Genomic DNA, 56580 nt, shown 5'->3' on the forward strand with positions numbered 1-56580 from the left:
ATCAACGAATCCAGGGACTCAACCCACTCGGCGGTCTCTTCCGGATCACGATCAGGCAGCTGGTTAGTCAACCCGCTGAGGATATGGGAGGTATCTTCTCCTGCAGCCACGTCCAACCTCTCTTTGCGCGCATTTGATGGCGCACTCAGGCCGGGCAGGGTGACCGCCCGGCGTATATACGCCGTGTGCGACGTATCGGTTACAACAGCCCGGTCATGTGTGCCGGGCAGGGTCCTAGCATTCCTACATCTGCATTGGAGTTACAGGGTTGTTGCCCCGCAGGCATAGTTGTCACCTGCCACTCTAACTCTCACGTCAGCGCGATGCGTAGCCGCGGCTTTGGCGGCTCTGCTGTATTTCGCCGTCATACTGGTTGTGTGACGAAAAGCCGCTGCGCGGCGGGCTCGCCTCATCAGGTGTGACGCAGAATATGCGCCATCCCGGGGGCGTCAGCTTGAAGCGCAGGCACAAAGGGTGTTGGCTTGGGAGTAATGGAAATCACTATGCGCACTGCATGTACGAGGCATTGGAGGAACACGTGAGCGAGGCCGACGCCGCCACTTCGGTAAATGTGGCGGAAAAATTGGGTTTCAAGAACGGGGATCTGATTCAGGAGTTCGGTTACGACGACGACGTCGATTTCGACTTGCGTGACGACATTGAAGACTTCACGGGTTCAGAGCTGCTGGATGAGGACGACCATGAGGTGGCGGACGCCGTTATCCTCTGGTGGCGAAACGGCGACGGTGACTTGGTGGACAGCCTGATGGATTCGCTGACCACGCTCAGCGAAACCGGTGTTGTCTGGGTCCTGACTCCGAAGTCCGGAAGGACCGGGTACGTCTCACCGGCTGACATCCAGGAGGCCGCACCGACGGCCGGCCTGCACGTAACAACCTCGGCAGGCGTTTCCAAGGACTGGAGCGCAGCCCGTCTGGTGAGCAGGAAAAACAAGTGACGGCAGCGCTTGCCGCTGCCACTCAAGCTGTGCCCGCCGTCGGCGGGCCGGCACCTGACTTTGAACTCGCCAACCAGTTCGGCGAACCGGTCCGGCTGTCATCCTTCCGCGGCCAGAATGTGGTTTTGGTCTTCTATCCGTTCGCTTTCTCCGGCATCTGCACCGGGGAGCTGTGCGAGATTCGGGACAACCTGGCCATGTTCGAGGACGCCAATGCCACGGTTTTGGCTGTGTCTGTTGACAGCAAGTTCAGCCTGCGTGCGTACGGCGCCCAGGAAGGGTACGGCTTTGACCTGCTGGCAGACTTCTGGCCACACGGTGCCGTAGCTGCCGCCTACGGCGTCTTCGATGCGGACAGTGGGATGGCAAAGCGTGGCACATTCATCATCGATGCCGCCGGAACTGTCCGGTATTCAGTGGTGAACCCGCGCGGCCAGGCCCGGGACCTTCAGGAATACCGCGCGGCTTTGGCCGGCCTCGGGCAGGCCTGACCGCCCATGGAACAGCGGCGGGCGGGTGTCGGCCTCACAGGCTTCGCCAGCATGCCGCCGGTGGCCGCAGCGCGGCCTTCCCCGGACGAGCTTGAGGTCCTGCTCCGGATTCGGGGCGTCCTCGCCGGCAACCGCTTCGCCCTGCTGACGGGCGCTGGGCTGAGTACTGATTCGGGTATCCCGGACTACCGCGGACCCGGGTCGCCTCCGCGTACTCCCATGACGTACCAGGAGTTCATCAAGGACGCCGCCAACAGGCAGCGCTATTGGGCCCGGAACCACATCGGCTGGTCCCACCTCCGCCATGCAGATCCCAACCAGGGCCATCACGCTTCCGCGGAACTTGAGCGGCGGGGTTATCTCACCGGCTTGATCACCCAGAACGTTGACCGCCTGCACGAGGATGCCGGGAGCGTCAACGTTGTTGACCTGCACGGCAGGTATGACCAGGTGGTGTGCCTGGACTGCCGCCGAACTTATTCCAGGCGCCTGCTGGCGGGGGTGCTGGAGGAGCTGAACCCGGACTTCCTGCCCCGGGCAGCGGAAACGGGCCTGGTGGAAATGGCGCCGGATGCGGATGCCACAGTTGAAGACCAGGCGCTGATCAGCAGCTTTGTGGTCGCTGTCTGCCCTGCGTGCGGCGGAACGTTGAAGCCCGACTTCGTGTATTTCGGTGAGAACGTGCCCAAAGAGCGGGTGGAACGCGCGTACGGGATGGTTGACGACGCCGGGGCGCTGGTTGTGGCGGGATCGTCCCTGACAGTGATGAGCGGCCTGCGTTTCGTCAGGCACGCTGCCAGGGACGGGAAACCGGTGATCATCATCAACCGGGGGCAGACGCGCGGCGATGACAAAGCGACGATAAAGCTCGAAGCGGGCGTCAGTGAAGCACTGAGCTGGCTTGCCGCGGAGCTCCCACCCCTTTGACAGGACGCTGCAAGGCACGCTGGCACCGCCGATTCGCGTTTCCCGGCCTGCGTCCGGTAGAGTCTATGTTCGTTGGTTGCGGCGCTCAAGCGCCGGATTCAGCCGTTTAGGGTCTTTAGCTCAGCTGGTAGAGCGCCACGTTTACACCGTGGATGTCATCGGTTCGATCCCGGTAGGACCCACAAGGAAACCCTGTTGTTTCCGCCTGAAGGCGGAAGCGGCAGGGTTTTTGCGTTGCCCGGTATTCGCCGGCCGAAATGTCGGTGCCCTGCCGTAGTTTGCAGGCATGGAACACGTGATGGTGCGGACGGGGAGCAATGGCATGCCGTCGGCGGTAGTGAGCAACGGCAGGGAATGGACGGTAGGGGCCGAGCCCGTCCGCTGGTTTGAGCGGGTCAACTGGTGGGAAGTCAACCGGAGGATGCCGAAGGGCCACAGCAGGGTGGACGTCGAAGTCCTGCAGGTGCAAGTGAGGCTCGGTGGCAATAGCGGCTCCGCGCTGACCACCATGCTGCTGGAAAGGGACGGTTTGGGCGGCGGGTGGCGCCTGCGCGAAGCAGTCGCGGACGCTGCCTGACAGGGCGTCCGAGGGGGATCCGGGCATTGGAAAACCCTCCACCGCGACTATTGGGGGATGTCGCGGTGGAGGGCCTGAAATGAATATACCGTGAACTGCCGGAAACAAGAAAGTTGTCCCCGTCGCGTGTCGATGCTGTGCGCGGAGGCCTACGGTGACTCAATCGAAAAGGGTCCGGCCGGCGGCACCTCCTGGCGGGGCGTTCAATTCAGTGGCGCACCGGAATAAAAACGCGCGGCTGCTCCGTCCAGGTATCGGACATCTGGGACATGGTCCGGCGCATGATCCGGTCCGAGGCATGACGCGCCGCGGGGGCGTCACCCCTGGCAATTGCCTCCGCAACGTCGACGTGCCACTGCAGGGCGGCCTCGTGCGGGTGGTCCGGCATCAGGCCGTGGACAGTGCGTCCAGTAAGTGTCTCGGCCACCTGCCCCATCAGGTTGGCGAACATCTCGTTGCCCGAACCGGAGAGCAACAGGGAATGGAACTGGATGTCCAACTCAAGGAAGCGGGGCACCTCGCCGTTGTGTCCGGCGTCGCGCATTGCGTAGGCCACGTCCACTAGTTCCAGGCGCAGCGGCACCGGGGCGTTCTCGGCGGCGAGTTCCGCAGCTGCGGGCTCGACGGCGGCACGCAGCTCCGCGAGTGAGCGCAGCTGGGCGCCACGCGCGTCGCTGGCCAGGCGCCACCTGATGACCTGCGGGTCGAAGGGGTTCCAGCGGCTGGGCGGCAGGACCCTGATGCCCACCCGCTTGGTGGTTTCCACCAGTCCGAGGGACTGCAGCACGCGGACTGCCTCGCGGATGACAGACCGGGACACCTTCAGCTCATCCTCCAGCTGCTCCGCCAGCATCACGTGGCCGGCAGGGAGGTTGCCTGCAACAATGCGGGTGCCGAGGTTCTCTATGGCACGGTGGTGCAGGCTGGTGGTCATGCAGCTAAGCCTAGTGCGAGCCCTTGCTTCGCCGGTCTTTCGTCCTGGACGGGCGGCGACACAAAAGGTTCCAATAGGTGGGCGTTACTTTCCCGTGACCCGTCGAATATATATGCTTTATTCGGACCCTCGGTCTGCAACCGTGCTTCCGCGCAAAGGGAGCCACTGCACATCCAACGCACAGTATGAATTGGAGTTTTGATGTCTGCACACATCGGTGTCACCGGCCTCGCGGTCATGGGTGCCAACCTGGCCCGCAACCTCGCGCGGAACGGCTTCACGGTCGCACTGCACAACAGGTCGGTGGAGAAGACCGACGCCCTGCTCGAAAAGCACGGCACGGACGGTGATTTCATCCGGACCGAAACCCTCCAGGAACTGGTGGACTCCCTGGAAAAGCCCCGCCGCGTCCTCATCATGGTGAAGGCCGGCAAGCCCGTTGACTCCGTCATCGAGCAGCTGGAACCGCTGCTGGAAGCCGGCGACATCATCATCGACGCCGGCAACTCACACTACGAGGACACCCGCCGCCGCGAAGCCGCACTGGCCAAGAAAGACCTGCACTTCGTGGGCGTCGGCGTCTCCGGCGGTGAAGAAGGCGCCCTGAACGGCCCCTCCATCATGCCCGGCGGTTCCAAGGAGTCCTACGAGGCCCTCGGCCCGCTGCTGGAAAAGATCTCCGCCAAGGTAGACGGCGAACCGTGCTGCGCCTGGGTGGGAACCGACGGCGCCGGCCACTTCGTCAAGATGGTCCACAACGGCATTGAATACGCCGACATGCAGGTTATCGGCGAGGCGTTCGACCTGCTGCGCTCCGGTGCAGGCATCGAGCCGGCAGAGCAGTCCAAGATCTTTTCCGAGTGGAACAAGGGCGAGCTCTCCTCCTTCCTGATCGAAATCTCCGCAGAAGTCCTCGGCCACGTGGACGCCAAGACCGGCAAGCCGTTCGTGGACGTCGTGGTGGACGCTGCCGGCCAGAAGGGCACCGGCCGCTGGACGGTCATCTCCGCACTGGAACTGGGCTCCCCGGTCTCCGGCATCGCAGAATCCGTGTTCGCACGGGCTCTTTCCTCGCAGGCGGGCCAGCGCAAGCTCGGCCAGGAGCTCCTGGCCGGCAACGAGGCTTCGGTGGAAATCCCGGAGACCTTCGTCGAGGACGTCCGGCAGGCACTGTACGCCTCCAAGCTGGTCTCCTACGCCCAGGGCCTGGACATGCTCACGTCCGCAGCCAAGGAATACGGCTGGGACCTGAAGCTGGACGAGATCGCTTCCCTGTGGCGCGCCGGCTGCATCATCCGGGCCGAGCTGCTCAAGGACATCACCAAGGCCTACGCCGCGGATGAGAAGCCCGCCAACCTGCTGTTCGCCCCGGCCTTCACCAAGGCCATCGGGGAGGCCGTTCCCGCCTGGCGCCGCGTGGTTGCGACAGCTGTCCAGCTGGGTATCCCGGTGCCCGTGTTTTCCTCCTCGCTGGCCTACTACGATGGCCTGCGCCGCAAGCGCGTCGCTGCTGCCCTGATCCAGGGCCAGCGCGACCTCTTCGGCGCCCACACCTACGGCCGCGTCGACGCCGAGGGCACCTTCCACACCCTTTGGGGCGAGGACAAGTCCGAGATCGAGGCAGTTGACACCCACTAGCAGCCACCATCAGGTAAGCGGAAGGCCGGCAGTTCCAGTTGGAACTGCCGGCCTTCCGCTTATGGTTTGTACCCCTTAGAGGGTCAGATCCGGTATTCAATGTCGTATTCAGCCGGGTCCACTGCGGGCTTGGTTTCCCGCTGTGCGTCCCGGTGGCGCCATTTGGCGGGAACACCGGTAACAATCGATTCCGGCGGCGCGTCCTTGACCACCACAGCGTTGGCGCCCACGGCACTGTCGCGGCCGATGGTAATCGGACCCAGGATTTTGGCACCCGCGCCGATGGTCACGCGGTCGCCGATGGTGGGGTGCCGTTTGATTCTGGCAAGGGAGCGGCCGCCGAGCGTGACCCCGTGATAGATCATCACGTCCTCGCCGATCTCGGCGGTCTCACCAATGACCACACCCATGCCGTGGTCAATGAAAAACCTGCGGCCGATGGTGGCGCCCGGATGGATTTCGATGCCTGTCCAGGACCGGCCCAGCTGGGAAAGCAGCCGCGCAGGGAACCGCAGGGCAGGGTTCTGCCACATGCGGTGCGTCAGGCGGTGAACCCAGATGGCATGCAGCCCGGAGTACGCGAAAAAGTTCTCAAAAGAACCTCGAGCCGCCGGGTCGTGGGACCGGGCGGCGTCGAGGTCTTCTTTCAGTCTTGCAATAAAGCCCACAAAGTTCTTTCTACAGGAAACGGGCGGATGGCGGTTTTAATCAGCCGCGGATATCGTCATAGAGCACCGTGGAGATGTAACGCTCGCCGAAGTCGCAGACGACGGCAACGATCAGCTTGCCTGCGTTCTCCGGGCGCTTTGCCAGCTCCAGGGCGCCCCAGACGATGGCGCCGGAGGAGATGCCGCCCAGGATGCCTTCCTTGACACCGAGCTCGCGGGCAACACGGACGGAGTCTTCCAGGGTGGCGTCCAGGACTTCGTCGTAGACGTTGGTATCCAGGATTTCGGGGACGAAGTTCGCGCCGATGCCCTGGATCTTGTGCGGGCCGGGTGCGCCGCCGTTGAGGATCGCGGAGTCCTTGGGCTCCACGGCCACGATCTGGACGCCGGGCTTACGTTCCTTCAAAACCTGTCCGACGCCGGTGACGGTACCGCCGGTGCCGACGCCGGCGACAAAGATGTCTACGGCGCCGTCGGTGTCAGCCCAGATTTCCTCGGCCGTGGTGTTGCGGTGGACCTCCGGGTTGGCCTCGTTGGCGAACTGCTGGGCCCAAATTGAGTTCTCGGTGTTGGCCACAATTTCCTGGGCCTTTTCGACGGCGCCGCGCATGCCCTCCGAGCCGGGCGTGAGGACGATCTCCGCGCCGAAAGCGCGCAGCATGACCCGGCGCTCGGTGGACATGGTCTCGGGCATGGTCAGGATGACCTTGTAGCCGCGGGCAGCGCCCACCATGGCCAGGGCGATGCCGGTGTTGCCGGAGGTGCCTTCAACGATGGTTCCGCCGGGCTTCAGGGCGCCGGTCTTCTCCGCTGCGTCCACGATGGCCACGCCGATGCGGTCCTTGACGCTGTTGGCCGGGTTGTAGAACTCAAGCTTGACGGCGACGGTGGCATCCAGCCCCTCGCTGAGCCGGTTGAGCTTCACCAGCGGCGTGCCGCCGACCAGCTGGGTTACATCGTCATAGATCCGTGCCATGTACATACGCCTATCTTTGAGGGGTGAATACTGAGGTCAGCCTAACGAGGCCGCGTAACACCCGCTAAGCGTTAAGCCACGCAGAGTAATATTTCCTGGCCTTGGCGAGCTTGGGGTTGATGATCACCTGGCAGTACCCCTGCTCGGGATGCTTCGCATAGTAGTCCTGGTGGAATTCCTCCGCGACGTAGAACCGGGGGAGCCGGCTGACCTCGGTAACGATGGGATTCGCCCACAGAGCCTGGTTCCGGTCGATGGCTTCCTCAAACAGGATCTTCTCTTCGGTCGTCTCATAGAACATGGACGAGCGGTACTGCGTGCCGACGTCGTAGCCCTGCCGGTTAAGCGTTGTGGGATCGTGCAGGGCGAAGAACATGTCCAGGATGACTTCCGCCGGGATCACGTCCTCGTCGAACGTCACCGCCACCACCTCGGCATGGCCGGTGGTGCCGTTGCAGACCGAGTAGTAGTCCGGGTGGGGATCGTGGCCCCCGGTGTAGCCGGATACCACTGCGGTGACGCCCTTGGTTTTCTGGTAGACAGCGTCAAGGCACCAGAAGCAGCCTCCGCCTAAAACAAAAGTTTTCATGACCTCTTCAATGGTTCGCGGCGCGGGATGATTCCCCGGCCGGTTCGCGGCGCCGCTTCAAACGTAGGGTCCGGGCGGCGTGGATGGGGTAAAACTAAGACTATGGAACCTGTGGACACTGACGTTACCGGCCAGGAGAATCACGACGGCGACGCCCCCTCCGGCGGGGAGGCGGCGGACGGCCAGCCCCAGGCTCCCACCCTGGGTGAGCTGCTCCTGGCAGTTGAGGAACTGTGGCCTGAGTCCCTGGCCGAGAACTGGGACGAGGTCGGACTGGTGGCAGGGCACCCCACCGCTCCGGTGACCCGTGTGTTGTTTGCCGTGGATCCCACCCTCGAGGTCATCGAGGAGGCGGTGGAGTGGGGGGCGGAGCTCCTGATCACCCATCATCCGCTGCTCCTGAAGGGTGTCACCACGGTCGCGGCCACCACCCCCAAGGGCAGGGCCGTCCATCGGCTGATTGAGTCGGGCACCGCCCTCTTGACCGTTCATACCAACGGTGATTCCGCCGTCGGGGGTGTATCCGACGTACTCGCCGACGCCTTGGGCCTGCAGGACGCCGCCCCGCTCACGGTGGCCGCCAACGGGCTCCCTGAGGAGGGGATCGGGCGCGTAGGTGACCTGGCAGATGCCATGACCCTGGGGGATTTCGCAGCGCGTGTCTTCGGCATCCTGCCCTCCGTGGCGGGGGGAGTGCGGGTCTCCGGGGACAAGGACGGGCTGGTGCGCAGAATTGCCGTCTGCGGCGGTGCCGGGGATTCGCTGTTCAACGAGGTGCGTGCCAGCAACGCGGACGTCTACGTCACTGCCGACCTGCGCCACCACCCGGCATCCGAGGCGAGGGAAGCGTCCCTGAACGGCCGGCCCTACCTGGTGGACGTATCGCACTTCGCCAGCGAGTGGCTGTGGCTGCCGGCAGCTGCCGCAGCACTGGGCAACGTCCTGGCCGACCAAGGCCACGACGTCGAAATCCGGGTCAGCACCACCAACAGCGACCCCTGGGATTTTATCCTGACTCCGGGCTAAGCCTGGCGTGCGGGGCGCCCCGGGCGGGCGTGCGAGGCAGGGGAGCAGGCCAGGCGCTAGAGTCGAGGAAGCGCCGTCCAGGTGCCCGGCCCCGGCCGGAAGGGATCAAGCGGAGGTAACAGTGGCGAAGGCAGCACCGGCGGAACAGTTGAAGTTGCTTGACCTGCAGGGGCTTGACGCCCGGCTGAGGTCCCTCGCCAACCGCCGCCGCTCGCTGGAGAACGATCCCCGGATCAAGGACCTCGAAGCGGCCCTGTCTGTCGCGAACGGTGAGCTTGGTTCCGCGAAGGTGGCGGTGCACGATGCCGAGGCCGAGTTGAAGCGTGCCGAGGCGGACGTGGAGCAGGTGGCATCGCGCATTGAACGGGATGAGGCAAAGCTCAACAGCGGGACGGGTCTGTCCAAGGACCTCGTTGCATTGCAGAAGGACATCGCTTCCCTGAACAAGCGGCGCTCGGACCTGGAGGACGTCGAGCTCGAGGTTCTGGAGCGGCTCGACTCGCTCCGGGCAACGCAGGCAAAACAGCAGGCAATCGTGGACGACATCCAGGGATCCTTTGGCAGCATCCGCGCCGAGCTGGATGCAGCCCTGGCCGAAGTTGAGGCCGAAGCCGGGGGACTCCGAACCCAGCGCGCCGAGTTCGCTGCCGCGCTCGACGCCGGGATGCTGGCCGTGTACGAAAAGACCCTTTCCAAGCGCGGGGTGGGTGCGGCCCGACTGTTCCACGGCACGTCCGAAGCCTCGGGAATGAAGCTGAGCCCCGGCGACCTCGCCGAGATCAAAGCAGCTCCCGCCGACGACATCGTCTTCTGCCCTGACTCCGGCGCCATCCTGGTCCGTTCCGAAGAGTGGGCCTGACCCAAGTAGCTAGCAGTAAGTGTCGTTTTGAAGGGTTAAAAGCGACACTTACTGCCAGTCAGTTGGGGGAGGGGCGGGGAAATTAGCCCGGCAGGATGATGTTCAGCGCGTGCGGTTTCCGCGCTGAACCCTCCACCAGCTCGGCCTCCCACTTTTCACGGCTGGCCTTGAGGAGCTGCGACGGCGTCTCCGGAGCCTTGCCCCGCCGGGACACGAGGTGACGCGCCAGTTCACCGCGGGTGTGCTTGGCGAAGTGGCTGACCACCTTTCGGACTCCGTTAACCTCCGTAAAAACGTTGACGGTGACGGTTTGCTCAGCCGGGGGAGCCCACGCTGCGGCGTAGGTGCTCGACCGGCAATCCACCAGCAACGAGCCGGATACGCACTCCGCCAGCGCCTCGGTGAGCTGCGGTTTCCAGAATGAGGCGAGGCGGCCGACGTCGGGCAGTGCAGTTCCCATGGACAGCCGGTAGGCCGGCACGCTGTCGCCGAAACGGATGGCACCCCAGAGTGCGGAAATGACGAGTACCGACCCGTCCGCCTTGCGTCGCTGTGCGGCGGTAAGCGTGTTGTAGCCCAGGGCGTCGTAAAGCACCCCTGAATAAATCTGGTGCGCCGGAGCCGCAGGTTCAGCATGGAGCCGGGTGTTCCGGTCGACGTCGTCCTTCAGCGATGCCCCAACCCCCAGTAACGCGAGGGCGTCCTCGTGTGCGCTCACTGTACCCAGCGCGTCCAGCACCTTTGCCCGGTAGGAGTTCAGCTGCGGGAAACTCAGGGAAGGCCAGTCGACGGCGGATCCACGGACCGCGGGCGTCTTGCCTTCAGAAGGGGGAAGCAGAATCAGCACCGTCCGATCCTACCGGCGGAGGGAAAGCCGCAGGGCGCGCCGGTAGACTGGAGCTGGATGGGTTGACCAGGCGGCCGCGCGTCACGCAAGTGGCTCGAGGAACGTCCGGGCTCCGCAGGGCAGGGTGGTGGGTAACGCCCACTCGGGGTAACCCGCAGGCCAGTGCCACAGAAAACAGACCGCCCGGATCGCGCCGTTTTGAAAGCGGCACGAACCAGGTAAGGGTGAAACGGTGGTGTAAGAGACCACCAGCTTCCCGGGTGACCGGGAAGGCTAGGTAAACCCCACCCGGAGCAAGGCCAGACAGGACACGTTTGAGGGCTGCCCGCCCGAGTGTCCGGGTAGGCCGCTGGAGGGCGCCGGCAACGGCGTTCGTAGATGGATGGCCGCTACTCCCGCACTGGCAACGGAGCGGGAGCACAGAACCCGGCGTATCGGTCAACCCATCCACTTAACCGGTTTGACCTTGGACGCTGGGTTGGGGATGCTGGACCGTGCCCGATGATACTGATGGACAACCTGCCCCGGGAAACGCCGCGAGGCGGATTCCTTCTCCGGGCAGGCAAGTGGCTGCCCTTGTTGGTTTCCTTGCCCTTTCATACGCCGTGTGCATGCTTGCCTCCGTCCCGATCATCCTCAATTCCAACGGCTGGTTTGCCACGTCCGCCCAAGCTCCGTGGATGCCCGAAGGATGGATGTTCCGGAGTGTGTGGATCGCGCTTTACGGCTGCAGTGGCGCGGCTGCTTGGTTGGTCTGGCGCAAGGGCGTGCTGGCTGGCCGGGCCCGAAGGACCTACGGTTTGCAGCTGCTGCTCAACCTGGCATGGCCGTTTACGTTTTTTGCGCTGTACCCCCTTCTGGGCACCGCTGCGCTGTGGATTGCCTTCGCCGTCATCTGTGCCCTGGCAACTGTTTTGATGCTGCTCATCCTGGAGTTCGGGCCGGTTCACACAGGGGCCGGGCTGCTGGTGCTGCCCTACTTCTCGTGGGTGGTTTTCTCCGCGAGCCTCAACCTCTATTCCGCCATCCACAACTGACGCGGCCATACCGGCGGTTCGACGGGAACCTGCTGTGTGAGTGATTTCACGCAGCCCGGGCATCCCCCGGGGCCGTCTGCCAATTTAGAATGTATAGCGGACGCAGGAGTTCTTCCGCCGGAGTTGCGTTCGCAACCGGCGGTTTTCTTTTGCACACATCCAGGCGCCTGGGGGCCAAATCCCGCAGGCGCCGGTGCCCCTGGACATCATCAGGTGGCCGACATTCGTGTACGAGGACGTACGCGGCTGAACCGAGGAAGGTATTTCTGTGAGCCAGACGTCAGATTCTTGTCTTGATACGTGGATGGGCCGGGAGGCCCTTGCCGAGGCCATGATTCCGGTGATCGGCCGGCTGTACCGCGAAAACAACGTGGTGACCAGCATCCATGGCCGGAGCCTGATCAATAAGTCCACCATGAACATCCTCAAGGCGCACCGTTTTGCGCGCAGGATGAGCAAGGACGAACTGCTGCTGGAGGAAACTGCTCCGCTCCTGAACACCCTGGCGGGCCTGGAGCTCGGCGCGGCAGCGATCGACATCGCCCGGCTGAACCAGAAGTTCAAGGAAGAGGGCGGCGACGCCACCCTGGAGGAATTCCTCCGCGCCGAACTGGCAGACGTGGTGGGCAAGCACGGCGGCGACGACCGGACCAGCACCGACGTCGTGCTGTACGGCTTTGGCCGCATCGGCCGGCTCCTGGCCCGCCTCCTGATTGAAAAGGCCGGCGGCGGCCACGGCCTGCGGCTGCGTGCCATCGTGGTGCGCCGGGGCTCGGACAATGATCTGTCCAAGCGCGCAAGCCTGTTGCGCCGTGACTCCGTGCACGGTTCGTTTGAAGGCACCATCCGCGTCGATGAGGCTGCCAACACCATCACCGCCAACGGTGTCCAGGTGCAGGTCATCTACTCGGACAACCCCGCCACCATCGATTACACCGCCTATGGCATCAACAACGCCCTGGTGGTGGACAACACCGGCCGCTGGCGCGACGCGGAAGGCCTGTCCCAGCACCTGCAGAGCAAGGGCGTGGCACGGGTGCTCCTGACCGCGCCGGGCAAGGGCGAACTGAAGAACATCGTCCACGGCATCAACCACCGCACCATTGAGGACACCGACCAGATCGTGTCCGCAGCATCCTGCACCACCAACGCCATCACCCCGGTCCTGAAGGCCATCAACGATAAGTTCGGCGTAGTCCACGGCCACGTCGAGACGGTCCACTCCTTCACGAACGACCAGAACCTGATTGACAACTTCCACAAGGGCGACCGCCGCGGCCGCTCGGCAGCGCTCAACATGGTGATCACCGAGACCGGTGCCGCCAAGGCCGTGGCAAAGGCCCTGCCGGAACTGCTGGGCAAGCTCACCGGCAGCTCCATCCGCGTCCCCACCCCGGACGTTTCGCTGGCCATCCTGAACCTGAGCCTGGAAAACGGGACCACCAAGGACGAGGTCAACGAGTACCTGCGGGAAATGTCGCTGCACTCGGACCTGCGTAAGCAGATCGACTACATCGACTCACCCGAGGTGGTCTCCACGGACTTCGTTGGCTCCCGCCGTGCGGGAATCGTTGACGGCCTCGCCACGATTTCCAACGAGAAGAACCTGGTGCTTTACGTCTGGTACGACAACGAGTTCGGTTACAGCTGCCAGGTGGTCCGCGTTATGGAGGAAATGGCCGGCGTGAACCCGCCGTCCTTCCCCGCCAAGGAAACGGCTTCCGCCCTGGCCGCAATTTCGGTCTGACCCCAACACCGGTCCCCTCCGGATTTCCCGGCTGATTTCGCTGGAATCAGCCGGGAAACGGGACCACACTTGTGCCATGGATAAAGATTCGGCGCTCCAGCACGAAACCACCCTGGAACACGCCCTGGACGTGGCAAAGGCCAACCACAAGGAAGCCGTCCGGCTGCTTGAGGGTGCCCGCGCCGGCTACCAGACGGGCGACGTCTCCCAAGACCGGGTGCGGCAGCTTGAGGGACTCCTGGCCATCGCCGAGGAGGACCTCCGGCGGGTGATGCGGGAGCAATAGCTCCCCGGTTCAACCTTCGACCCGCCCTCCACAGTGTGGATATCGGCGGGAATGACAGGCGGTTGTCCTAGGCTCTTCTGGTGCATGACGTTACCGGAAGGCCAGGAACACCATGACCGTGAGCTGGTCCGCGTACCGGCGCGCCCGCCGTCGTTCACGGCAGGCGTGGGGGATCCTGGCGGTTGCTGCCGTTTCCGCACTGGGTGCGCTGTTTTGGTTTTTTACCGCCGGCCAGTTTGCGGTAGCAGAGCCCACCGCCTCCGGTCCTATGGAAGCTCCCGTTTTCGATCCCGCGTGGATGAAGCCCGTTGTGCCGGTGCATCCGGTGCCTTCAGGCACTGCCCTCTCCGCGCTGGACGGAATTGCCGTGAAGGGACGGGCTGCCAAGGATAACTACGACCGTGAGGCTTTCGGCCAGGCTTGGCAGGACGTCGACCGCAACGGCTGCGATACCCGCAACGACATCCTGCGGCGTGACCTCACCGGCGTGGTTTTTATGGAAGGCTCGAAGTGCCGGGTGGCTGCGGGTTCCTTCCATGAGCCCTACCTCGGACAATTCATGGATTTCCGCAGGGGCTCCGAAAGCAGCCGGGCGGTCCAGATAGACCACGTGGTTCCCTTGGCGGACGCATGGCAGAAAGGTGCCCAGGCGCTCACAGCGGTACAGCGTCAGAGCCTTGCCAACGATCCGCTGAACCTCATTGCCGCGGATGGGCCGGTCAATGGCCAGAAAGGCGCGAGCGATGCCGCTACCTGGCTCCCCAAAAACAAGTCCATCCGCTGCCACTACGTGGCCCGCCAAATCTCCGTTAAGGCCGCCTACGGCCTATGGGTCACCGAGGCGGAGAAGGACGCCATGAAACGCGTACTCGGGTCCTGCCGGGACCAGCAGACCATCTCAGCCAACTGACCTTCGCGCCGCTGCCGCATGCGGCAGCCCTGAGTCGGGCCGCCGTCGGAGCCTAGTGGCCGAAGGGATCCGGGTCCACACCCGGCATCCACGTCAGCCCGGGAACGCCCCAGCCGTTTTTCTTAGCCTGCTTCATGGCCTTGCACGCGTAGCGGTCCATCAGCCGGTTGACATAGAGCTTGCCGTCAAGGTGGTCGTACTCATGCTGCAGTACGCGCGCGAACCATCCCGTCGCCTCGAACCTGACGGGTTGCCCAAAGCCGTCAAAGCCCTCCACCCGGGCCCATTCGGCGCGCTTCAGCGGGTACTGCCCGCTGGGGAAGGACAGGCAGCCTTCCTCTTCCTCGTCAGGGTCGGGGACAGCCCCGGAAATTTTTGACAGGGTGAGGACCGGGTTAACCAGCACGCCAGTGGGGGGAGCGCCGTCGTCATTGGCGTACTTGTAGACAAAGATCCGCTTCCCAACGCCCACTTGCGGGGCCGCGAGGCCCACGCCGTTGGCTGCGTCGTTCGTTTCGAACATGTCGGCGATAAGAGTCCGCAATTCGTCGTCGAACACTTCCACCTCGGTTGCCCTGCGGTGCAGGACGGGCTCTCCCCAAATGGTGATTGGCAGAACAGTCATCTCACGGTCCTTCGGCGTTATCTTTTGTGCAAAAGAAAGGAGGCCGCACCGGATAATCCGGTGCGGCCTCCTTGCTGGACGGCTGTCAATACCATCCTGTGAGGGTGAGCTACGGGGGTTGAACCCGCGACCTCCTGGACCACAACCAGGCGCTCTGCCAACTGAGCTAAGCCCACCATGCGCCCTGCATAATTACCGGCAAACCGGCTCTCTGGAAAGGCAACTCAAATAGCTTACCTGCTCTTGAGGTGTGCTTTGTCCACTTTTGCTGATTTCACCGAAATTTTCTGCAAACGTGGCGCAGATTACTCTTTTGGCTGCTGCACATCGTCGGCCGCGGCGATGCGCCTTGCGATCTGCTGGGCTGTGGCGCTGTCCGGGCCCGGCGTCGGCACAAACACGGCTTCACGGTAGTAGCGGAGCTCATCGATGGAATCCTTGATGTCTCCCAGGGCCCGGTGGCCACCCTTCTTGGCGGGCGACTGGAAGTAAGCCCTGGCGAACCAGCGGCGGGAGAGCTCCTTGATGGTGCTCACGTCAATCACGCGGTAATGCAGGTGCTCCACCACGGACGGCATGTCGCGCGAAAGGAACACACGGTCGGTGCCCACCGAGTTGCCTCCCAGGGGTGCCTTGCGGGGGTCCGGCACCCATTTCTCGATGTACTCCAGGACTGCTGCCTCTGCTTCGGCCATCGTGATGCCGTGAGGGAGTTCCTTGAGCAGCCCCGACTTGGTGTGCATGTCCCGGACGAAGTCGTTCATCTGGGCCAGGGCGGCATCGTCAGGTTTTATCACTACGTCCACCCCGTCTCCGAGGATGTTCAGTTCGGAGTCCGTCACCAGGGCTGCCACCTCGATCAAGGCGTCATTCTTGATGTCCAGACCGGTCATTTCACAGTCGATCCAGACGATGCGTTCGTTAGATATAGGCACCGGACCAGCCTACCGTTACACCTCCCGGCTGCCTGCCGGTGCTAGGATTTCGGGTACGCGGCGGGACAAATTGCTGTCGTTGTAACCGCTCTGGCCGGCCACGCAGCCCGCCGGGCAGAACCGCGCAGACCCAAGAGCGCAGACCCAAGAGATTGGACGATCCTGAGATGACGGCGCCTGTGCCTGCAGCCAGGGAACTGGCGTCCGCGGACACTGCTGCAGCGGTGGGGGCTGAAGTGGACAATCCCCGCTCACCGCTCCTGGCCGGATTCGCGGGCTCGATGTTTATGCTGATTGGCTCCCTGGGAGTGGGCTGGCTGGCCCCTGTCTCGGAACTCCGCCGGATGCCGCTGTTCATCTGGATGCGGGCAGAAGCGGCGGGCGTGGCCCTGTCCATCGTTCTGCTGGCCGTAGGCGGGATGCTCCTGGTCCGCGCCTGGCTCCGGCTGGGCCAGCGTGTCCGCATCTGGGGAGAAGAAGCCCGAAAGGCCACGCTGATGGCTGTGGTCGCCTGGGGGCTGCCCATGATGTTCAGCGTGCCGCTGTTCAGCCGCGACGTCTATGCCTACATCGGCCAGGGCCGCCTGATGGTGGAGGGCTTCAACCCGTACGAGAACGGCATTTCTGCGTTATCCAACTACTTCCAGCTGGGCGCGGACAAAATGTGGACCGAGGCCCCCGTTCCGTACGGACAGTTGTTCCTGTGGATCGAACAGTTCATCGTGTGGGCCACCAACGTCCAGCCTGAAGCCAGCGTGATGCTGTTCCGGCTGGTGGCGCTTGCCGGGGTGGTCCTCTGCGTGATTTATGTACCCAAACTTGCCGAACTGCACGGGGTCAACCCCAACCGGGCCTTGTGGCTGACGGCGGCCAACCCCCTCTTCCTGACCAACTTCATCGCCAGCGTCCACAACGATGCCCTCATGATTGGACTGGCCCTGGCCGGTCTCTACTACTCAGCGACCCACCGCGTGGTCCGGGGCATCGTCCTGGTGACGCTCTCGATCGCCGTCAAGCCCATCACGATAGTTTTCCTGCCCTTCATCGGGCTGCTCTGGGCCGGCAAGAACGCAGGCTGGCTGCGCAAGTTCTCCTACTGGGCCCTGACGGCAGCGTTGAGCCTGGGGCTCCTGGTTCTCATGAGCCTGGTTAACGGTTTCGGGTTCGGCTGGATCAACGGGCTCTCGGCCCCGGGCAGTATCTTCATCTGGTACGCGCCGGTGGGGCTGATCGGACTGGTGGTCGCCTCGCTGGCCAACTCGTTCGGGCTGGACGGCTGGATCTTCGCCGGCTGGGTGTTCGACGCCGGGAAGCTGCTGGCGGTGGGCATCGTCGCCTGGCTGATCTTCAGGGGTGAGCACGACCGCCTGATCCGCCGGCTGACACTTGCATTCGCGGCGATTGTGGTGCTGGCACCCATGATCCAGTCCTGGTATGTGGTATGGCTCATTCCGTTGTTTGCCGTAACCGGCATTCGGAACGACTGGCAGGTCAAGGCACTCTACTTTGTAGTTCCGTTCTTTATGATCTACGCAATTTCCGACCAGCTGGAGGTTTTCCCGTACCTGCAGACCGCTGACCTTGGCCTGGCCCTGGTGCTGGCAAGGGTCGCCGCTGCCGTTACGGGCCTGCTGTTCGGCCTTTACTTGATTTTCTGGGATCCCCGCACGAGGAGCCTCTTCCGGAAGAGTCCCGAGCCGGTGGTTGAAAGGCCCGTCATTTAGCCAGGTTCTTCAGCGCCTCCCGGCGGGACAGCGGGCTGATCCTGTCCTCGTGCGCGGCAACAAAAGCCGCCACCCAATCCGGCGCTGTCTTCGCGTACTCCCGCAGGGCCCAGCCGATCGCTTTCCTGATGAAGAACTCTGAGTCGGGAAGGTTCGCCTCGATCACGCGGCCCAGGAGCTCTGTGTCGGTGTCCGCTTTTGCCTTAAGCTGCGCGGTGATCGAAGCCCGCCGGACCCAAAAGTCGGGGTCACTGCTCCAGCGCAGAATGACTGCTGACATTTCTGCTCGGTGTGCCTGGAGGAGCGCGCAGATGCGCCCGGCAACGCCGTCAGCGAAGTCCCACCAGGCTCCCTGGCGGATGATCTCCTCATAAACCGGGAGCATGTTCAGGTCTGAAGCTACCAGTTTGCCGCCGGTGAGATCGATGGCCGCATACCGCTCCTCGCGGAACTCCGCGGTGCGCCACAGTTCCAGCACGCTTTCCCGCAGCTGGCCAGCAGACCCAAACGGATACCGGGCAACCGCCGCCACGGCCAACTGCCGCACCTCCGGCACCCGTGCGCCCAGGGACGGCATGGCCGATTTCATATATGCCTGCGCACCGGCGGAACGCGCCGGGTCGGCCAGTTCACGCACCCCGGCGCGGATCGCCTCCAGCACTTCCCGGTTAACCATGGTGAGGGTCAGAAGGGTCCCGGCGCGGGTTGCGTCCAGCCCGCACGATCCAGCCAGGCTGCACACAGCGAGCTCCACTGATCGGGCCCGGGCTCGCCGTCGGCAAGTCCCAGCCCGTGGCGTCCGTTGGGGAAGACGTGCAGCTCAGCGGAAACGCCTGCCCTGAGCAGTGCGCCTGCGTAGCCCAGGGTGTGGCTCACCGGTACGGCGGCGTCGTCGGCGGTGTGCCAAAGGAATGCCGGCGGCGTTTCGGCGGTGACCTGCTGTTCCGCTGACAGTTCCGCCAATCTGTCCGACGGCGGCGCGTCGCCCAGGAGGTTGTCCACCGAGCCCTGGTGGACCTCCCGGGTGTAGGACACCACCGGGTAGCACAGCACGGTGAGGTCGGGGACCGCCTGTGGGACATCGAGGTTTGCGCTGCCGGTAGCCACCGCGGTGGAGAGCGTCGCCGCAAGGTGTCCGCCTGCGGAGAAGCCCAGTACCCCCACGCGTCCGTGGTCAACCGCGAGGCCGTGCGCACCGCTGCGGATGTGGAGCATGGCCTGCTTTGCATCCTCGAGCGGCGCCGGGTGCCGGTCCGGCGCAACCCGGTACCGCAGGACAAAAGCGTGAATGCCCAGGCCGGCGAGCCATTCGGCAACAGGCTCGGCCTCATGGTCGGCCTGCCGGGCGTAGCCACCTCCGGGGAGGACCAGGACCGCGGGCCGGTCTCCGGGCGCGGCTGTACGGGACGGGACCGCCGTCAGACGGGGCGCCACGGTCAGGCAGCCGTCTCGGTGCTGCGCCGAAGCGTAACTTCGCCGGTGATCGGATGCTGCACCGCGCCGCTGGCCCCTGCCTTTTCCGTCTCTTCGGCGCTGATTCCTGAAACGCTGGGTTCTGCGCCGTCCGGTCCTTCCCCGGCGGAAGCAGTTCCCGGAGCCGTTGCGCGGGTGGCGAGGCGCCCAATCTCTTCAAGCGGCAGGCGGACCGTGGAAAGCGCCGGGCGGAAGTCACGGAGCGTTTCGATGTCGTCAAACCCGGCGATGATGGCATCGCGCGGAATGCGGAGCCCCTCTGAACGCAGTGCGGCGGCGGCACCTATGGCCATCACGTCGTTGACGGCAAAGATGCACAGCTTCCTGCCGCCGCGCCCTTCCGGCGCCTCCTCCTGGCGTGCCTTGATCAGGCCGGCAAGTTTAAGGCCGGCCTCGTAACCGCCGGCGCGGTTGAAGGTGGTTCGAACGATGTCTGCAGGTTCACGCCCGGCGGCAGCAAGGCCCTCCTGGAAGCCGCGGACCCGGTCGTCGGAAGTGAAAAGTCCCTCGGGTCCGCCGATGATCACAAAGTCACCGTCCCAGCGCGAAGCGAGTCTGCCCGCCAGCGCTGCGGCCAGCTCCTGGTTCGGCACGGCCACCACGTAGTAGCCCTCCGGCGCCTCCGCGCCCACCACGGGGTGGCCCACTACCGCCACCCGGCCGCCGTTGCGGCAGTACCTGTCCAGCTCGGCGGCCAGTTCAGCGTTGCCTTCCCGGTTCTCCGGCTGGGCAGAGCGGGAGCCGGCAATCACGATTGAATCGGCCCGGCGGGCGGCGAATGCAGCAACTGCTTCCTTTTCCTCTGCCGGAGCTCCGCCGGTGGTGGCCAGCAGGACCATCCTGCGCTGCTCCCGTGCGGCTTCCTGTACGCCCCGGGCGATAGCGGCGAAGTAGGGGTCTGCGATGTCGTGGACGATCAGGCCGATCAGCCCCGAACTGGACTTTGCGAGGCCCTGGGCCTGGGCGTTCGGGATGTATCCCAGCGAGTCGGCGGCCTGGCGGACCCTGTCCGCTATGTCCTGGCCCGGCCTGCGGGCGGAGCCGTTCAGGACGCGGGAGGCTGTAGCCGGCGAGACGCCGGCTAGCCGCGCCACCTCTGTAAGGGTACTTGCAGCCACAGCGTCTCCTGGTTGCTTTGTAGGGTCAATAAGCGTAAGCACATTATGCCAGTTTACGTTTCGTTCGGAAAGCGCTTGCCAACTTGCCGCGGCCGGTGCATCATTGACGTAATGGGAATGCGCTTTCCCACATCAGCTTGAGTAAAACTGCTCACTCACCGTGGAGGACACATGGGCTTCGAAACAAAAACGATCCGTATCGCCATGAACGGCATCACCGGCCGGATGGGCTACCGCCAGCACCTGCTGCGCTCCATCCTTCCCATCCGGGACGCCGGCGGCTTCACCCTGGAGGACGGCACCCGCATCCAGGTTGAGCCCATCCTGGTGGGCCGCAACGAAGCCAAGATCCGGGAACTCGCCGAAGAGCACAAGGTGGCCGAGTGGAGCACCGACCTTGACGCAGTGATCAACGATCCCACGGTCGACATTGTCTTTGACGCCTCCATGACCAGCCTCCGCGCCGCCACCCTCAAGAAGGCCATGCTCGCCGGCAAGCACATCTTCACGGAGAAGCCGACGGCGGAGACCCTCGAGGAAGCCATCGAGCTGGCCCGCATCGGAAAGGAAGCCGGCGTGACCGCGGGCGTTGTCCACGACAAGCTGTACCTGCCCGGCCTGGTCAAGCTCCGCCGCCTGGTGGACGAAGGCTTCTTCGGCCGCATCCTCTCCATCCGCGGCGAATTCGGCTATTGGGTCTTCGAAGGCGACGTCCAGGCTGCGCAGCGCCCGTCCTGGAACTACCGCAAGGAAGACGGCGGTGGAATGACCACTGACATGTTCTGCCACTGGAACTACGTCCTTGAGGGCATCATCGGCAAGGTCAAGAGCGTCAACGCCAAGACCGCCACCCACATCCCTGCCCGCTGGGACGAAGCAGGCAAGGAATACGAGGCCACCGCCGACGACGCCTCCTACGGCATCTTCGAGCTCGAGACCCCGGCCGGCGAGCCGGTCATCGGGCAGATCAACTCCTCCTGGGCCGTCCGCGTCTACCGCGACGAGCTGGTGGAATTCCAGATCGACGGCACACACGGCTCCGCCGTTGCCGGGCTGAACAAGTGCGTTGCCCAGCAGCGCGCACACACCCCCAAGCCGGTCTGGAACCCGGACCTGCCCGTCACCGAGTCCTTCCGCGACCAGTGGCAGGAAGTGCCCGCCAACGCTGAGCTGGACAACGGCTTCAAGCTGCAGTGGGAAGAGTTCCTCCGCGACGTCGTTGCCGGCCGCGAGCACCGCTTTGGCCTGCTGTCCGCCGCCCGCGGCGTCCAGCTTGCCGAGCTGGGCCTGCAGTCCAACGACGAACGCCGCACCATCGACATCCCGGAGATCACGCTCTAATGACCTCTCTTATCCTTCCCTCCCATGACGGCGGCACCAGGGAATACCGGCTTCAGGGCGCTACCTCCTGGGCCCGCCCCACCGCCCCGCTGACAGCCCGCCGCGCCTACGCGGCAGCCCACGTCATCCCCGAGGTCCTGGCAGACAACACCCCCGGTGCGCGTGCAAGGCTCGACTGGGAAGCCACCATGGCCTACCGCCATGAGCTGTGGTCCTATGGCCTTGGCGTGGCCGATGCCATGGATACTGCGCAGCGCGGCATGGGCCTGGACTGGGCCGCCACGCAGCAGCTCATCAAGCGCACCGGCGTCGAAGCCGCCTCCGTAGTTTCCGCCGGTAACGCAGCCACGGCCGGCAAGACCGTCCGTGACCTCGTGTCCTGCGGAGCGGGCACTGACCAGCTGGACATCGACTCCCTTCCCGTCGGTGAAGACGGCCTCAAGGCCGTCCTCGAGGCATACCGCGAGCAGATTGCCCTGATCACCGAGGCCGGACCCAAGGTCATCATCATGGCCTCTCGTGCGCTTGCCAAAGTCGCCGGCGGCCCCGAGGACTACCTGAAGGTGTACTCCACCTTGCTGCAGGAAGTGGACCAGCCGGTGATCCTGCACTGGCTCGGCACCATGTTCGATCCCGCCCTCGCCGGCTACTGGGGTTCGAGTGACGTCGCAACGGCTACCGAGACGTTCCTGGGGCTCATCAAGGACAACGCGACCAAGGTGGACGGCGTCAAGGTCTCCCTGCTCGACGCCAGCCACGAAGTTGCCCTCCGCGCTGCCCTGCCCGATGGCGTCCGCCTCTACACGGGTGACGACTTCAACTACCCCGAACTGATCGACGGCGACGGCAGTCATCACTCCGACGCTTTGCTGGGCATCTTCGCCGCCATCTACCCGGCAGCTTCAGTGGCCCTGCAGAACTATGATGCCGGCAACGCTGCCAGGGCCCGGGAAATCCTGGACTCCACCCGGGAACTGGGCAAGCACATCTTCAGCGCCCCCACGTTCTACTACAAGACCGGGATCGCGTTTATGTCCTGGCTCAACGGCAAGCAGCAGGGCTTCCAGATGGTGGGCGGCCTGCACTCCGGCCGCTCAGTGTGCCACCTTGCCAAGACCTTCGAACTGGCCGACCAGGCCGGACTGCTCCGGGACCCGGCACTGGCCGCCTTCCGGATGTCCGACTACCTGCGCATCAACGGGGTGGGGGTATGAGCGACTTCTCCCGCCTCGCGATCAACAGCGCCACCACCAAGAAGTGGACCCTCGCCCAGGTTGTCGAGGGCTGCGTCAACGCCGGTATTCCGTCCATCGGGCCCTGGCGTGACAGGGTGGAGGAAGCCGGCCTGGACAAGGCAGCCCGCCTGATCAAGGATGCGGGCCTGCGGGTCTCCTCCCTCTGCCGTGGTGGGTTCCTCACCGCTGCCGACGCCGAAGGGCAGGCTGCGGCGCTGGCTGACAACCGCGCCGCCATCCTGGAAGCTGTGGCCCTTGGCACGACGGAACTGTTCCTCGTGGTGGGCGGGTTGGCGCCGGGGGAGAAGGACGTGGTGGCCGCACGCCGGCGCGTCGCCGACCGCCTCGCCGACCTGGTTCCCTTCGCCGCGGAAAACGGCGTCCGCCTGGTCCTGGAGCCGCTGCACCCGATGTACGCCGCAGACCGTGCCCTGATTTCGACCCTGGGGCAGGCCCTCGATCTGGCAGCGCCGTTCGACGCATCCACGGTGGGTGTCGCCGTCGATACTTTCCACGTCTGGTGGGACCCCGAACTGAAGGCGCAGATTGAACGTGCCGGCCGGGAAAACCGCATCGCTTCCTACCAGGTGTGCGACTTCAACATGCCCATCGCCGCTGATCCCCTGCTGTCCCGCGGGTACATGGGCGACGGCGTAGTGGACTTCGCCACCATCGGCGCCTGGGTGCGCGACGCCGGGTACACCGGCGACATCGAGGTCGAAATCTTCAATCAGGAGATCTGGGACACGGACGGCAATACCGTCCTGGCCACGGTGAAGGAGCGCTACGCGGAGCTCGTCCTCCCGTACGCCTGATCTGATCGAGACCGCGGGCTCCTGCCACGCTTTCCCAACATGGCTGCCAGGAGCCTGCGCCCCACATGACAGGACCCGGACCGCAAGTGCGGTCCGGGTCCTTCTGTCTAAAGAACGCCTAGGCGTACAGCGAAGCACACCGGCGGTAGCGGGCGAGCACCCCGCCGTCATCCTTCCCGGCGGGGATCTCGACGGCGTCGAGCGCCCACTGCGGAAATTTTCCGGTGAGTGCCGCGCCGGCCTGGCGGGCGGCGCCGTCGGCCACATACTCGCCGGGAAGTGGCACGGTCACCCCTATTCCCAGCAGCTGGGCCGCTGCCTCCTGTACCGCCCTTGACTGGGCTCCGCCGCCCACCAGGATAATCCGCCTGGCCTCGACTCCCTGCTCCTGAAGGGCCGCCAGTCCATCCGCCAGGGAACACACCACGCCCTCGACGGCGGCGCGCGCCAGGTTAGCCGGCGTGTAGTTCCCGCGGGTGATGCCATGCAGGGAACCCGTGGCGTCGGGCAGGTTCGGCGTGCGCTCGCCGTCGAAATACGGCACCAGGGTCAGACCGCCGGCACCGCTTTCGGCTGACAGCGCCAGCTCGCTGAACTCCGCCAGGCTGACGTCCAGCAGTGCTGCGGTGGCGTCAAAAACCCGGGTCGCGTTCAGGGTGCACACCAGCGGGAGGTAATTCCCGGCGGCGTCGGCGAAGCCTGCCACCAGCCCGGACGGATCGGCGGCAGGAGTGCCGGACACAGCGAAGACCGTTCCGGAGGTACCCAGCGACATCACCACATCACCGACGCCGGCACCTACCCCCAGCGCAGCTGCCGCGTTGTCCCCGGCGCCTGCGGCCACCAGGGCACCGGCGGGAGTCTTCCCGGCGGCGTCCAGCGGACCCAGCACATCGGGCAACAGCGGGACGTGCCCGAGCGATGACGCCAGGACCTCCGGCAGGTACCTACCGGCCGCCGTCGAATAGTAGCCCGTTCCGGACGCGTCCGAACGGTCCGTGGTGAGGGCCTCGAGGCTTCCGGGGCCGCTGCCCTCGCCGTTGCCCAGGAGCCGCCACGTCAGCCAGTCGTGCGGCAGGCAGACGGCGGCCACCTTCGCGGCGTTCTCCGGCTCATTGGCTGCCAACCAGTGCAGCTTTGTGAGGGTCAGCGATGCCACCGGGACGGTGCCCGTGGCACCGGCCCAATAGCGGGCACCGGCAGCAGCGTCGCCGTCGCCCGCGGTCCTGATCAGCTCCAGGGCGGCGCCGGAACTGCGGGTGTCGTTCCACAGGAGAGCCGGCCTGATGACCCGGCCGTCAGCGTCCAGGCAAACCATGCCGTGCTGCTGGCCCCCGACGGATACTGCTGCCACGTCATCCAGGCCGCCGGCCTGTTGGATTGCTTCCTGAAGGGCAGTCCACCAGTGGTCCGGGTGGACTTCGCTGCCCTCCGGGTGGCTTGCCCGCCCGTGGCGCACCAGTGCCCCGGTGTCCGCATCGCGGATCACCACTTTGCAGGACTGGGTGGAGCTGTCGATGCCTGCTACCAGTGCCATGGTTAGCGGGCGTTGAGGAGGTGTTCGAGGGCGAGCTGGTTGAGGCGGATGAACGCGAAGGAGCGTTCGGCGGCCTTGTCGGCGTCGAAGTCCTCGAACGCGGTGGTGTCGGCCAGCAGGTCGGTGGCGGTTTCGCCGGCGGCGAGGGTGCTTTCGCCGAGTTCGAAGACGCCGGAGGCGGCGAGGGCTTCCTGGACCTGGGGGTCGGCGCGGAAGGCGGTGGCGCGTTCCTTCAGCAGCAGGTACATGGCCATGTTGGCTTTGGCTGATTCCCAGACGCCGTCGTAGCCGTCGGTGCGGGAGGGCTTGTAGTCGAAGTGGCGCGGGCCCTCGTAGCGGGGGCCGCCGTTGGGGAACCCGTTTTCGAGCAGGTCAACGGTGAAGAAGGCGCTGGTGAGGTCGCCGTGGCCGAAGACGAGGTCCTGGTCGTACTTGATGCCGCGCTGGCCGTTGAGGTCGATATGGAAGAGCTTCCCGGCCCACAGTGCCTGGGCGATGCCGTGGGTGAAGTTCAGCCCGGCCATCTGCTCGTGCCCGGTTTCGGGGTTCAGGCCCACGATGTCGCCGTGCTCGAGCTGGGCGATGAACGCCAGGGCATGGCCCACGGTGGGGAGGAAGATGTCGCCGCGGGGTTCGTTGGGCTTGGGTTCGAGGGCGATGCGGAGGTTGTAGCCCTTGTCCTTGATGTAGGCGGCGGCGGTGTCCACGCCCTCGCGCATCCGGTCCAGGGCCGCGGCGAGGTCCTTGGAGCCGTCGTACTCGCTGCCTTCACGCCCGCCCCACATCACAAAGGTCTCGGCGCCGAACTCGGCGGCCGAATCAATGTTCCGCAGGACCTTGGACAGGGCGAAGCGGCGGATGGACCGGTCGTTGGAAGTAAAACCGCCGTCCTTGAACACCGGGTGGCTGAACAGGTTCGTGGTGACCATCGGGACCTTCAGGCCGGTCTCGGCCAGGGCTGCCTTGAAGTTCTTCAGGATCAGGTCCCGCTCCGAGGCCGTGGCGTCAAACGGGATCAGGTCATTGTCATGGAACGTGATGCCATACGCGCCAAGCCCGGCCAGCCGGTGCACCGCCTCCACCGGGTCCAGCTCCGCACGGGTGGCAACACCAAACGGATCAGCGCCGGTCCACCCAACAGTCCAAAGACCAAACGTGAACTTATCAGCAGGCGTGGGGGAAAAAGTCATGATGCGTCCTTGCACTAGTGTTTGGCCCTTGTTCAGGCTAGTTAGTTTACTGCTTGAACTATATAAGCTTGATTAGGCTAGGGTCAATAGCAAGGGAACCCAAGGAGAGGTCCCGCACCGACTATGAGGAGACCGGCCATGGCGTACACGGCAGCCGCACCTGCCCCGTCCGACGCCGGCACGCCGGGCAGCATGGGGGATGTGCGCAGGAGCAACCTTGCCCTCGTCCTGGGCACGGTGGCACAGTCTCCAGCTGGTTTTCACCTGACCCGCGCGCAGATTGCCGCCGCCACCGGGCTGACCAAGGCGTCCGTATCGAGCATCGTCCTGGACCTCCTTGACGCAGGCATCCTGCGTGAACTCGGCCTGAACCCCCAGGGGGAGCGGGGCCGGCCGGGAGTGGGCTTGGCAATGAATCCGGCGCGCGGCGTGATGGGCATGGAAATCAACGTCGACTACATTGCTGCCGGTGTGACTGATCTGTCCGGCGCCGTGGTGGTGCAGGAAATCCTTGAACGGGACAATCGCGACAGTGCAAGTGCGCCGGTGATGACCGCCCTCTCCGCGTTGGCCGCCGAGGTGCGGACGGCGGCCGCAGCGAAAGGCGTTGAAATCCTGGGCGGAGGACTCGCTGTTCCCGGACTCGTGGATGACGGCAGGTCAACTGTCATCACTGCCCCCAACCTGGGCTGGCGGAACGTAAAGCTTGATGTCACCGGTCTGCTCCCCGGCCTGCCGTTGGGTGTCACCCTCTTCAACGAAGCGAATGCGGCTGCCCTGGCGGAACTGGCCCGCGGACCCGCGGGCGGGAAAGACTTCCTCTTCATTTCCGGCGAGGTGGGCGTCGGTGGCGGACTGGTCATCAAGTCGGAACTCTTCACTGGCCCCGAAGGCCATGCGGGGGAGGTGGGCCACATTGTTGTCGACCCCGACGGCAGCCCCTGCTCCTGCGGCGGAATCGGCTGCCTGGAGACGATAGCCGGGCAGGACGCCATCTTTTCTGCCGCGGGAGTAGCAGGCAAGCGGCAAACGAGATCGGAAAGCATGTCCGCCTTAACAAGTGCGCTCACAAACGGGGAACCTGCCTCGCTGCTGGCTGTCCAGCGGGCCGGGCGGTCCCTGGGCGTGGCGGTTGCGTCCACGTCGCGGGTGGTGGACATCAAGGCGGTGGTCCTCGGCGGACACTTCGCCGTCCTGGAGCCGTGGTTGCGCCCGCCGTTGCTGGACAGCCTCAGCAGGTACGCGCCGGGAAAATTCCTGCCCGAGCACATCACCATTGCTGCCGCCGGTGAAAACGGCGCCCTGCTGGGGGCCGCCGGCAGCGTGGTCCGATCACTCGTGGAAGCACCCCACCGGCTGCATTCCTAGCGTCCGTCGGCAGCACTCGCAGCACTGGTGCGGACGCTTGCAGCGGCGGACAATTGGAGCGCCGTGCAGTGACTGTTGGGAGCCTTGCTGCGGCAGTTACCGTCATAGCCCTGACCGTGGGCCGGGCAGGCTTCCGCGCTTGGGGACGGCGTCCTCTCTGGTGGCGCGTCGGCTGGATCTGGTACGCCGTCGCGATTCTCCTCCCCGTCCTCCTTGTCCTGGTCTCGGGTCTCATCACCATGGCACTCGGCGCCGCTGCCCCGGGCCCTGCACAGCTCGTCCTGCTGACGCTCCTGTTCCACAACAGCCAGGGCACCTTCACCATGGGTTCCTTTGGCTTCACTGGCGCCGCTGCCACCCGCGTGGAGCTGGTCTACTTCATGGTGGTCGTCCTCGCCGTCCTTGGCATTATTGCCCTGGACCGGCAGGCCTGGCGCAAGGCACCCCGCCGGGCACCGCCGTCGCAGCACTTTCCTTCAGGAGGCGTCCCCTATGAACGACGGCGGCAGGGCAGCCGCCGGGAGAGCGGCGCCCTGGCTTCCGGTAAGGGAGTTGCCGGCTACCCCATCCGCCTCAGGAGGAAATAGCGTCCTCACCACTGGCTAAAGCTGCCGGCCCCATCGCGCTGGTGTCGGGCATCGTCTTCGCCGCCTTGGACGTGGCACGCCTGCTTACGGCCGACCGGAGCCTCGACCGGATAGAGATGATGAGGCAGACGCCCTTCCAGGTAGCAAACGCCGGCGTGCTGTTCGTGGTGGCAGGCATCCTCGGCTACAACGCGGGCCTGCCGCCCTACGGGATCCCTATAGGTCCAGTGATGGCAACACTTGGTTGGTGGGTCATCCGCACTGGAGCCCCGGCAGCCATCAGGTTCGCCAGAAACTTAGCCCGGAAGCCCGGAAGCGGCTTTGGCCTGCGTCCCGCATACCAAAGCCGCTTTTCCAAGTGCCCCAGGAGGGAATCGAACCCCCGACCGGCGGATTAGAAGGCCGCTGCTCTATCCCCTGAGCTACTGAGGCAATGGCTCCGGACCTGAATTCCGGCGCCTCAAAAAGTTTACATTGCCTGAAGTGCGGGCGCCTTCACCGACGTGCAACGGCTTTTCCTCCACAGGCACATCCAGGTGCCGGTTGTGCACATAGGGAAAGCGCCGCCTCCCCAGCGGCCTGCGGGGGCGCGATGCTGGTCTTGCCTGCTAGGGCATCACTAGAAGACAGGACGTAAAAATGAGCGACACCATAACCATTCGGGGCTTCGTTGCCACCGAGATCAGGAGTTCCACCACAACGGGGGGAGTGGCCACCGCTTCCTTCCGCATCGGATCCAATTCCCGCCGACGTGACAAGGACGGCCAGTGGGTGGATGGCCATACGAACTGGTTCTCGGTCCAGGGCTACCGGCACCTGGCGGGAAGCATGGGCTGCAGCATCAGGAAAGGCCAGCCCGTCATCGTGGTTGGCAAGCTGAAAATCCGCAGCTGGGAAAAGGACGGCAGGGTCTACTACTCACACACCATCGATGCCGATGCCGTGGGGCATGACCTCACATGGGGCACCGCCAACTTCACCAGGTCCTCCACTAAACCACTTCTGTCGCTTGTGGAGCAGGAACCCGGCTTCGCCGAAGACCCCGGTGTCGGTGCCAATGGACCTTTCGACGAGCCCGAGGACAACGACGAAGACCTGCCGGGCGACGGCGATCCAGCCGCAGCCTACGTCGAAGACAGCAACGGCGACCTGGTCGCTTTGGACCTGGAAACGGGGGAGCTCGCCGAATCCGGCGTCTAGTATCCCCAATATCAACGTCCCCCTTGGTTTCCTGGGCGAGCAGGACAGCGGCACCCCCCCGGCCGCGCCCTGCCCGCCCAGGTTGTGAAGCCGCTGCCGGTCCGCATGGCAGAATGACACCATGCGGACCACCCCTGACCATTGGCGGAACCAATCGGCCGGGGCAGCATCGGCCGCTCCTTCAGCTTCCGGCCGGGCTGCACGCCGCCTGGTGGCAGCAACGGCCGGCGGAGCCTTGGCAGCGGCTTTGTCGGGATGCGTGGGCGGAGTGCCGTCGGTTGTCCAACCGGGGGCAACCGGGCCGGCAACTGCAGCCTCAACCGCAATCGGCGCGGGGACAAAGCCGGTGACAACGGAAACAGCTACGGCAGGACCGCTGGCGAATCCGTCCGCAGGGCAATCGACAGCTGGCCCGGAGGCTGCCGCCACTGAAGCGGTCAGGAAGACCGTAACAAACGCCCTGGGGCGACTGGCGGCAGGATCGCCGAAGCCCGCCACGGCGCAGGTGACAGAGGCCCTGACCGGAGCGGGCATCGCACCGTCTGCATTGCAGGTTTCCCAAAGCCGGACCCCCACCGGCCTGGAAGCCGACGCCATCGAAGCCTCCGTGCTCCAGGGCAGCGACTGCGTCATCGGCCAGGTCCGTGACGGTGCCGTAGCAGTGACGGTCCTTCCGGTACTGGCCAGCGGCAAGTGCTTTGTAGGCTCCTGACCCGGGTGCACCGAATGTGAGTTATGCCCGCCAACCCACTAGATTTGGAACCATGGCGGAATTTATCTACACAATGACCAAGGCCCGCAAGGCCGTTGGCGAAAAACTCATTCTTGACGACGTAAGCATGTCCTTCTTTCCCGGCGCCAAGATCGGTGTTGTGGGCCCGAACGGTGCCGGTAAGTCCACCATCCTGAAGATCATGGCCGGACTGGACACCCCCTCCAACGGCGAGGCCCGGCTCAGCCCCGGCTACACCGTGGGAATCCTCCTGCAGGAACCACCCCTGAATGAAGACAAAACCGTCCTGGGCAACGTCCAGGAAGGTGTAGGCGAGATCTACGGCAAGATCCAGCGCTTCAACGAAATTTCCGAGGAAATGGCCAGCCCCGACGCTGACTATGACACCCTCCTCGAGGAAATGGGACACCTGCAGGAAGCCATTGACGCTGCAGACGCCTGGGACCTGGATTCCCAGTTGGAGCAGGCCATGGACGCGCTCCGCTGCCCGCCGGCGGACGCCGACGTGACCAACCTCTCCGGTGGTGAGCGCCGCCGCGTGGCCCTGTGCAAGCTGCTCCTGCAGAAACCGGACCTGCTGCTGTTGGACGAGCCCACCAACCACTTGGACGCTGAGAGCGTGCTGTGGCTCGAACAGCACCTCTCCAGCTACGCCGGCGCAGTCCTGGCCGTCACCCACGACCGCTACTTCCTGGACCACGTCGCCGAGTGGATCGCCGAAGTGGACCGCGGCCACCTTTACCCCTACGAGGGCAACTACTCCACTTACCTGGAGAAGAAGCGGGCGCGCCTGGAAATCCAGGGCAAAAAGGACGCCAAACAGGCCAAGCGCCTCAGCGAGGAACTGGAATGGGTCCGCTCCAACGCCAAGGGCCGCCAGACCAAGTCCAAGGCCCGTCTTGCCCGCTATGAGGAGATGGCCGCAGAGGCAGACCGCACCCGCAAGCTTGACTTCGAGGAGATCCAGATCCCGCCGGGACCACGCCTGGGTGGCCTGGTGCTGGAGGCCAAGAACCTGCAGAAGGGCTTCGAAGACCGGACACTGATCGACGGACTGTCCTTCAGCCTGCCCCGCAACGGCATCGTGGGCGTCATCGGCCCCAACGGCGTTGGCAAGACCACGCTGTTCAAGACCATCGTTGGACTGGAGCCGCTCGACGGCGGCGACCTGAAGATCGGCGACTCCGTCAAGATTTCCTACGCGGACCAGAGCCGCGGCGGCATCGACCCCAACAAGACGCTGTGGGAGGTCGTCTCGGATGGCCTGGACTTCATCCAGGTGGGCCACGTGGAGATGCCGTCCCGGGCGTACGTTGCGGCCTTCGGGTTCAAGGGCCCGGACCAGCAGAAAAAGGCCGGTGTGCTCTCCGGTGGTGAGCGCAACCGCCTGAACCTGGCCTTGACCCTCAAACAGGGCGGCAACCTGCTGCTCCTCGATGAGCCCACCAACGACCTCGACGTCGAAACCCTCAGCAGCCTGGAGAACGCGCTGCTGGAATTCCCCGGCTGCGCTGTAGTGGTCTCGCACGACCGCTGGTTCCTGGACCGGGTGGCCACGCACATCCTGGCTTACGAAGGCGACGAGGAGAACCCGTCCAAGTGGTACTGGTTCGAGGGCAACTTCGAATCGTACGAGGAGAACAAGGTGGAGCGGCTGGGGCCGGATGCGGCCAAGCCGCACCGCGTTACGCACCGCCGCTTGACCCGCGACTAACATCGCGGCCGCGACGGACGCAACAGCGTAAGCCGCGACAGGCAACCAACAGGCCGGTACCCCATGGGTGCCGGCCTGTTGGTGTTCATGGCCGGAACACATCCCCCGGGATACAGCTCCTGGACGAGGTCACGGGGACGCGACCCCCGGAAGGCTAGTCCCGCCCGGCCTTGCGGATCTGGTGCTCCATCACCTTCGACTGGGAAGCACCCACCACCTTGCTCTTCAGGTCGGTGGGCACCCGCACCATGCCTTCCTGCGCCACGGAGGCCACGTGCTGCCCGGCCTGGTTGAAGATTTTGCCGGTCGCAAGGCCCCGGGCACCCTGGGCGCTCGGCGATTCCTGGACGTACAGCAGCCACTCGTCCACCCGGGCAGGGCGGTGCCACCACATGGCGTGGTCCAGGCTGGCAACATTCATCCCGGGAGTGATCCAGCTCAGCCCGTGGCGCCGCAAAATCGATTCCAGCAGGGTGTAGTCACTGGCGTACGCCAGGGCCGCGCGGTGCAGGTTGGGATTGTCCGGCATGGGCCCGAAGGTCTTCATCCACACGGCATTGCGTGGTTCCCGTTCACCCTTTGCCGATACGTACAGCGGTGGATCAACGTGCCGGATGTCAAAGGGCCGCTCGTAGGCCCAATGTCGCGCCACCGGATGGTCGAACTTTCCCAGCAGGTCCGCAGTGCTGGGCAGCGACTCGGGGTGGGGTATGCCACTGGGCATCACGGACTCGTGCTCCACGCCTTCGTCCTCGCCCTGGAAGGAGGCGATCATCGACAGGATGGGCACCCCTTCCTGGTAGGCATGGACGCGCCGGGCGGAAAAGGACCGGCCGTCGCGGAGGCGCTGCACACCGAAGGTGATGGGCTTGTTCGCGTCACCCGGGCGGAGGAAGTAGCCGTGCATGGAGTGGACAAAACGGGCCGGGTCCACCGTCCTGATGGAGGCAATCAATGACTGCGCCAGCACCTGGCCGCCGAACACGCGGTGGTGGGGCTGCTGCTGCGACGGACCCAGGAAGATGTCCTCGTCAGTCCGGGCTCCCTCCAGCTCACCAAGATCAAGAAGGGAGATGAGCGATGAGGTGGGGTCTTCGGTGGGGAGCGCCAGGATTTCCGCGTCGGCTTCAGTCATGGTTCGACTTTAGACGGCACCCCGGCACTGCTCAACAAAGGTGCAGCCGGTAGTGTTCTTGGTGTGTCTGATCTACTCACCTCGTCCTTCCGTTTCGCCGATCCGCAGGATCTCGCGGACCTGAAAACCTTCGCCACGCGCGCCAAGACAATTGACGACGGCGCCATCCGGCTTCAGGCGGCCGGTTCCGTTCTCGCTGCGTACGTCTGCGTGCTGCGGCCACGGGTGCTTGGTGAATCAACGCCCACAATCCTGGGGCTGCGCACCATGGCACTGGCGGAGCCGTCCGCGACGGACGTCACCGTTCCGCTGGCTGCCGTGCTGGACCGGCTCGCACGGGCGGGCGAGGACGACGTCGAGCTGCCGGTACCGCCGTCCACCGTCACCGAGTCCTGGACCGGCGTCGGCGCCCCCCGGAGCGGATGGGAACTGCTGGGTTCGCGAAGGGATGCAGCCCTGCGGGAGGCTGCAGATGCCGGCATCGCTGAAGTGGCCGGAATTGTGCCGGACAAGCCCGGCGCGCTGATCGTCAACAACGCCCGGGCTGCCGTGTGGGGCAGGGCACTCGATGACTCCGGCCTTCCGGCAGGCGCCGCCTTCGCAGCCCTGGCCCTGGGCTTCCTCGCGGACGGCGACCAGAAGCTCTACCGTGTTGGCCGCTGGTTCCGCTTAAGTGGTCCGCGCGGACACGTCCTCGCGCGGACGGGCAGCGGACTTCTCTAACGGCGGGCCGCTGTGGCGGCCACGCGCCACGGCAGAACCCGCTAACCGGCCGGGCTGTTCACCATCGAGAGGGCTGCGCGCTCCATGTAGTCCCAGAGGGTTCCCTCATACAGGGGTGGGAGTTCCAGTGCGTCCACAGCCGTCCGCATGTGGAAAAGCCAGCGGTCCTTGGCCTCCGGCGTCACCGTGAAGGGCATGTGGCGCATGCGCAGCCGGGGATGGCCGCGCTCTTCCCCGTAGGTGGCGGGTCCGCCCCAGTACTGCTCGAGGAACATCAGGAAGCGGCGCTTTGCGGGTTCCAGGTCCTCTTCCGGGTACATCGGCCGCAGCAGCGGATCCGTCGCCACGCCGTCGTAGAAGACGTCGATCAGCTTGACGAAGGTCTGGTGGCCGCCCACCGCGTCGTAAAAGTTGTCGGTGTAGCCGGGCTGGCTGAACGGATCGTTCTGCATCAGCTGGCGGGGCTTCTGCGGGTCGATGGGGATGGTCATTGCTAGTCTCCGGCCTTTTGGTCAGTCTTTTTGGTTTCGGCGCCGTGATCGCTGGCTTGGTCCGTGGTTCCGTCCGGTGACTCGTGCAGCGGCACGTAGTTGCCCTGCGAACGGTTGCCCACGCGGAGGATCTCGCCGTTGCGGAGGTACCAGATGGCGCCGTCGTCGGACCGTACGCGGGTGATGCGCAAGCCCATGGACTCCACCACGCCAACAACCTCGCTGGTTTCGATCACATCGCCGATTCCGTACTGGTCTTCAATGGTAATAAAAATCCCGGCCAGGAAGTCGCGGATCAGCTGCTGGGCACCGAAACCAATGGCCACACCCAAGATACCCACGCTGGTGAGGAGCGGCGCGATGTTGATGTCCAGGTTCTGCAGGACGTACATGCTGGTGATGACCACCACCAATACGCCGACGATGCTGTTCAGCAGCGAACCGATGGTCTCCGCGCGCTGAACCCGCCGTTCGTGGTCCAGGGCGCGCAGGGCCGGTGCCGCCCATTTGAAAGTGGGCCGCTTGAAAAAGTTGCTGCCGGCCGCCACGCGGCCGGTGATGCGGGAGATAACAAAGGTGGCAGCCAGCCAGATGGTAACGCCCACGCCGAGGCTGATCACGATGCCCGTGATGCTGATGCCGTCCGGCTCGGTGGCGGCGGAAGGAAGGATCGACAACATGCTGACCATAGGGGGGAAATACTCCTGGGGGTTCCCCGGCGGAGCCGGGATAGGGGGCCGGAGCGCCGGTTAAGCCCGGCGCGGATGGCTCTGTTCTCCTTTAACCCTAGCGCCGTAGCGTGGTCGCATGCGCATTCTTGTCCTTGGCGGAACCGCCTTCCTGTCCGCAGAAATCGTCCGTCAGGCTGTCGCCGGCGGGCATGAGGTCACCTGCCTTGCCCGGGGCTCCGCCGCTGAGCCGCCGGAGGGCGCCGTGTGGCTGAAAGCCGACCGCTCGCTGGGCCCGAAGGCCTACGGCGGGGTTGAGGGGGAGTGGGACGGGATCATCGACGTCGCCCGCGATCCGGTGCCCGCAACCGAGGCGTTGGACGCCCTCGGACACCGTACCGCCCACTGGACCTTCGTCTCCAGTTGCTCCGTTTATGCCGACGCATCGGTTCCCGGAGCCACCGAGGACGCCGCCCTCCTTCCGGCGCTTGCATGGGGTACTCCTTCCACGCCGGAAAACTACGGCGAATCCAAAGCCGCCATCGAGGAGGCAACCTTCAAAACCGCGGGTATGAAGGCCCACCTGTGCCGTGCCGGCCTGATCGGCGGGCCGGGGGACGGCTCGGACCGCTACGGGTACTGGCCGGCCCGCTTTGCCAGGGACAACAGCCCCGCCATTGTTCCCGCCATTGGCAGCCACGCCACCCAGGTCATCGACGTACGGGACCTGGCCGCGTGGATCCTGCTGGCGGCAGAGCAGGGAACCACCGGGGCCCTGAATGCGCTGGGGGACCAAGTGTCGTTCGGGGAGTACATCAGCGCGTCCCGGCAGGCTTCAGATCATCACGGCGAAGTGGTCCCCACGGCCGAGGACTGGCTTGCGGACCAAGGCGTCGGCTACTGGGCGGGGCCAGATTCGCTGCCGCTGTGGCTCCCGCCCGGGCATGAGGGGTTTATGGCCAGGAGCAACAAGGCCGCAGTGAAGGCCGGCCTGCGGATCCGGCCGTGGCAGGAAACGCTGGCCGACACGCTGGCTGACGAACGCCGCCGCGGCCTGGACCGGCCCCGCAAAGCCGGGTTGACCCCGGAGACGGAGGCGCGGCTGGTCGCCAGGCTGGGAGAGGGAACGAATTGACCAGCCGCGGCACCTGGGACAGCAGCAACAGCGCTAGGCAGCCATGGTCGTCGGAACGTGTTCCACCGGGAAGTTCACGCTGCGGGCTATGAAGCACACCTGGTTGGCTTCGTGGTGCAGCTGCGCGGCCAAAGCTACGTGCTGTTCGTCCGCTACCGTCACCTGGGGGCGCAGCGTCACACGTTCGAACTGGCCGCTGCCGTCCCGGTTGAGCACCAGCCGCCCGGTGGCCTCGTCGCGGTAGTCCACTACCACCACACCGTGCTTCACCGCCACGTGCAGGAAGGAAAGCATGTGGCACTGCGCAAGGGCAGCCAGAAGCAGCTGCTCCGGGTTGTAGCGCCCGCGGTCGCCATGGAAGGTAGGATCGGCCGAGCCTTTGAGGACCGGCAGCCCGGGAATGAGGATGTCGTGGTCCCGCGAGTAGCCGCGGTACGACGACGTCCCTCCTCCCAGGTTGCCGGTCCACTGAACCGTCAGCGCGTAGCGGTGCTCGCTGAGCGTCACAACCCGGTCCCTGCTTCGATGGGAGTGGCGTCAGCGGCGCGTGCGCGCAACGCCCGGGCAACGCCGTCGCGGTTTTCCAGCATCATCCGCCGCAGGGCGGCGCTTTGCGGCGGGAGCGCCGCCAGGAAACCGTCCGTGCGGTCAACGGTGGCCTGCGTGGTCAGCAACGCCGGGTAGAGCCCGACGACGATCTGCTGGGCAAGCGCGTGTGTTCGGGTTTCCACGATGGCCGGCACCGCCTGGAAGTACTTCTCCGCGTACGGTTCCAGCAGGGACCGGTCCAGGACGCGCATAAAACCCTTGACCGCCGACCCCTGGAGGGCGTTGGAGAGCTCGCCCTTCACCACCATCGATTCCCAGGCTGCCGCTTTGGCCTCGGGTGTGGGAATGGCCGCCTTTGCCTGGGCAGCGGCGTTCTGTCCGCTGGAGGTGTGGTCCCGGACAAGCTCGGCATCGATGCCGTCCTGCGCCAGCCGGCCGCCCACCACCAGCGAAGTCACCAGCTCCCAACGCAGGTCCTGGTCAACAGCCAGCCCGTCCAGCACCCGCGAACCGTTTAGAAGGCCCGCCACTGTGTCCAACTGGGCTCCACTCCTCGCCAACAAGGCGAAGGACTTCACGAACTGCAGCTGGGCGTCAGAGCCGCCCGGCACCTCGGAGGCCAGCTCCCACAGCCGGTCGGCTGCAGCCACGGCCGTCGTTTCCCGGTGCTCCTCGGCCACGTAGAAATCCAAGGTGGTGGCCAGCTGGCGGAGCTGGACCAGGATCACCGAGGAATCGGACTCGGCAGCCACGTTGGCAAGGATCAGTTCCACATACCGCCGGGCGGGCGTCTCCCCATCGCGGGCGGCGTCCCATGCGGAGTTCCACACCAGGGTCCGCGGCAGGCTCTGGCTGAAGTCCTTCAGGTGGGCCGTGGCGGTGGCCAGCGACTTCTCATCCAGCCGGACCTTGGCGTAGGCGAGGTCGTCGTCGTTCACCAGGACCAGGTCCGGCTGCGGCATCCCCGCCAGCGCCGGCACCTCGGTGCGGACGCCGTCGACGTCCAGTTCCTCGCGGTGCACCCGCTCAAGCTTCCCGGCGTCGTTCAGGTTGTAGAACCCCACCGCCAGCCGGTGCGGACGGATGGTGGGCCACTCCTCGACGGCGGACTGCAGGATGGCGAAGGAAGCCAGCCGGCCGTCGCTGCCCACTTCCAGTTCCGGCTTGAGGGTGTTGACCCCGGCGGTTTCCAGCCATTGCCGGCCCCAATCATCCAGGTCGCGGCCGCTGGCCTTCTCCAACTCCACCATGAGGTCGCTCAGTTCCGTGTTCTGCCAGGAGTGCTTGGCGAAGTACTCCCGGACCCCGGCCATGAACTGCTCCGGTCCCACCCACGCCACCAGCTGGCGGAGGACAGAGGCGCCCTTGGCGTAGGTGATGCCGTCGAAGTTCACCTCCACGTCCTGGAGATCGTTGATTTCCGCGAAAATCGGATGCGTGGTGGGCAGCTGGTCCTGGCGGTATGCCCAGGACTTTTCCACCGACGCGAAGGTGGTCCAGGCGCTGGCGAAGTCCGTTGCCTCCACGGCGGCGAGGTGGGACATGTACTCGGCGAAGGACTCGTTGAGCCACAGGTCGTTCCACCAGCGCATGGTCACAAGGTCCCCGAACCACATGTGCGCCAGCTCGTGGAGGACAGTGATGGCCCGGCGTTCAATTTGCGCGCCGGTGACCTTGCTGCGGAAAACGTAACCCTCAAGGATGGTCACGGCGCCGGCGTTCTCCATGGCGCCGGCGTTGAATTCCGGCACAAAGAGCTGGTCGTATTTCTCGAACGGGTAGGGGCAGCCGAACTGCGCCTCGAAGAACTCAAAACCCTGGCGTGTGAGCTCGAAGATGTTCTCCGCGTCCAGGTACTGCATCAGCGACTTCCGGGCGAAGACCCCGAGCGGAATGACCCGGCCGTCGGAACTCTTCACTTCGCTGCGCACGGACTGGTAGGGGCCGGCGATCAGGGCGGTGACGTAGGAGGACAGCCGCGGAGTGGGGGAGAAGGACCAAACGCGGCGGGCACCGCCGTCCTCTCCGGGCGTGGTTTCCACGGGCACCGGGGTGGGGGAGTTGGAGATGACATCCCAATGCGAGGGTGCAGTGACGGTGAACGTAAAGGCCGCCTTCAGGTCCGGCTGCTCGAACACCGCGAACATCCTGCGTGAATCGGGAACCTCGAACTGCGTATAGAGGTAGACCTCGTTGTCCACCGGGTCCACGAAGCGGTGCAGCCCTTCGCCGGTATTCATGTAGGGGGCGTCCGCCACGATGGTGAGCTCGTTGTCCTCCGCGAGCTCCGGCAGCTGAACCCTGACGCCGTCCGCCACGGTGTCCGGATCAAGGCTGCGGCCGTTGAGCGTGACGCTGTGAACGGCGGCAGTGACAGCATCAATAAAGGTGGAGGATCCGGGCTTCGCGCTGAACTTCACTGTGGTGGTGCTGCCGAAGACCATCCCGCCGCGGGTCAGGTCCAGGCTGACATTGTAGGACTCGACGGTGATCAGTTCTGCACGTTCGCGGGCTTCAGCGCGCGTCAGATTCATACCTGGCAAAGTGTGGCCTCCGGAATAATTGCGTTTGCCGGCTGGCGATGCCCAGCGGCGGCACTGATCATTCTTGCATTCCTTTACACCGGAACAAGTAGCGCAGCTCACAGTGGGTAGGGAGGGGGGTGCCAAGTCACTGGCCGGCGGCGGGAGTAGCGTTAAACCATGGGGAAGTTCATGGAGTCGGTTGACACGAAGGCCCTGCGTTTTGTGGCGGGGTTTCCGGTGGTGGTCGGGGCCGCTTTTGTGGTGTGCGCTTTTTTGCTTCGGCCCGACCTTCCTGAGCCGCTCGCCATCCGGTGGACGGACGACGGCGGCGCCGCCTTCGCGCCCTTTGCCGCCTACGTCACCGGGGGAGCCCTGATGATTGTGGCCGCCGGCTGGCTGGTCCTTTCCCAGGCCCTGCCGGTCAGCAGGCCGGTGCCCATGCGCCGGATCATGATGGGAGCCGGACTGTTTCTGTGCCTCTTCGTCGCCACCGCGCTCGCCGCCGGCCTCGTTGGGCAGTCCGGCCTGGCGGACGCCCGTGAGTCCAGGGTGGACCTCACCGTGCTTGCGCTCGGAAGCGGAGCCGCCGTGTCCCTCGGCGTGGTTATCGGCTTTGTGTACAAGGCGGACCAGCAATGGTCGCCCAACGACGACAGGGCCCTCCAGCTTGCCATCGCCAGGGAACTGGATCCCGACCTGGCACGGGACAGCATACGGTTCTGGGTCCATGCCCGCAGCTCGGTTTTCGTCATGATCGGCATAGCCTCGCTGTTTCCGTCCGCGCTGATCGCCATCGCCGTGCCCTGGCTTGGAGTGCTGCTGGTGGTCCTGGCCGTCATCGGCGCGGCATTCCTCTGTGCCAGGATCAAGGCGGACCGGCGCGGCCTGAAAGTCCTGCTGGCCGGCGTCGTCCCCGTGATGGATGTCCCGGCAGGCGCCATATCGGCAGCAAGAGCTGCGGAGGTCCGCGCTGCCGACTATGGCGGGTGGGGCTACCGGCACCACAGCGGAACTGCCGCCATGCTCGTCAGCAGCGGCCCCGCCGTCGTCGTGAAAAAGACCGACGGCCAGAGCCTGGCAGTGAGCAGCGGAAGCCAGGATTCCGCTGCACGGCTGGCCGAGGTCCTCACCAGGGTGGCTGCACGGGCACAAGGCGGCGGCCCAGCCGCGGCCGGCCCGCCTGAGTCCTAGTATTCTTATGAGTGTTGTTGCCCCCGGCCTGCACCCTCCGTGCCGGCCGCCAGCGCCCACACCGAACGGATTTTGCTTGTGACTTCTTCCCCTGCCTTCCCGCGGGTCCACATTGCCACCGACCACGCAGGCATGGAACTCAGTGCACACCTGGTCTCCCATCTGACGGCCAAGGGCTATGACGTGGTGGACCACGGTCCCAAGGTCTACGACGCCCTGGATGACTACCCGTCGTTCTGCATCAACGCCGCCCTCGCGGTGGTGGCTGACCAGCAGGCCGGCGTCCACGCCCTCGGCATCGTGCTGGGCGGCTCAGGGAACGGCGAGCAGATTGCGGCCAACAAGGTCAAGGGCGTTCGGGCGGCCCTGGCATGGAACCACTCCACCGCCACCCTTGCCCGCGAGCACAACGACGCCAACGTGGTGGCCGTCGGCGGCCGCCAGCACACCGTGGAGGAAGCAACGGAGCTGATCGAGGCCTTCCTGGCCGAACCCTTCAGCAACGATGAGCGGCACGTCCGCCGGATCGGCAAAATCGCCGCCTATGAAACTACCGGCGAGGTCATCGAGTAGTGCCTGAAGGGCATACACTTCGGCGCCTGGCCCGGCAGTTCGGGGACGTTTTCGGCGGCCAGCGGCTCACGGTATCCAGCCCCCAGGGCCGTTTCGCCGGGGGAGCGGCGCTGCTGGACGGGCACACCCTTGTTAATGCAGAGGCCCACGGAAAACATCTGTTCCTGCACTTCGACCACTCGCTGGTGCTGCACGTCCACCTGGGCCTCTATGGGGCCTGGACCTTCGGCGGAGACAGCACGTTTGCCGGCTCCTCCAGCATCGGTGCCCCGCGCCGCATGGGGGAGCAGGAAACCATCGGTGACGGCGACGGCGATGAGCCCGCCGGGTACGCCGGTCCGCCTGCCCCGGTGGGGGCTGTGCGCGTCCGGATCGTCGGCAGCAATGGCTGGGCTGACCTGCGCGGGGCAACCACCTGCGAAACCATCACCGGTGCAGAATCCGACGCCGTGCTGGCCCGGCTGGGTCCCGATCCACTGGTCAACCGCCGCGGGGACGCCGGCCGCTTTGCCGCGGGCCTTCGAACCCGCAAAACCCCGGTGGCCGCGTTGCTCATGGACCAGAAGGTCATCGCCGGCGTGGGAAACGTGTACCGGGCGGAAGTCCTTTTCCGGCGCCGGCTCGATCCGTGGCTCCCGGGCACCGAGATTTCGGAGACGGAGGCACGCAAAGTGTGGCGCGACGTCGTCTCCGTTATGAACGACGGCGTGGCGGACGGCCGGATTATCACTACGACGCCGAGGTACTGGTCGGGGAACGGCAGGACGGCCAGGGTTGCGGCGGAGAACGCCGCGCTCAAGAGCAGCACCTTCCCGGCCAGGGAAAACGCCCACTTTGTCTACAAACGAAACGGGCTGCCCTGCCGGGTCTGCGGCACGCAGGTGCTGATGGCCGAACTGGTGGCGCGCAAGCTCTACTGGTGCCCGTACTGCCAGCAGTCGTAGCAGCACGGCACAGTATGCGCGGGACGAAAGACGATGGAAACCAAAAAGGCCCCTCGATGAGGGGCCTTTTGTTGTTCCGCAGAGGGGACGACGGGAATCGAACCCGCGTAATCAGTTTGGAAGACTGAGGCTTTACCATTAAGCTACGTCCCCGAAAGAAGATCCTTCTGCAGTGCTGTCAGGCACCGGCAGGCTGGCAACTTCGGGCTGGCTGTTCGAGCCGGATACAACTAAACCTAATTCATGGCCTACGTGTCAAATGTGCAAAGACGGCGCGTATCACCGTAGACTTGCCTGTGCACTTACGGGGTGTAGCTCAGCTTGGCTAGAGCGCCTGCTTTGGGAGCAGGAAGTCGCAGGTTCAAATCCTGTCACCCCGACTCTGCGGCCCGGGCCACTTGGACCGGACAGGAACATTGCGTTTGCAGAAACCCATCCCACAATCCCAGGAGTACTTAGACCGTGAAGAGCGCTGTCGAGAACCTCACCCCCACGCGGGTCAAGCTCAATGTTGAGGTCCCCTTTGAGGAATTGAAGCCCAGCATCGACGAGGCCTACAAGACCGTTGCTTCGCAGATCCAGGTCCCTGGTTTCCGTAAGGGCAAGGTACCGGCCAAGCTCATCGACCAGCGCGTCGGCCGCGGCTACGTCCTTGAGACCGCCATCAACGAAGGCCTCAACGGCTGGTACCAGTCCGCTGTCCAGGAATCCGGCATCCGTCCCCTGAGCCGTCCCGAGGTGGAAATCACCGAGGTTCCGGACCCCACCTCCACCGATGGTGAGCTGAAGTTCCACGCCGAGGTTGACGTCCGCCCCGAAATCGAACTCCCTGACTACGCCGGCATCCAAGTTGAGGTTGCTGCAGCCCAGTCCTCCGATGAAGACGTCGACAAGGCCCTGGACGAACTGCGCGGCCGCTTCGGCACGCTGAAGTCCGTGGACCGTCCCGCTGCTGACGGCGACTTCCTCACCATCGACATCAACGCCACCATCGACGGCGAAGAGGTCGACTCCGCCGCAGGCCTGTCCTACCAGGTAGGCGCCGGCACCATGCTCGAGGGCCTCGACGAAGCTGTCACCGGCCTTAGCGCCGACGAAGACGCCATCTTCAACACCACCCTGGTGGGCGGCGACCACGCCGGTGAAGCATCCCAGGTCAAGGTAGTGGTCAAGGCCGTCAAGGAGCGCGAACTCCCCGAGGCCAACGACGACTTCGCCCAGCTGGCTTCCGAGTTCGACACCCTTGCCGAGCTCCGCGAAGACCTCGCCAAGCAGGCCGCCGACTCCAAAATCGTTGAACAGGGCGTCGAAGCCCGCGACAAGGTCCTGGACAAGCTCGTTGAGCTGGTAGAGGTTCCCGTTCCGGACTCAGTGGTCGAAGAGCAGCTTGAAGCCCACTTCAAGGAGGGCAGCGGCCACGGTGAAGGCGAGCACGACACCGAGGAGCACCGTGAAGAGGTCCGGGCCAACACCGCCCGCGCCTTCCAGAACGAAATCATCCTTGACGCCATCGCGGAGAAGGAAGAAGTCAACGTCAGCCAGAACGAGCTGATCGACTACATCGTCACCACCGCCAGCCAGTACGGCATGGACCCCAACCAGTTCGCCCAGATCATTGATCAGAGCGGCCAGGTCCCCATGATGGTTTCCGAGGTCCGCCGCCGCAAGGCACTGGCTGTTGTCCTTGGCCAGGCCACGGTGACCGACACCGAGGGCAAGACTGTTGACCTGACCGACTTCGTCAGCCCCGGCGGCGAAGAGGAAGCTCCCGCAGTGGACGCCGAAGAAGCAGTAACGGAAGCGCCCGAGGCTGCTGTTGAGGAAGACACGGCAGAGGCCAAGGCCTAGTACTTGCTGTAAACGCAGTTCCTTGCCGTAAGGCGATTTGAACGGCCCCCGGATCCATGGATCCGGGGGCCGTTTGCGTTGAGCCAGGGCACGCTTCCGCAAGGTGCGCGCCGATCGTGCGCCGTCAGCGAACAGCCCACGGTGCGCGAACAAAACGTCGGTGAAACCGGTTAGTGTCCAAGTAGAGATTTTCAGTGATGTCACCGTCACCAGTGAGAGGTAAGTACACATGTCACAGCACGCAGAGGCCCCCCGGATGGCTACTGTCGATCCTGCAGCCCAGGACAACTACATCTACAACCGCCTCCTCAAGGAGCGAATCATCTGGCTGGGCTCAGAGGTGCGTGACGAGAACGCAAACGCCATCTGCTCGCAGCTCCTGCTCCTTTCTGCTGAGAACCCGGAAAAGGACATCTACCTTTACATCAACTCTCCCGGTGGTTCCGTCACTGCAGGCATGGCCATCTACGACACCATGCAGTTCATCCCGAACGACGTCGTTACCGTTGCCACCGGGCTTGCCGCCTCCATGGGGCAGTTCCTGCTTTCCTCCGGCACGAAGGGCAAGCGGTACGCCACGCCGAACGCACGCGTCCTGATGCACCAGCCCTCCGGCGGCATCGGCGGCACGGCTTCAGACATCAAGATCCAGGCCGAACTTATCCTTCACATGAAGAAGGTCATGGCGGAACTGACGGCGGAGCAGACCGGCCAGACTGTGGACACCATCCTCAAGGACAACGACCGCGACAAGTGGTTCACCGCCACCGAAGCGCTTGATTACGGTTTCTTCGACAAGATCGCTGCGCACGCGGGCTCTGTTGCCGGCGGCGGCGGCACGTCGAACTCGAACGGCACCTCGGGCGAATCAGCCTCCGAGAACTAGACCGGCACAAGAACACTCAGATCAGGAGCAACAAAAAATGAACTACAACTTCGGGTGGTCCGCCGGTAATCTTCCGTCCAGCCGCTACGTCCTGCCCCAGTTCGAGGAGCGCACCCCTTACGGCTTCAAGCGCCAGGACCCGTACACCAAGCTCTTCGAGGACCGCATCATCTTCCTCGGTGTCCAGGTTGACGACGCTTCCGCTGACGACATCATGGCGCAGCTGCTGGTCCTGGAATCCACGGACCCGGACCGGGACATCACCCTCTACATCAACTCGCCCGGCGGTTCCTTCACGGCCATGACGGCCATTTACGACACCATGCAGTACATCCGCCCGGAGATCCAGACTGTCTGCCTGGGCCAGGCGGCCAGTGCTGCTGCCGTCCTGCTGGCGGCCGGTACCCCCGGCAAGCGCCTGGCGCTGCCCAACGCGCGTGTCCTGATCCACCAGCCGGCACTGTCCGGCGGCCAGGGCGGACAGGCGTCCGACCTGGAGATCCAGGCCGCCGAGGTCATGCGCATGCGTTCCTGGCTCGAGGACACGCTGGCGCACCACTCCGGCCGGACGTCCGAGCAGGTCAACAACGACATTGAGCGCGACAAGATCCTCACCGCTGAAGAAGCCCAGGTGTACGGCCTGATCGACCAGGTCCTGGACTCACGCAAGATCAAACCGCAGGCCATCACCAGGTAGCGGTAAAGTAAAGCGCCGGTGGCGCCAATCATTTGGCTCCACCGGCCTTTTCCTTCCACCCTCGGAAGCGAATGTGACCTAGAGTGGATGTTGTCACGACCGGTCCAAGCAGGCTGGTGGAGATTCCAGCAACGGTGCAAGGCTGCCTGGCAGCAAGATACTAAGGGGTTCACATATGGCTCGGATTGGCGAGAGCACGGATCTGCTGAAGTGCTCTTTCTGCGGAAAGAGCCAGAAGCAGGTGCGCAAGCTCATTGCCGGGCCCGGTGTCTACATCTGTGATGAATGCATTGAGCTTTGCAACGAAATCATCGAAGAGGAACTTGCAGAGGTTGCCGATCTTGGCAGCTTCGAGCTCCCCAAGCCGCGCGAAATCTTCGACTTCCTGCAGGAATACGTCATCGGCCAGGAGCCTGCGAAACGCTCCCTCGCCGTCGCCGTCTACAACCATTACAAGCGGATCCAGGCCGGCCACGCGCCGAAATCCGGATCCCTGGCCGAGGGCGGCCACCACGACGACGTCGAGATCGCCAAGTCCAACATCCTCCTCATCGGACCCACCGGCTGCGGAAAGACCTATCTGGCCCAGACGCTCGCGCGCCGCCTGAACGTGCCTTTCGCGGTAGCGGACGCCACCGCCCTGACCGAGGCAGGCTATGTGGGTGAGGACGTCGAGAACATCCTCCTGAAGCTCATCCAGGCCGCGGACTACGACGTCAAAAAGGCCGAGCAGGGCATCATCTACATCGACGAGATCGACAAAATCTCCCGCAAGAGCGAAAACCCCTCCATCACCCGCGATGTTTCCGGCGAGGGCGTCCAGCAGGCGCTTCTGAAAATCCTGGAGGGCACCGTTGCCTCCGTTCCTCCGCAGGGCGGCCGGAAGCACCCGCACCAGGAATTCATCCAGATCGACACCACCAACGTTCTGTTCATCGTGGCCGGAGCCTTTGCCGGGCTCGAGGAAATCATCGGCTCGAGGTCCGGCCGGAAGGGGATCGGCTTCGGCGCACCCCTGAACGACGCCAGCAAGAAGATCGACTCCTATGGTGAAGTGATGCCGGAGGACCTGCTGAAGTTCGGGCTTATTCCCGAATTCATCGGCCGGCTCCCCGTGATCACCACTGTGTCCAACCTGGACCGCGACGCCCTGATCCAGATTCTTTCCACGCCCAAGAACGCCCTGGTGAAGCAGTACCAGAAGATGTTCCAGATTGACGGCGTGGAGCTGGTGTTTGACGACACCGCCCTGGACGCAATCGCGGAGCAGGCACTGGAACGCGGCACCGGTGCCCGCGGTCTGCGCGCCATCATGGAGGAAGTGCTGCTCCCGGTGATGTTCGATCTCCCCAGCCGCGAAGACGTCGCCAGTGTGGTTATCACTGAGGACGTCGTCCTGAACGGCGCAGAGCCGACCATGATCCCGCACGTTACCAAGCGCCGGAAGTCGGCCTGATCCGGGACCTGCCCGGGCCCATCTGCTGACCCACGCGCCGTACCACCACGTCGTTGGCTGCCGTCTGCGCAGCCAGCCACCCGGAAGGATTTCCCATGACTGAAGCTGCTGCCAATACTGAAACTGCACGGAACAAGGCGGACTTCTGGTTCGATCCGCTGTGCCCCTTCGCTTGGATCACTTCGCGCTGGATCGGCGAAGTGGAGGGCGTCCGCGAAATTGAAACCGTGTGGCACGTGATGAGCCTCGCTGTCCTGAATGAGGGCCGTGACCTTGAGCCCGCCTACCGCAAGTCCATGGACAACGCGTGGGGCCCGGTCCGTGTGATCATCGCCGCGCAGCAGGAACACGGCCAGGAAGCAGTCAAGGCGCTGTATGACGCCATGGGCTCGCTGATCCATGAGCGCGGCGAGAAGGACCGTTCCGTGGTCATCACCAAGGCACTCGCGGAATGCGGTCTTCCTGCCGAGCTGGCAGCAGCCGGCACCACCGACGCCTTCGATGCCGCACTGCGCGCAAGCCACGAGGAAGGCATCTCGCTGGTGGGCCAGGACGTGGGAACGCCTGTGGTGGCCTTCAACGGAACCGCGTTCTTTGGGCCCGTCCTTACCCGCATCCCGCGCGGCGAAGACGCCGGCAAACTGTGGGACGCCACCACGGCGCTTGCCTCCTACCCGCACTTCTTCGAGCTCAAGCGCAGCCGCACCGAGCGGCCCGAATTCGACTAGGACCGATCCTGCCCGCCGGTAGGACACCACGCTGAAGAGCCCCGGCAGAACTACCTGTTTGTAGTTCTGCCGGGGCTCTTGCGCATCCCTGGGGGCAGGACAAGAATGGTCTTTACCCACTTCGAAAGAAGGGGGACGCAGAAACCAAAGATTCAGTGATATGCATTCAACGCAGCCATCGGCAAAGTTAGAAGCAGGCTACCAGTGACGAGGTAGGAAGACCTGAAAATCTGAGGATTCTGCCAGACCATCAAAGACGTCACCGGATGGCCGAAAAGTCGAAGCCCCACCAACGGCAAAACGCTGATGGGGCTTCCCCTTTGCCCTGAAACAAGGTCCTAAAACAGTGACTTGAAACAGGCAGGCCGGTCAGGCCTGCGCCGGCTCCTCGGTGGCAGCCAGGGCCACCTCACTGACGGTCAGGTCGCCGTCGCCCACCAGCAGGGTGATTTCCCGGGCGTTGGAGGCGGCCTTGAGGTCGGCGAGTCCCGCCTTCAGCTGCGTGGTAAGTGCTTCCGAAGCGGTGATGGTTGCCGAGAGAACCTCTGTGCGCTGCTTGACCTTTGCCTCGGACTTCGCCTTGCGCACACCGCTGAGCGCAACACCGACGGTGGCGAGCATCGTGGTATCACCGCCGGGGACGTCCAGCGGTGCGGGCCACTGGGCGCGGTGGACGGAACCATTGCGCCACCATCCCCAGACCTCTTCGGTGGCAAAGGGAAGGAACGGCGCGAACAGCCGGAGCAGGGTGTCCAGGGTGGTGGCCAGGGCTGCGAGCACGGAGGCCTGCTCGGCCTCGCCCGCGGCGCCGTAGGCCCGGTCCTTGATGAGTTCCACGTAGTCGTCCGTGAACTGCCAGAAGAAGCTTTCGGTGATCTGCAGCGCGCGGGCGTAATCGTAGTTCTCGAACGCCTTGGTGGACTGGGCCACCACCTCCGCGAGCTGGGCGAGGACGGCCCGGTCCAGCGGGTTGCTCAGCACCGAGAGGTCACCGGAGAGCACTGATGCCTCTGTTGCGCCGAGGTTCAGGACAAACTTCGAGGCGTTCAGCAGCTTGATGGCCAGGCGCCGCCCGATCTTCATCTGGGCAATCTCGTACGCGGTGTCGGCGCCGAGCTTGGCCGAAGCGGCCCAGTAGCGGACAGCATCCGAGCCGTATTCCTCCAGCACGTCGGTGGGGACCACCACGTTGCCCTTGGACTTGGACATCTTTTTGCGGTCCGGGTCGAGGATCCAGCCGGAGATGGCCGCGTGCTTCCACGGTGCGCTGTTCTCCAGTGCGTCCGCGCGGACCACCGAGGAGAAAAGCCAGGTCCGGATGATGTCGTGGCCCTGCGGCCGGACGTCGAACGGGAACACCTTGCCGAACAGGTCCTCGTCGCGCTTCCAGCCGCCCACGATTTTGGGCGTCAGGGAGGACGTGGCCCAGGTGTCCAGGATGTCCGCGTCGCCGGTGAAGCCGCCGGGAACATCACGCTGGGCCTCGTCGAAGCCCGGGGCGGCGTCCGCGGCGGGGTCCACCGGCAACTGGTCGTCGGAGGGCACGATGGGGGAGTCGTAGTCCGGGTTGCCGTCGGCATCCAGCGGGTACCAGACGGGGATGGGCACACCGAAGAAGCGCTGGCGGGACACCAGCCAGTCGCCGTTCAGGCCGGAGATCCAGTTCTCGTAGCGTGAGCGCATGAAGGCGGGGTGGAAGTCGATCTCCTGGCCGCGGGCGATGAGCCGCTCCCGGCGGTCCTCGTCCCGGCCGCCATTGCGGATGTACCACTGGCGTGAGGTCACAACTTCAAGGGGCTTGTCGCCCTTCTCGTAGAAGTTCACGGGGTGCATGATCTTCTTGGGCTCGCCCTCAAGCAGGTCCGCGGCGGTGAGGAGCTTCACCACCTCTTCCTTGGCGCTGAAGACGGTCTTACCCGCGATCGCGGCGAAAGCTTCCCGGCCGATGTCGGTAGTGATCCACTCCGGGGCTTCGCTGATGATCCGGCCGTCCCGGCCCACGATGGCACGGGTGGGAAGCTGCAGTTCGCGCCACCAGGTAACGTCGGTCAGGTCACCGAAGGTACACACCATGGCGATGCCGGAGCCCTTGTCGGCTTTGGCGAGCGGGTGCGCCTTGACCTCAACCTCGACGCCGAAGACGGGGGAGGTGACCTTCTTGCCGAACAGCGGCTGGTACCGTTCGTCGTCGGGGTTCGCCACCAGTGCGGCGCAGGCGGCCAGCAGTTCGGGACGGGTGGTCTCGATGTAGATCCGCTCCCCTTCCTCGGTGAAGAACGGGTAGCGGTAGTAGGCGCCGGGCACCTCGCGGTCCTCCAGTTCGGCCTGGGCCACCGCCGTCCGGAACGTGACGTCCCAGAGGGTGGGTGCCTCGGCCATATAGGCGTCGCCCGCGGCGAGGTTTGCCAGGAACGCGCGCTGCGAGACTGCCCGCGAGTTGTCGTCGATGGTGCGGTAGGTCAGCTCCCAGTCCACGGACAGGCCAAGCGTCTGGAAAAGGTTCTCGAAGACTTTCTCGTCCTCGACGGCAAGCTCCTCGCACAGCTCGATGAAGTTCCGGCGGGAGACCACGTCGAAGTCCCGCTGGTTCTTCGCCGGCTGCGCCGGCGGCTGGTAGTCGGCTTTGTACGGGATGGCGGGGTCGCAGCGGACGCCGTAGTAGTTCTGCACGCGGCGTTCGGTGGGCAGGCCGTTGTCGTCCCAGCCCATGGGGTAGAAGACGTTCTTGCCGGTCATGCGCTGGTAGCGCGCCAGCACATCGGTCTGCGTGTAGGAGAACATGTGTCCCACGTGCAGTGATCCGGAGGCGGTGGGAGGGGGAGTGTCGATCGAGTAGACCTGTTCCCGGGTGGTGTCCCTGTTGAACTTGTAGGTCCCCTCGGTAAGCCAGCGCTGCGTCAAGGCAGCTTCGAGGCCTTCGAGGGCCGGCTTGTCCGGAACGTTGATGGGGGCGGTATTGGGCGTGTCTGTACCCTGCGTGTCTTCAGCCATCTGCCAATTGTTTCATGGACGGGCCCGTCCGCTGGTCGGCAGCGTCGCCGGCGGCCACCCGGGCACCGGTGTCATGGGACGACATGCCTCCGGGTCTGCCCCGCGCGGCTGCCGCTAGGGTGGTGCCATGACTTCGGACGTGCAGAACAAGGCAGCTTTGGTGACCGGCGCGAGCAGCGGAATCGGGGAGGCGACGGTCCGTGCCCTTGCCGCCCAAGGGTGGACAGTGTTCGCCGTGGCCCGCCGCGAGGAGCGCCTTGCCGCCCTCGCAGCCGAGACCGGCGCCGTCGCGATTCCTGCTGACATTTCCGAGGACGACGACGTGTCCCGGCTGCTGGCCCGGGTGACCGAAGCCGGGGGCATAGATACCCTGGTCAACATCGCCGGCGGAGCCAGGGGAGCGGACGCCATCGGCGCCGCAAGCACGGAGGACTGGGAGTGGATGTACCGGGTCAACGTCCTGGGCACCATGAAGCTCACCCGCGCATTCCTGCCGATGCTCCGCGCCCACGGCGAAGGGACAGTGCTGAACCTGACCTCCACGGCCGGCCTGACCGCCTATGAGGGCGGAGGCGGCTACAACGCTGCCAAGTTCGCCCAGCATGCCATGACCGGGGCGTTGCGGCTCGAGGAAGTGGAAAACAATCTCCGGGTCATTGAGGTGGCGCCCGGTCTGGTTTATACCGAGGAGTTCGCGCTTAACCGGCTGGGTGACAGGCAGGCAGCGGAAAAGGTGTACCAGGGGGTGGAGAAGCCGCTCACGGCGGAAGATGTGGCGGAGGTGGTCCGGTATGCCGTGACTGCACCGCACCACGTCAACCTGGACCAGATTGTGATCCGGCCGGTGGCGCAGGCCGCGAACCACAAGCTGATCCGCAAGGGGTAGCGACTACGGCGGCACCAGGCGTGCCACCACTGCCTTCCGTTCCGCCCACCGCCGTGCAACTGCGTGCGCTTATTGGTGGCCCGGCCGTGGAAATAGTAGACTCGAAAAACGGCTACGACCCGGCTATCACCGGTGAGCTTCCGGAAGAACGCGCAAGCCGCCTGCCAGGCGGGGAGCGTCAGTAGAACCGGACGGGTAAGCCCGTCACAGCAGTAATGAGAGGCCGGAGCACACCTGTTCCCCCGGGAACTGGCAGCGCCGGTAAGTGAGGTGGTACCGCGGTGAGCGTGTGGTCCGGCGGACAACACGGCAACCGTCCTCGCATCCTGAACGGAACTGACAGGCGCAAGCCGGCAGTTCGCCAAGCTCAACCCAGGATGTCGAGAATGACGTATTACCCCAAGGCCTCAGCCTCCACCAGTGGCACGCCCCTTCGCGGTGCAGGTGTCTCCGCTTCCGTGAAGTTCCCGGAAATCGAAGAGCGCATCCTCAAATACTGGGACCAGGACGGCACCTTCCAAGCCAGCATCGACCAGCGCAGCGCGGACGCCCCCGGCGGTGAACCCGGCAGCAACGAGTTCGTCTTCTATGACGGCCCGCCCTTCGCCAACGGCCTGCCGCACTACGGCCACCTGCTGACCGGCTACGCCAAGGACCTGGTGGGCCGCTACCAAACCCAGCGCGGCAAGCGCGTGGAGCGCCGCTTCGGCTGGGACACCCACGGCCTGCCGGCCGAGCTGGAAGCCATGAAGCAGCTGGGTATGACGGACAAGACCCAGATCGAAGCCATGGGCATCGACAAGTTCAACGACGCCTGCCGCGCCTCCGTGATGAAATACGCCGACGAGTGGCGGAACTACGTGACGCGCCAGGCCCGGTGGGTGGACTTCGACAACGACTACAAGACCCTCAACGTCGAGTACATGGAGTCGGTCCTCTGGGCGTTCAAGCAGCTCCACGAAAAGGGCCTGACGTACAACGGCTACCGCGTGCTGCCGTACTGCTGGAAAGACGAGACGCCGCTGTCCAACCATGAACTGCGCATGGACGACGACGTCTACAAGAACCGCCAAGACCAGACCGTTACGGTGACCTTCCCCATCACCGCCGGCGAGTCCGGCCTGTCCCGGCAGCTCGCCGGCGTCCAGGCCCTCGCCTGGACCACCACGCCCTGGACGCTGCCCACCAACGCCGCGCTCGCCGTCGGGCCCTCCATCACCTACGCCGTGCTGCCGGCGGGGCCCAATGGCATCAAGGCCGCCTCCGCCGACGCGCCCGTGAACGGCAGCTTCCTGCTCGCCGCGGACCTGCTGGCCAGCTACGCCAAGGACCTGGGGTACAACGACTACGACTCGGCACAGGCCGCCGTCGTGTCAACCCACACCGGCGCGGAGCTGGAAGGCCTCGCGTACCAGCCGCTGTGGCATGACTTCGCGGACAACGAAAAATACGGCATGGAAAATGCCTGGCGGTTCCTCGTGGCCGATTACGTCACCACCACCGACGGAACCGGCATCGTCCACCAGGCGCCCGCCTACGGCGAGGATGACCAGAAAGTCTGCGAAGAGGCCGGGATTCCGGTAATCCTCTCCGTTGACGAGGGCGCGAAGTTCCTCCCGCTCTTCAAGCACGGCGACCTGCACGACATCGTTGGCCTGCAGGTCTTCGAAGCCAACAAGCCCATCACCCAGGTACTCCGTGCCCAGGGCCGCCTGGTCCGCCAGGCCAGTTACGAGCACAGCTACCCGCACTGCTGGCGCTGCCGCAACCCGCTGATCTACCGGGCTGTGTCCTCCTGGTACGTGGAGGTCACCAAGTTCAAGGACCGAATGTCCGAACTGAACCAGGAGATCAACTGGATCCCCGGCAACGTCAAGGACGGCCAGTTCGGCAAGTGGCTGGCCAATGCCCGCGACTGGTCCATCAGCCGCAACCGCTACTGGGGCAGCCCCATCCCCGTGTGGCAGTCCAGCGACCCCGAATACCCGCGCACGGACGTCTACGGCTCCCTCGCCGAGATCGAGGCGGACTTCGGCCGCCTGCCGCTGAACAAGGACGGCCAGGTTGACCTGCACCGCCCGTTCATCGACGAACTGACCAGGCCCAACCCGGATGATCCGCGCACCCCGCAAGAGGGCCAGTCGGTGATGCGCCGCGTGGAGGACGTGTTGGACGTCTGGTTCGACTCCGGTTCCATGCCGTACGGCCAGGTACATTACCCGTTCCAGAACGAAGCCTGGTTCGATACCCACAACCCCGCCGACTTCATCGTGGAGTACATCGGCCAGACCCGCGGCTGGTTCTACATGCTGCACATCCTCTCCACGGCGCTGTTCGACCGGCCCGCCTTCCGCAACGTCATCAGCCACGGCATCGTGCTGGGCTCGGACGGGCAGAAGATGTCCAAGAGCCTGCGCAACTACCCGGACGTCTCCGAGGTGCTGGACCGCGACGGCTCGGACGCCATGCGCTGGTTCCTGATGTCCAGCCCCATCCTCCGGGGCGGCAACCTGGTGGTCACCGAGCAGGGAATCCGCGACGGCGTCCGCCAGGTCATCCTGCCGCTGTGGAACGTCTACAGCTTCTTCACGCTGTACACGAACGCCGCTTCCGGCGGCGCAGGGTATGACGCTCAGCTCCGCTATGACGGCTACGCCGACACGCTGGACCAGTACCTGTTGGCCAACACCGGCGAGCTGGTCCGGAACATGACGGTGCAGCTGGACACGTACGACATCTCCGGCGCATGCGACGAACTGCGCAGTTACCTGGACATGCTCACCAACTGGTACGTCCGCCGGAGCCGCCAGCGGTTCTTCGACGAGGACCAGGACGCTTTCGACGCCCTGTTCACCGCGCTGGAGACTGTCTCCCGCGTGGCGGCGTCCCTGCTGCCGCTGGTCTCCGAGGAGATCTGGCGGGGCCTTACCGGCGGCCGCTCGGTGCACCTGGTCGACTGGCCGGATGCCGACCTGTTCCCGGCCAACCCGGGCCTGGTTGAGGCCATGGACAAGGTCCAGCAGATCTGCTCCACCGGTTCCTCGCTCCGCAAGGCAGCCAATCTCCGCGTCCGGCTGCCGCTGCAGGAACTGACCGTAGTGGCACCGGGCGCTGACGCGCTGGGTGGATTTGCCGGCGTCGTGGCCGACGAGCTCAACCTTCGCTCGGTCAGGCTGCTGGACGCAGCGACTGCTTCTCCGGAGGAGTTCGGGATCCAGCAGAAGCTGGTGGTCAACGCCCGTGCTGCCGGCCCGCGCCTTGGCAAGAACGTGCAGCTGGCCATCAAGGGGTCCAAGTCCGGTGATTGGTCAGTCCAAACGATCGATGGCGTCGACGGCGTCGTTGTTTCGGGAGGGCTCCAGCTGGAGCCCCAGGAGTACACGCTTGAGACAGTGGTGGCTGAGTCCGAGGGTGGCAGCGCCTCTGTCGCCGTGCTTCCGGGGGGCGGCTTCGTGGTCCTCAACACCGAGGTCACACCAGAGCTGGAGGCCGAAGGCCTGGCCCGCGACATGGTCCGCGCCATCCAGCAGGCGCGCAAGGACGCCAGTCTGAATGTCAGCGATCGGATTCGGACCGCCGTCACTGCCCCGCAGAACGTCGTCGACGCCCTGCTTGCCAACGCCGACCTGGTCAAGGGCGAAACTCTCACCGTGAACCTCACGGCGGAACCCGCGGACATCGCAGAGCCGGCTGTCGCCGTCGAAAAAGTAGAGGCGTAATCCATGACTGACGAATTTTCCGTAGAGAGCGTCTATGCCGAGCTGCTGGGCCGGGCGCCGGAAAACAAGATGGAGCCGCGGCTTGCCCCGCTGTTCCGGGCGATGGACGTGCTGGGGGAGCCGAACAAGGCGTTCCCGATCATCCACGTCACCGGGACCAACGGCAAGACCTCCACGGCCCGGATGATCGAATCGGTCCTGCGGGCCCACGGCCTGAGCACCGGACGGTACACCAGTCCGCACCTGACCAAAGTCACCGAACGGATCAGCATCGACGGGCATCCCGTCCCGGATGAGACCTTCGTCCGGATCTGGGACGAAATCCGGCCGTACCTGGAAATTGTGGACTCCGAGCTGGAGGCCGACGGGCAACCGCGGTTGACGTACTTCGAATGCCTCACCATTCTTGGTTTTGCGATTTTCGCCGACCAGCCGGTTAACGTGGCAGTCATCGAGGTGGGCCTGGGCGGCATCACGGACGCCACGAACGTGGGGGATGGGCAGGTCTCCGTGGTCACGCCCATTTCGCTCGACCACACCGACCTGCTGGGTGACACCACCGAAGACATTGCCTACGAAAAGGCCGGCATTATCAAGCCCGGCGGCTACCTCATCAGTGCCGCGCAGCCCCTGGACGCGGCCCAGGTCCTGCTGGAGAAGGCCAAGGACGTGGGCGTGCCCTTCAAATTCGAGGGAGTGGAATTCGGCGTCGAGTCCCGGACCGTGGCAGTTGGCGGCCAGATGGTCACCATCCAGGGCATCGCGGGCCGCTACCCGGACCTGTTGGTGCCGCTTCACGGTGCCCACCAGGCGCAGAACGCAGCCGTGGCGGTAGCTGCCCTGGAGGCATTCTTTGGCGGCGAAAAGGAACTCGGATTTGACGTGCTGCAGGAAGGCTTCGCTGAAGTCACGTCCCCCGGACGGCTTGAGGTGGTCCGCACGGCACCCACCATCGTCGTGGACGCCGCCCATAACCCCGACGGCGTCAAAGTCTCTGCGGCTGCCCTTCAGGAAGCCTTCACCTTCACCAAACTTGTCCCGGTGGTGGGAATCCTCAAGGAAAAGGACGCCGAGGAGATCCTCCGCCAGCTCAAGGAATCCCTGGGGGAGGTAGCGGAGGAATTCTGCTTCACGCAGTCCAATTCCCCGCGTGCCGTTCCCGCCGCCGAACTTGCCGAGCTCGCCATCGACCTCGGCTTCGGCGAGGACAACGTCCACATCGAGGAAAAGCTCGACGACGCCCTGGAGTGGGCGGTGGAGCGCGCCGAAGCGAACGATGATCTTTCCGGCGGCGTGCTGGTGACGGGTTCGATCACGCTGGTGGCCGAAGCCCGGATCCTGCTCGGGAAGACGGAGGCGTAGGCAGTGGC

Annotated in this window: 52 protein-coding genes, 5 tRNA genes and 1 other RNA gene (1 of these 58 only partly in view); 37 read left to right on the top strand and 21 right to left on the bottom strand. The window is 64.9% G+C overall.

The annotated features are described in order from the left end of the window. Nucleotides 1–538: 538 nt before the first annotated feature. The 5 genes from AC50X7_RS00005 (at nt 539) to AC50X7_RS00025 (ending at nt 2953) form a co-directional block, all read left to right on the top strand. Nucleotides 539–958, top strand: a complete 420-nt coding sequence (locus AC50X7_RS00005) for a DUF3052 domain-containing protein (protein ID WP_494977801.1) — start codon at nt 539–541, stop codon at nt 956–958. Then, nucleotides 955–1449, top strand: a complete 495-nt coding sequence (locus tag AC50X7_RS00010; RefSeq protein ID WP_494977215.1) for a peroxiredoxin — start codon at nt 955–957, stop codon at nt 1447–1449. The genes AC50X7_RS00005 and AC50X7_RS00010 overlap by 4 nt, the downstream gene beginning before the upstream one ends. A gap of 6 nt (nt 1450–1455) precedes the next feature. After that, entirely contained in the window at nt 1456–2376 is a 921-nt protein-coding gene (locus AC50X7_RS00015) for an NAD-dependent protein deacetylase (RefSeq protein WP_494977216.1), read from the top strand. A gap of 109 nt (nt 2377–2485) precedes the next feature. Further along, nucleotides 2486–2558 (top strand) — tRNA-Val (locus AC50X7_RS00020). 104 nt (nt 2559–2662) lie between these two features. Beyond that, nucleotides 2663–2953, top strand: coding sequence for a hypothetical protein (locus tag AC50X7_RS00025; RefSeq protein ID WP_494977217.1), 291 nt, complete (start codon nt 2663–2665; stop codon nt 2951–2953). Nucleotides 2954–3161: 208 nt separating this feature from the next. On the opposite strand, the gene AC50X7_RS00030 is transcribed toward AC50X7_RS00025, so the two are convergent. Further along, complete coding sequence (locus AC50X7_RS00030; RefSeq protein ID WP_307094788.1) at nt 3162–3887, bottom strand: FadR/GntR family transcriptional regulator; 726 nt, start codon at nt 3885–3887, stop codon at nt 3162–3164. 201 nt (nt 3888–4088) lie between these two features. Between AC50X7_RS00030 and gnd the strand changes: the two genes are divergently transcribed. Further along, entirely contained in the window at nt 4089–5525 is a 1437-nt protein-coding gene (gnd, locus tag AC50X7_RS00035) for an NADP-dependent phosphogluconate dehydrogenase (RefSeq protein WP_494977218.1), read from the top strand. Nucleotides 5526–5608: 83 nt separating this feature from the next. Here gnd and epsC read toward each other — a convergent pair whose 3' ends face one another. The 3 genes from epsC to msrA form a co-directional block, all read right to left on the bottom strand. Continuing rightward, nucleotides 5609–6193, bottom strand: coding sequence for a serine O-acetyltransferase EpsC (gene epsC / locus AC50X7_RS00040; RefSeq protein ID WP_307094790.1), 585 nt, complete (start codon nt 6191–6193; stop codon nt 5609–5611). A gap of 40 nt (nt 6194–6233) precedes the next feature. After that, nucleotides 6234–7169 (bottom strand): cysteine synthase A, encoded by a 936-nt coding sequence (cysK, locus tag AC50X7_RS00045; protein WP_494977219.1) that lies wholly within the window; start codon nt 7167–7169, stop codon nt 6234–6236. Nucleotides 7170–7233: 64 nt separating this feature from the next. Beyond that, nucleotides 7234–7758, bottom strand: a complete 525-nt coding sequence (msrA, locus tag AC50X7_RS00050) for a peptide-methionine (S)-S-oxide reductase MsrA (RefSeq protein WP_494977220.1) — start codon at nt 7756–7758, stop codon at nt 7234–7236. Nucleotides 7759–7860: 102 nt separating this feature from the next. On the opposite strand from msrA, the gene AC50X7_RS00055 reads away from it, so the two are divergent. Together AC50X7_RS00055 and AC50X7_RS00060 are read left to right on the top strand one after the other, a co-directional pair. Continuing rightward, nucleotides 7861–8784: a Nif3-like dinuclear metal center hexameric protein gene (locus AC50X7_RS00055; RefSeq protein WP_494977221.1), complete on the top strand. Its 924-nt coding sequence runs from the start codon at nt 7861–7863 to the stop codon at nt 8782–8784. 121 nt (nt 8785–8905) lie between these two features. Next, nucleotides 8906–9643: a zinc ribbon domain-containing protein gene (locus AC50X7_RS00060; RefSeq protein ID WP_494977222.1), complete on the top strand. Its 738-nt coding sequence runs from the start codon at nt 8906–8908 to the stop codon at nt 9641–9643. An 82-nt stretch (nt 9644–9725) separates the two neighbouring features. Here the strand turns inward: AC50X7_RS00060 and AC50X7_RS00065 are convergent, their stop codons facing one another. Continuing rightward, on the bottom strand, nt 9726–10490 hold the full coding sequence (locus AC50X7_RS00065) for a YaaA family protein (protein ID WP_494977223.1): 765 nt from the start codon (nt 10488–10490) through the stop codon (nt 9726–9728). 58 nt (nt 10491–10548) lie between these two features. Between AC50X7_RS00065 and rnpB the strand changes: the two genes are divergently transcribed. The 5 genes from rnpB to AC50X7_RS00090 all read left to right on the top strand — a co-directional run bounded on the left by rnpB (nt 10549) and on the right by AC50X7_RS00090 (nt 14470). Next, an RNA gene (rnpB, locus tag AC50X7_RS00070) (RNase P RNA component class A) lies at nt 10549–10940 on the top strand. Nucleotides 10941–11056: 116 nt separating this feature from the next. Further along, on the top strand, nt 11057–11527 hold the full coding sequence (locus AC50X7_RS00075; protein ID WP_494977224.1) for a TspO/MBR family protein: 471 nt from the start codon (nt 11057–11059) through the stop codon (nt 11525–11527). Between the two features lie 268 nt (nt 11528–11795). Beyond that, the gene (locus AC50X7_RS00080) at nt 11796–13274 is read left to right on the top strand and encodes a glyceraldehyde-3-phosphate dehydrogenase (protein WP_307094797.1); all 1479 of its coding nucleotides are present in this window, start codon (nt 11796–11798) and stop codon (nt 13272–13274) included. A gap of 76 nt (nt 13275–13350) precedes the next feature. Beyond that, nucleotides 13351–13560: a hypothetical protein gene (locus AC50X7_RS00085; protein WP_494977225.1), complete on the top strand. Its 210-nt coding sequence runs from the start codon at nt 13351–13353 to the stop codon at nt 13558–13560. A gap of 112 nt (nt 13561–13672) precedes the next feature. Further along, the gene (locus tag AC50X7_RS00090; RefSeq protein WP_494977226.1) at nt 13673–14470 is read left to right on the top strand and encodes an HNH endonuclease family protein; all 798 of its coding nucleotides are present in this window, start codon (nt 13673–13675) and stop codon (nt 14468–14470) included. Nucleotides 14471–14522: 52 nt separating this feature from the next. On the opposite strand, the gene def is transcribed toward AC50X7_RS00090, so the two are convergent. From def to orn, 3 genes are all read right to left on the bottom strand, one after another. Beyond that, complete coding sequence (gene def, locus AC50X7_RS00095) at nt 14523–15095, bottom strand: peptide deformylase (RefSeq protein ID WP_494977227.1); 573 nt, start codon at nt 15093–15095, stop codon at nt 14523–14525. Nucleotides 15096–15198: 103 nt separating this feature from the next. Further along, nucleotides 15199–15271, bottom strand: a tRNA-His gene (locus AC50X7_RS00100). Between the two features lie 129 nt (nt 15272–15400). After that, on the bottom strand, nt 15401–16030 hold the full coding sequence (gene orn / locus AC50X7_RS00105) for an oligoribonuclease (protein ID WP_494977228.1): 630 nt from the start codon (nt 16028–16030) through the stop codon (nt 15401–15403). A 167-nt stretch (nt 16031–16197) separates the two neighbouring features. Here orn and mptB point away from each other — a divergent pair, with 167 nt between their 5' ends. Then, the gene (mptB, locus tag AC50X7_RS00110) at nt 16198–17754 is read left to right on the top strand and encodes a polyprenol phosphomannose-dependent alpha 1,6 mannosyltransferase MptB (protein ID WP_494977229.1); all 1557 of its coding nucleotides are present in this window, start codon (nt 16198–16200) and stop codon (nt 17752–17754) included. Here the strand turns inward: mptB and AC50X7_RS00115 are convergent. The 3 genes from AC50X7_RS00115 to AC50X7_RS00125 are packed head-to-tail and all read right to left on the bottom strand — an operon-like array spanning nt 17747 to nt 20345. Next, the gene (locus AC50X7_RS00115) at nt 17747–18430 is read right to left on the bottom strand and encodes a DNA alkylation repair protein (protein WP_494977230.1); all 684 of its coding nucleotides are present in this window, start codon (nt 18428–18430) and stop codon (nt 17747–17749) included. The two genes, mptB and AC50X7_RS00115, sit on opposite strands and share 8 nt — an antisense overlap. 8 nt (nt 18431–18438) lie before the next feature. After that, nucleotides 18439–19188, bottom strand: coding sequence for an alpha/beta hydrolase (locus AC50X7_RS00120; RefSeq protein ID WP_494977231.1), 750 nt, complete (start codon nt 19186–19188; stop codon nt 18439–18441). A gap of 2 nt (nt 19189–19190) precedes the next feature. After that, nucleotides 19191–20345: a LacI family DNA-binding transcriptional regulator gene (locus AC50X7_RS00125; RefSeq protein ID WP_494977232.1), complete on the bottom strand. Its 1155-nt coding sequence runs from the start codon at nt 20343–20345 to the stop codon at nt 19191–19193. Between the two features lie 171 nt (nt 20346–20516). Here AC50X7_RS00125 and AC50X7_RS00130 point away from each other — a divergent pair, with 171 nt between their 5' ends. From AC50X7_RS00130 to AC50X7_RS00140, 3 genes are read left to right on the top strand one after another with little or no spacing between them, the layout of a single operon-like run. Then, a complete protein-coding gene (locus AC50X7_RS00130) occupies nt 20517–21686 on the top strand; it encodes a Gfo/Idh/MocA family protein (RefSeq protein WP_494977233.1) in 1170 nt (389 codons plus the stop codon). Further along, nucleotides 21686–22900 (top strand): dihydrodipicolinate synthase family protein, encoded by a 1215-nt coding sequence (locus AC50X7_RS00135; protein WP_494977234.1) that lies wholly within the window; start codon nt 21686–21688, stop codon nt 22898–22900. Before AC50X7_RS00130 ends, AC50X7_RS00135 begins: the two co-directional genes overlap by 1 nt. After that, complete coding sequence (locus AC50X7_RS00140; protein ID WP_307094807.1) at nt 22897–23736, top strand: sugar phosphate isomerase/epimerase family protein; 840 nt, start codon at nt 22897–22899, stop codon at nt 23734–23736. Before AC50X7_RS00135 ends, AC50X7_RS00140 begins: the two co-directional genes overlap by 4 nt. Nucleotides 23737–23854: 118 nt before the next feature. Here AC50X7_RS00140 and xylB read toward each other — a convergent pair whose 3' ends face one another. Together xylB and xylA are read right to left on the bottom strand one after the other, a co-directional pair. Next, complete coding sequence (gene xylB / locus AC50X7_RS00145; RefSeq protein WP_494977235.1) at nt 23855–25273, bottom strand: xylulokinase; 1419 nt, start codon at nt 25271–25273, stop codon at nt 23855–23857. 2 nt (nt 25274–25275) lie between these two features. After that, complete coding sequence (gene xylA / locus AC50X7_RS00150; RefSeq protein WP_494977236.1) at nt 25276–26463, bottom strand: xylose isomerase; 1188 nt, start codon at nt 26461–26463, stop codon at nt 25276–25278. A gap of 138 nt (nt 26464–26601) precedes the next feature. Between xylA and AC50X7_RS00155 the strand changes: the two genes are divergently transcribed. Both AC50X7_RS00155 and AC50X7_RS00160 read left to right on the top strand, forming a co-directional pair. Next, complete coding sequence (locus AC50X7_RS00155; RefSeq protein WP_494977237.1) at nt 26602–27831, top strand: ROK family protein; 1230 nt, start codon at nt 26602–26604, stop codon at nt 27829–27831. A gap of 68 nt (nt 27832–27899) precedes the next feature. Beyond that, a complete protein-coding gene (locus AC50X7_RS00160; protein ID WP_494977238.1) occupies nt 27900–28418 on the top strand; it encodes a hypothetical protein in 519 nt (172 codons plus the stop codon). 359 nt (nt 28419–28777) lie between these two features. On the opposite strand, the gene AC50X7_RS00165 is transcribed toward AC50X7_RS00160, so the two are convergent. Then, nucleotides 28778–28850 (bottom strand) — tRNA-Arg (locus tag AC50X7_RS00165). A gap of 207 nt (nt 28851–29057) precedes the next feature. On the opposite strand from AC50X7_RS00165, the gene AC50X7_RS00170 reads away from it, so the two are divergent. The 3 genes from AC50X7_RS00170 to ettA all read left to right on the top strand — a co-directional run bounded on the left by AC50X7_RS00170 (nt 29058) and on the right by ettA (nt 32065). Then, nucleotides 29058–29618 (top strand): single-stranded DNA-binding protein, encoded by a 561-nt coding sequence (locus tag AC50X7_RS00170; protein WP_307094811.1) that lies wholly within the window; start codon nt 29058–29060, stop codon nt 29616–29618. 121 nt (nt 29619–29739) lie between these two features. Further along, nucleotides 29740–30330 carry a DUF6993 domain-containing protein gene (locus tag AC50X7_RS00175; protein WP_494977239.1) on the top strand — a complete coding sequence of 197 codons (591 nt, stop codon included), beginning with the start codon at nt 29740–29742 and terminating at the stop codon, nt 30328–30330. 52 nt (nt 30331–30382) lie between these two features. Next, entirely contained in the window at nt 30383–32065 is a 1683-nt protein-coding gene (gene ettA, locus AC50X7_RS00180) for an energy-dependent translational throttle protein EttA (RefSeq protein ID WP_307094813.1), read from the top strand. A gap of 154 nt (nt 32066–32219) precedes the next feature. Here the strand turns inward: ettA and AC50X7_RS00185 are convergent, their stop codons facing one another. Then, complete coding sequence (locus AC50X7_RS00185) at nt 32220–33200, bottom strand: acyl-CoA thioesterase (RefSeq protein ID WP_494977240.1); 981 nt, start codon at nt 33198–33200, stop codon at nt 32220–32222. 63 nt (nt 33201–33263) lie between these two features. Here AC50X7_RS00185 and AC50X7_RS00190 point away from each other — a divergent pair, with 63 nt between their 5' ends. Beyond that, nucleotides 33264–33923 carry a DUF8185 domain-containing protein gene (locus tag AC50X7_RS00190; protein ID WP_494977241.1) on the top strand — a complete coding sequence of 220 codons (660 nt, stop codon included), beginning with the start codon at nt 33264–33266 and terminating at the stop codon, nt 33921–33923. 41 nt (nt 33924–33964) lie between these two features. Here AC50X7_RS00190 and AC50X7_RS00195 read toward each other — a convergent pair whose 3' ends face one another. Both AC50X7_RS00195 and AC50X7_RS00200 read right to left on the bottom strand, forming a co-directional pair. Further along, nucleotides 33965–34414 carry a globin gene (locus tag AC50X7_RS00195; protein ID WP_494977242.1) on the bottom strand — a complete coding sequence of 150 codons (450 nt, stop codon included), beginning with the start codon at nt 34412–34414 and terminating at the stop codon, nt 33965–33967. A gap of 2 nt (nt 34415–34416) precedes the next feature. Beyond that, nucleotides 34417–35103, bottom strand: a complete 687-nt coding sequence (locus tag AC50X7_RS00200; protein WP_307094817.1) for a mechanosensitive ion channel family protein — start codon at nt 35101–35103, stop codon at nt 34417–34419. A gap of 118 nt (nt 35104–35221) precedes the next feature. Here AC50X7_RS00200 and AC50X7_RS00205 point away from each other — a divergent pair, with 118 nt between their 5' ends. After that, nucleotides 35222–36217, top strand: coding sequence for an NAD-dependent epimerase/dehydratase family protein (locus AC50X7_RS00205; RefSeq protein WP_494977243.1), 996 nt, complete (start codon nt 35222–35224; stop codon nt 36215–36217). 33 nt (nt 36218–36250) lie between these two features. Here AC50X7_RS00205 and AC50X7_RS00210 read toward each other — a convergent pair whose 3' ends face one another. Both AC50X7_RS00210 and pepN read right to left on the bottom strand, forming a co-directional pair. Continuing rightward, the gene (locus AC50X7_RS00210; RefSeq protein WP_494977244.1) at nt 36251–36724 is read right to left on the bottom strand and encodes an OsmC family protein; all 474 of its coding nucleotides are present in this window, start codon (nt 36722–36724) and stop codon (nt 36251–36253) included. Then, entirely contained in the window at nt 36721–39300 is a 2580-nt protein-coding gene (gene pepN / locus AC50X7_RS00215) for an aminopeptidase N (RefSeq protein ID WP_494977245.1), read from the bottom strand. The genes AC50X7_RS00210 and pepN overlap by 4 nt, the downstream gene beginning before the upstream one ends. A 168-nt stretch (nt 39301–39468) precedes the next feature. On the opposite strand from pepN, the gene AC50X7_RS00220 reads away from it, so the two are divergent. From AC50X7_RS00220 to AC50X7_RS00230, 3 genes are all read left to right on the top strand, one after another. Further along, complete coding sequence (locus AC50X7_RS00220) at nt 39469–40482, top strand: hypothetical protein (protein ID WP_494977246.1); 1014 nt, start codon at nt 39469–39471, stop codon at nt 40480–40482. A gap of 78 nt (nt 40483–40560) precedes the next feature. Beyond that, a complete protein-coding gene (locus AC50X7_RS00225; protein ID WP_104045250.1) occupies nt 40561–41055 on the top strand; it encodes a ribose-5-phosphate isomerase in 495 nt (164 codons plus the stop codon). Next, the gene (locus tag AC50X7_RS00230) at nt 41055–41999 is read left to right on the top strand and encodes an Fpg/Nei family DNA glycosylase (RefSeq protein WP_494977247.1); all 945 of its coding nucleotides are present in this window, start codon (nt 41055–41057) and stop codon (nt 41997–41999) included. Before AC50X7_RS00225 ends, AC50X7_RS00230 begins: the two co-directional genes overlap by 1 nt. A gap of 82 nt (nt 42000–42081) precedes the next feature. Here AC50X7_RS00230 and AC50X7_RS00235 read toward each other — a convergent pair. Continuing rightward, a tRNA-Gly gene (locus AC50X7_RS00235) sits at nt 42082–42152 on the bottom strand. Between the two features lie 152 nt (nt 42153–42304). Between AC50X7_RS00235 and AC50X7_RS00240 the strand changes: the two genes are divergently transcribed. From AC50X7_RS00240 to AC50X7_RS00265, 6 genes are all read left to right on the top strand, one after another. After that, a tRNA-Pro gene (locus AC50X7_RS00240) sits at nt 42305–42379 on the top strand. Nucleotides 42380–42461: 82 nt separating this feature from the next. Then, a complete protein-coding gene (gene tig / locus AC50X7_RS00245; RefSeq protein ID WP_494977248.1) occupies nt 42462–43847 on the top strand; it encodes a trigger factor in 1386 nt (461 codons plus the stop codon). 256 nt (nt 43848–44103) lie between these two features. After that, entirely contained in the window at nt 44104–44733 is a 630-nt protein-coding gene (locus tag AC50X7_RS00250; RefSeq protein ID WP_494977802.1) for an ATP-dependent Clp protease proteolytic subunit, read from the top strand. A gap of 37 nt (nt 44734–44770) precedes the next feature. Further along, the gene (locus tag AC50X7_RS00255; RefSeq protein WP_013601337.1) at nt 44771–45430 is read left to right on the top strand and encodes an ATP-dependent Clp protease proteolytic subunit; all 660 of its coding nucleotides are present in this window, start codon (nt 44771–44773) and stop codon (nt 45428–45430) included. A gap of 175 nt (nt 45431–45605) precedes the next feature. Then, nucleotides 45606–46886, top strand: coding sequence for an ATP-dependent Clp protease ATP-binding subunit ClpX (gene clpX, locus AC50X7_RS00260; RefSeq protein WP_307094824.1), 1281 nt, complete (start codon nt 45606–45608; stop codon nt 46884–46886). Between the two features lie 95 nt (nt 46887–46981). Next, the gene (locus tag AC50X7_RS00265) at nt 46982–47614 is read left to right on the top strand and encodes a mycothiol-dependent nitroreductase Rv2466c family protein (RefSeq protein WP_494977249.1); all 633 of its coding nucleotides are present in this window, start codon (nt 46982–46984) and stop codon (nt 47612–47614) included. 369 nt (nt 47615–47983) lie between these two features. On the opposite strand, the gene valS is transcribed toward AC50X7_RS00265, so the two are convergent. Beyond that, a complete protein-coding gene (gene valS / locus AC50X7_RS00270) occupies nt 47984–50605 on the bottom strand; it encodes a valine--tRNA ligase (RefSeq protein ID WP_494977250.1) in 2622 nt (873 codons plus the stop codon). Nucleotides 50606–50732: 127 nt separating this feature from the next. Between valS and AC50X7_RS00275 the strand changes: the two genes are divergently transcribed. The 4 genes from AC50X7_RS00275 to AC50X7_RS00290 all read left to right on the top strand — a co-directional run. Beyond that, on the top strand, nt 50733–51491 hold the full coding sequence (locus tag AC50X7_RS00275) for an SDR family oxidoreductase (protein ID WP_494977251.1): 759 nt from the start codon (nt 50733–50735) through the stop codon (nt 51489–51491). 386 nt (nt 51492–51877) lie between these two features. Then, nucleotides 51878–55210 (top strand): isoleucine--tRNA ligase, encoded by a 3333-nt coding sequence (gene ileS, locus AC50X7_RS00280; RefSeq protein ID WP_494977252.1) that lies wholly within the window; start codon nt 51878–51880, stop codon nt 55208–55210. 3 nt (nt 55211–55213) lie between these two features. After that, nucleotides 55214–56572: a bifunctional folylpolyglutamate synthase/dihydrofolate synthase gene (locus AC50X7_RS00285; RefSeq protein WP_494977253.1), complete on the top strand. Its 1359-nt coding sequence runs from the start codon at nt 55214–55216 to the stop codon at nt 56570–56572. Between the two features lie 3 nt (nt 56573–56575). Continuing rightward, a protein-coding gene (locus AC50X7_RS00290; RefSeq protein WP_494977254.1) for a DUF4233 domain-containing protein crosses the window boundary here: on the top strand, nt 56576–56580 show its beginning. The gene runs 463 nt beyond the window's last position; 5 of the gene's 468 nt are visible here — the first part of the coding sequence; the start codon lies at nt 56576–56578; the stop codon falls past the right edge of the window.

It is taken from the genome of Pseudarthrobacter sp. Hb11 (assembly GCF_059383655.1).

Excerpts from the sequence above, each read along its gene's own strand:
- AC50X7_RS00195 (WP_494977242.1), bottom strand. The coding sequence starts at position 34,414 with ATGACCATCCCCATCGACCCGCAGAAGCCCCGCCAGCTGATGCAGAAC.
- mptB (WP_494977229.1), top strand. The coding sequence starts at position 16,198 with ATGACGGCGCCTGTGCCTGCAGCCAGGGAACTGGCGTCCGCGGACACT.
- AC50X7_RS00220 (WP_494977246.1), top strand. The coding sequence starts at position 39,469 with ATGGGGAAGTTCATGGAGTCGGTTGACACGAAGGCCCTGCGTTTTGTG.
- AC50X7_RS00255 (WP_013601337.1), top strand. The coding sequence starts at position 44,771 with ATGAACTACAACTTCGGGTGGTCCGCCGGTAATCTTCCGTCCAGCCGC.
- AC50X7_RS00275 (WP_494977251.1), top strand. The coding sequence starts at position 50,733 with ATGACTTCGGACGTGCAGAACAAGGCAGCTTTGGTGACCGGCGCGAGC.
- valS (WP_494977250.1), bottom strand. The coding sequence starts at position 50,605 with ATGGCTGAAGACACGCAGGGTACAGACACGCCCAATACCGCCCCCATC.
- pepN (WP_494977245.1), bottom strand. The coding sequence starts at position 39,300 with ATGAATCTGACGCGCGCTGAAGCCCGCGAACGTGCAGAACTGATCACC.
- AC50X7_RS00015 (WP_494977216.1), top strand. The coding sequence starts at position 1,456 with ATGGAACAGCGGCGGGCGGGTGTCGGCCTCACAGGCTTCGCCAGCATG.
- AC50X7_RS00055 (WP_494977221.1), top strand. The coding sequence starts at position 7,861 with ATGGAACCTGTGGACACTGACGTTACCGGCCAGGAGAATCACGACGGC.
- AC50X7_RS00250 (WP_494977802.1), top strand. The coding sequence starts at position 44,104 with ATGGCTACTGTCGATCCTGCAGCCCAGGACAACTACATCTACAACCGC.
- xylB (WP_494977235.1), bottom strand. The coding sequence starts at position 25,273 with ATGGCACTGGTAGCAGGCATCGACAGCTCCACCCAGTCCTGCAAAGTG.
- AC50X7_RS00185 (WP_494977240.1), bottom strand. The coding sequence starts at position 33,200 with ATGACTGAAGCCGACGCGGAAATCCTGGCGCTCCCCACCGAAGACCCC.
- clpX (WP_307094824.1), top strand. The coding sequence starts at position 45,606 with ATGGCTCGGATTGGCGAGAGCACGGATCTGCTGAAGTGCTCTTTCTGC.
- ettA (WP_307094813.1), top strand. The coding sequence starts at position 30,383 with ATGGCGGAATTTATCTACACAATGACCAAGGCCCGCAAGGCCGTTGGC.
- AC50X7_RS00025 (WP_494977217.1), top strand. The coding sequence starts at position 2,663 with ATGGAACACGTGATGGTGCGGACGGGGAGCAATGGCATGCCGTCGGCG.
- AC50X7_RS00205 (WP_494977243.1), top strand. The coding sequence starts at position 35,222 with ATGCGCATTCTTGTCCTTGGCGGAACCGCCTTCCTGTCCGCAGAAATC.
- AC50X7_RS00170 (WP_307094811.1), top strand. The coding sequence starts at position 29,058 with ATGAGCGACACCATAACCATTCGGGGCTTCGTTGCCACCGAGATCAGG.
- AC50X7_RS00285 (WP_494977253.1), top strand. The coding sequence starts at position 55,214 with ATGACTGACGAATTTTCCGTAGAGAGCGTCTATGCCGAGCTGCTGGGC.
- ileS (WP_494977252.1), top strand. The coding sequence starts at position 51,878 with ATGACGTATTACCCCAAGGCCTCAGCCTCCACCAGTGGCACGCCCCTT.
- AC50X7_RS00140 (WP_307094807.1), top strand. The coding sequence starts at position 22,897 with ATGAGCGACTTCTCCCGCCTCGCGATCAACAGCGCCACCACCAAGAAG.
- AC50X7_RS00135 (WP_494977234.1), top strand. The coding sequence starts at position 21,686 with ATGACCTCTCTTATCCTTCCCTCCCATGACGGCGGCACCAGGGAATAC.
- AC50X7_RS00130 (WP_494977233.1), top strand. The coding sequence starts at position 20,517 with ATGGGCTTCGAAACAAAAACGATCCGTATCGCCATGAACGGCATCACC.
- AC50X7_RS00030 (WP_307094788.1), bottom strand. The coding sequence starts at position 3,887 with ATGACCACCAGCCTGCACCACCGTGCCATAGAGAACCTCGGCACCCGC.
- AC50X7_RS00115 (WP_494977230.1), bottom strand. The coding sequence starts at position 18,430 with ATGGTTAACCGGGAAGTGCTGGAGGCGATCCGCGCCGGGGTGCGTGAA.
- AC50X7_RS00175 (WP_494977239.1), top strand. The coding sequence starts at position 29,740 with ATGCGGACCACCCCTGACCATTGGCGGAACCAATCGGCCGGGGCAGCA.
- gnd (WP_494977218.1), top strand. The coding sequence starts at position 4,089 with ATGTCTGCACACATCGGTGTCACCGGCCTCGCGGTCATGGGTGCCAAC.
- AC50X7_RS00265 (WP_494977249.1), top strand. The coding sequence starts at position 46,982 with ATGACTGAAGCTGCTGCCAATACTGAAACTGCACGGAACAAGGCGGAC.
- AC50X7_RS00155 (WP_494977237.1), top strand. The coding sequence starts at position 26,602 with ATGGCGTACACGGCAGCCGCACCTGCCCCGTCCGACGCCGGCACGCCG.
- xylA (WP_494977236.1), bottom strand. The coding sequence starts at position 26,463 with ATGACTTTTTCCCCCACGCCTGCTGATAAGTTCACGTTTGGTCTTTGG.
- AC50X7_RS00090 (WP_494977226.1), top strand. The coding sequence starts at position 13,673 with ATGACCGTGAGCTGGTCCGCGTACCGGCGCGCCCGCCGTCGTTCACGG.
- msrA (WP_494977220.1), bottom strand. The coding sequence starts at position 7,758 with ATGAAAACTTTTGTTTTAGGCGGAGGCTGCTTCTGGTGCCTTGACGCT.
- def (WP_494977227.1), bottom strand. The coding sequence starts at position 15,095 with ATGACTGTTCTGCCAATCACCATTTGGGGAGAGCCCGTCCTGCACCGC.
- cysK (WP_494977219.1), bottom strand. The coding sequence starts at position 7,169 with ATGGCACGGATCTATGACGATGTAACCCAGCTGGTCGGCGGCACGCCG.
- AC50X7_RS00200 (WP_307094817.1), bottom strand. The coding sequence starts at position 35,103 with ATGGTCAGCATGTTGTCGATCCTTCCTTCCGCCGCCACCGAGCCGGAC.
- AC50X7_RS00085 (WP_494977225.1), top strand. The coding sequence starts at position 13,351 with ATGGATAAAGATTCGGCGCTCCAGCACGAAACCACCCTGGAACACGCC.